This is a genomic window from Tannerella forsythia (genome assembly GCF_003860135.1).
Taxonomy (GTDB): Bacteria; Bacteroidota; Bacteroidia; order Bacteroidales; family Tannerellaceae; genus Tannerella; species Tannerella forsythia_A.
On the sequence record NZ_RQYN01000001.1, the window covers coordinates 115,343 to 165,481 of the forward strand.

The window sequence follows — 50,139 nt, forward strand, 5'->3', positions numbered from 1 at the left end:
CGGGAGTCGTTTTATCAATGGAGGGTCAATTTGTGAGTCGAATTGGAAACGTACTTTTCTTTCACGTTCTGGAACGATATTAGTGAACTTTTTGCTGGGAACCAAATTAAAAGATATGACTTCTGGTTATCAGGGTTTTCACCGGAGAATCGTACAATGCTTCATAAATTATCCGCTTCTGTCAAAGGCTCATTTTTACCAAACCGAGATTCGTTATTTGCTGCGCAAAACACGCTATGCTGAGGTGCCGATTCATTATCGAGCCCCTTCTCCTCGTGTATCGCAGAAAGCTATACGTAATTCCTTTGCTGTATTATTTTATTACTTTTTTAAACGTTTAAAATTTCAGGCCATTAATATAAAATAGCAATGAAAAGTACAACTTTAATTATTACCTCTATTGCTTCAGACAAGCATCCGGTACTCAACCGCTTTGCAGCAGAAGCGGCTTTGCATGATGTTCGCTTTTTGGTGATCGGTGATAAAAAAAGTCCCAGTTTCCATCTTGATGGATGTGACTTTTTTTCCGTTGAGAGGCAAAGTGCGATGCCATATAAATTAGCTGGATTGTTACCGTTTGGGCATTATGCACGCAAAAATCTTGGTTATATTGAAGCGGCACATAGCGGTGCAGAAATTATTATTGAGACGGATGATGACAACTACCCGGAAACATGTTTCTGGAACAAGCGAAATAGGGAAGTTTCTGCTTATCTTCTTGAAGAAAAAGAGTGGGTAAATATTTATGGATATTATACCCAAAGCAATGTATGGCCTCGCGGCTTTTCTCTTGAACATATTCAAAGCGAACTTCCCGAGTTGGGAGTATTGCATAAAATATCGACACCTATACAGCAAGGTTTGGCAGATCTCAATCCCGATGTCGATGCTATTTATCGGTTAACACAGCCATTGCCTGTTCGTTTTGAGAAGGAGCCGAAGCGTATCGCATTAGGATATGGAAGTGTCTGTCCGTTTAACAGCCAAAATACTACATGGTTTCGCGAAGCGTTCCCTCTCATGTATCTTCCTTCGTTTTGTAGTTTTAGGATGACTGATATTTGGCGCTCATTTGTTGCACAGCGAATTGCATGGACGTGTGGCTGGAATATTCTATTTCACGAAGCAACCGTTTGGCAAGAACGAAATGAACATGCCATCATCAAAGATTTTAAGGATGAGATATCCGGATATTGTAATAATGGTGAAATTATGGATAGACTGATGCAGTTGGACCTGAAAGAAGGCGTAGAGGCAATACCCGAAAATTTAATACGTTGTTATCGTACATTCATCGAAATGTCACTGATCGAAGAAAAAGAATTGGCCCTTCTTGAGGCATGGATTACAGACATAAATAGTTGATTTTCTTATGAACGGTAGGCATACTAAGATTTTCTATATACTTGCTGGAATTTTTTCTATTATTTACTTCTCATTAGTTTGGTTTTGTGCTGATAATATTCCTTATTGGGATGATTACATTGTCGAACAAAATTTTTTAGTTCAATATCTTCACACTGATTCTCTCTCTGAAAAAGTGAAACTGCTTCTTCAGCAGCATAATGAGCATCGCTTATTATTTACACGATCCGTTACATTAATGACTTATTTTTTTACCGGTAAACTTCATTATTCCTTTTATATTTTTCTTGCTAATGCAATGTTTTTAGGTATAGGGGTATTAATGTATCAGACAGTACAAGAGGGAAAGAAAGCTTTCGGTGCATTTTTGATTGCCTTATTGTTGTTTAGTGGTCAGCATCTTGAAACGTCTAATTGGGCAATGTCCGGATTGACGAATATCGGGATTCTTTTTCTTGCTTTTTCTTCATTGTATTGCTTGATTTCCGGAAGGCGTTATTTCATTGTTGCAGGATTTCTTTTGTCCGGAATAACTATCTTCTCAAATGGGAATGGGATGTTTGTCATCTTCCCGGCCCTGATTTGTCTCTTTTTACAGCGAAGAATCAAAATCGGTATTGCCTATACCTTTTGGGGTGTTTTATTAATTGCTTGTTATTTTTATAATTATACGAGATCGGCTCGTACGGATATTGACTTAATCGAAATAATCAGTCACATCCCTTCAATACTATTGAACACGTGTACATTCGGTGGGCTAACATTCTGGATCCCTTCTTTAAGAATCATATCTATTGTAGTAGGAACATTTTGTTTCTCTGTTTTTATATGGGGATTATGCAAAAAATGGTATAAAACCAATTTGTTTTGCTATGCTTGTTTGACATTTTTGTATCTCTCGGCAGGAGCAGTCGCTGTCGTATGGTTTACAGGAGGAGAAATAGCAGGAGCATTGAGGTACAGGGTATACAGTACGTCTATATTTACTTTTACTCTACTGTTACTCATATCTCAAACTTATGTGTTCTCGGATAGAAGATTGATTTATTTAAGTTCTTTTGCTATTTTGTTATTTAATTCGTATTCAATGATTTATGTTTTAAAAGAGAAGAAGCGAATGGAATGGAGAAGATTGTCTGCCTATCATTGGAAACAAAAAGGAAAAGGGTTGGCTATATCCTCTGATGAAACTATTATTCCATATCTAAAAGAAGCTGAACGAATGAACTTATATAAGATGCCGAAATATCCATTATCGGAATACGCTGCATCGACAAAGAAAGTTTTAGTCAAACCTATGTGGGAAGAAATAGATATGCCTTATCAAATTGAAAATATTTCAAAGCAGAATGGGTGGTTGATTATTGAGGGATGGGCTTACTTAAAAAATAAATCCATGAATTTTAGTGATATTTATATTTACTTGATCAATCAGGAGTCTCAGTATCTTTGTACATCTTTTTCGGAGAGACGTTACGACCTGAATCTTAATGCCCCACTTGATAGAATTGAACATTGCGGTTTTTTTACTGTAGCTGACATACATGATTTTAAAAAAGGTTCCTATCAGGTGGGAATTAAGATTAAACGTTTATTTGATCGAAAAGACTATAATATATTAACAGACGAGATTGTTGAGATATAGAGAACTACGGCCTAATAAGAACACATTACAGAACTTAAGTCTAGATTAATTATTTGGACTTAAATTTTGTAATGTTTTTTTCTATAATTATGTTTACGCTTATGTTATACTGTTCTTTACGCGATGTTATCAGAACGTTTTGATATCGTAAGCGATTGAAAATTGAAAAGCGCGGTTTTGTGAAATGGCGGGAATAAATCTACGATCGGACGTTTTGAAGCCATGTATGTAACGTGCCGAGACTGAAAGTCCGTTGTTCATACGGTAGCCGATGCCGGCCACAGCGGAAATATCGAAAGTTTGGGCATCGATTCCTCCTTTCTTGGATATGTTTCCATTGATTTCTTCGGAGATATCAGCGCTGAAAGAGAGTTTGTTGCCCAACAGAAACCCTGCTTGCGGTCCTGCTTCGAGAAAAAGCCCGGTGCGAGGAACTGTGAACCGGAGCAAAACCGGCAGAGTCAGATAATGCAGAAGGCCTTTGGCTGTTGCGTTGGCATACGCTTTGCCGCCATAATCGGTCACCGGAATCGTTTCTTTATAGCCCATTTGCGAATAAAGCAACTCCGTCTGCAAACCAAATGTCGACGAGAACCGATAATGCGCATATCCTCCGACATGCATCCCGAGCCGGTATTCATAATCAATGTCGATTTTTTCCATTGGTTTATCCATGAACGTTAGGCTTACATCGGTTATGGTCGATACGTTTAATCCTGCTTTTCCACCCACCGTCATCTGTGCATAAGTTGCCGGCCATCCAGCCGTCAACAACACGAAAAGAATCAAAATCCGTTTCATATTTCCTTGTTTTTTAGTTTTATTAGTCAAAACGTCGTAGGTGTTTAATTATTGCTTACGATCGTTTATTTTTGAAACCGAAGGTTGCATATCCCGTAAAAACTTACGACTTTTGCGGGCGTTTTTCAAAAATGGATATCAAAGAACTACTCTCTATTTATGCGGCTCATCCGCAAATTAATGCTATCGGATCGCTGTCGGACCGGAACGAAGCGCGAAGCATCCTACTCACCGGTTTGAACGGTTCGGGGGGCGCCGTAATGATCGCCTCACTCTTCGAACAGAGAGGGGGAGGCTTTCTGTGCCTGATGAACGACCTCGAGGAGGCCGGATACTTTTATAACGACCTGATGCAACTCACGGGAGGAAAGAATGTGTATTTCTTCCCGTCGGCTTATCACCGGCATATTAAATACGGTCATACGGATGCGGCGGCCGAGATCCTGCGCACCGAAGTACTGAGCATGCTTCAGGCAGACCAACCGTCGTTTATCATTGTTTCGTATCCGGATGCGGTGGCGGAGAAAGTATTGTCGAAAAGTATCCTTCGAGAGAATACCCTGATGATTCATGCCGGTGAAAAACTGGATCCGATCTTTGTGGCCGATGTGCTCGACACGTATCATTTCGAGCAGACGGATTATGTGTACGAACCCGGACAATATGCGATCCGCGGAAGTATCATGGATATCTTTTCATTTTCGAACGAATATCCGTACCGTGTCGATTTCTTCGGTAATGAAGTGGATTCGATACGAACATTCGATGTGGAGACGCAACTGTCGAAGGAAAAATTGAACGAGATACGGATTATTCCCGAAATAAGCCGGTACGACACGGCCAATCATCAACTGGTAGAGCTGTTGCCCGCCGGTGCGACGCTTGTGACGCATGATATGGAATGGTGTCGTGAACGTATCGACAGTCTTTGGGAGGAAGAGCCTGTCAACAAGGATGGTGAAGGGTTTGCCGATCGCGAGGCGATGCGCCGGAAGCTTGTGCGGGCCGATGATTTCATGCAAGCTACAGCGCCGCTGATACATATCCGTTTTCATGCCCGGCCGAACGATACAGCGGCAGTCCTGCGTATCGACACTTCGCCGCAACCGCTTTTTCAAAAGAATTTCGAGCGTGTCAGCGAGTCGTTTAAACAATATATCGCCGATGGTTATACGATCTATTTGCTTAGCGACAGTGAGAAACAGATCGAACGCATCCGCGCCATTTTTGAAGATCGAGGTGAAACGATTGCTTTTACCGCGGTCAACCGTACGTTGCACGAAGGCTTTATCGACCATTCGCTGCGTTGCTGCTTCTTGACCGATCATCAGATTTTCGGACGGTTCCATAAGTATAACCTCAAGAGCGATAAGGCGCGCAGCGGGAAAATCGTTCTCTCGCTCAAAGAGCTAAGTCAGTTCACTTCGGGCGACTACATCGTGCATATCGATCATGGGGTCGGACAGTTTGGCGGACTTGTGCGCACGGAGGTGAATGGCAAGATACAGGAAGCCGTCAAGCTGATTTACCGTAACAACGATATTCTTTTCGTCAGCATTCATGCGCTTCATAAACTGTCGAAATACAAAGGAAAAGACGGTGAAGCGCCGGCGCTGAACAAGCTGGGCAGCGGTGCGTGGGAGAAGATGAAAGACCGCACGAAGAAGAAAGTCAAAGATATCGCTCGCGACTTGATCAAACTCTATGCGCAACGTCAACAAGAGAAAGGATACGCGTTCGGTCCTGACAGTTTCATGCAGGATGAGCTTGAAGCCAGTTTCATCTACGAAGATACGCCCGACCAGATGAAAGCGACGGCCGATGTCAAAGCCGATATGGAGCGCGAACGGCCGATGGATCGCCTGATTTGTGGCGACGTCGGTTTCGGCAAAACGGAAATCGCGATCCGCGCGGCTTTCAAAGCCGTTGCAGACAATAAACAAGTGGCTGTGCTTGTGCCTACGACAGTGTTGGCTTTTCAACATTATCAGACGTTCAGCCGGCGACTGAAAGATTTTCCCTGCACCCTCGATTACATCAGCCGCGCACGAACGGCGGGCGAGATTAAAAAAACATTGGGTCGGCTGGCTTCGGGCGAGTTGAATATTCTTATCGGTACACATCGGTTAGTGAGTAAAGATGTTAAGTTCAAAGACCTGGGATTGCTGATCATCGATGAGGAGCAAAAGTTCGGCGTGTCGGTCAAAGAGAAGCTGCGCCAACTGCGAACGAATGTGGATACGCTCACGCTTACGGCTACGCCTATTCCGCGTACGCTCCAGTTCTCGCTTATGGGAGCACGAGACCTGAGCAATATCACGACGCCTCCGCCGAACCGTTACCCGATTCAGACGGAGATCGAACGTTTTCATGCAGACATTATCCGTGAGGCGATCGAGTTCGAGATGAGTCGCAACGGGCAAGCGTTTATCATCAATAACCGCATCCAGAATATTTATGAGATCGAGGCGCTCGTACGCCGTGAAATACCCGGCATACGTGTGGCTGTCGGGCACGGGCAGATGGAACCCGAAAAGCTGGAGCGAATCATTCTCGATTTCGTAAACTACGAGTATGATGTGCTGATCGCCACGACCATTATCGAGAATGGCATCGACGTGCCGAACGCTAATACGATTATCGTTAACAACGCTCATCAGTTCGGACTGTCGGAATTGCATCAGCTGCGTGGACGTGTGGGGCGAGGAAATCGCAAAGCGTTCTGCTACCTGCTTGCTCCTCCGCTCTCAACGCTTCCTCCCGAGTCGCGCCGCCGACTACAAGCCATCGAGAGTTTTGCCGAGCTGGGCAGCGGCATGCATATCGCCATGCAAGACCTCGACATCCGCGGGGCAGGGAATATGCTCGGAGCCGAACAGAGCGGTTTCATCGCCGATCTGGGCTATGAGACGTATCAGAAGATTCTGGAAGAAGCCGTCGATGAGCTGAAGGCGGATGAGTTTGCCGAGTTGTATGCGTCCGACCCTCAGGAGAACAAAGGCGATCAGTATGTTCGTGAGACGTTTGTCGAGAGTGATCTCGCTCTGATGTTCCCGCCGACGTATATCCCTAACGATTCGGAACGCGTCGGTATTTACCGGGAGCTTGATTCGATCGAGAACGAGGAAAAACTGGCCGGTTTTGTCTCTTCGCTACAAGACCGCTTCGGACGGATACCGACCGAAGGCGAGGAATTGATACGTGTGGTCGGGCTGAGATGGACAGCCCGTCGATTGGGAATCGAGAAAATCATCCTGAAAAAAGGCATGATGGCGCTCTATCTGCCGAACGACAAGGAGAGCCCTTACTACCAGAGTCGCGCGTTTGGCAAGCTGTTAGGCTACGTGCAACATTATCCGCGTGTCTGCAACCTGCGCGAACAAAACGGAAGAAGAAGCGTGGTCATCAAAAACGTTACGAACGTGGCGGCTGCCGTCCGCTGCCTGAATGAGATGGAAAGCATCGTGCCTGAAGAATGAATAAAGAATAGTAGCGACTTTATGAATTTGCGCTCGTTACGGAAGAAAAGGCCTTCCGCAACGGGCGCAAAATAATACGACAAGCGTTGTCGATTTACCTTACGACGATTTTATGTCCCTGTCGGCCGACAACGACAATATAAAGCCCTTTGGGCAGAGGTATCCGATCAATGCCGGCGGCCATGCTCCGCTGTTCGACTAATTGTCCTCCGAACGTATAGATGGCTACGAGAGCAGGCTGTTCGTTTTCGATTACGACGGCGCCATCTGCCGCGTAGACCTTGCCCGGCTTCTCAATCATGAGGTTAGAGTGCGGGTTACCGGCTCTGTAGGAATAAGCGTATTCATCATGCATCAGTGTCTTCCATTTCGTCTCGCCTTTTTCCTTCAGATAGGTAACCTTTTTAGACGGATAGCCGTTCTTCTGGAAAAAATAATCTGTTTTTACCCATGCGTCCGGTGCCCCCAAAATCATTTTCCCACGGTGATAATACCGCAACTCAGTATAACCGCCATCGAAATAAGAATAATAGAAATCGCCTACCCGGTATCGGTTACCTGCCGAGTCGACAACATATTCATTCTTTGCTTTCAGAAACTTCAGTTTTGCCAACCGACCTTTTTTGTCAAGGATGTATTCGATGGAATCATTGGAGATATATCCGCTGTCGGTCATTACGTATTTGTACGTAAAGATTTTATCAAGCGATGTAGAACCTCCATCCAATTTGTATGTTTTATGTTTCAGCAACCGCCCGTCTTGACCGTATTCGTATTCGTCTACCAGATATTCTTTCGGTTCTGTGATAAAAGCGCCTGTAACCGGATCTTTATGTCCCGGATAATAGCTCGATAAGGAAAGCAGCCGGCCCTTATCCGAATATTTGTAGATATACGAAGTGATCATTCCCGTTGCTGAAAAAGTATACACCGTATCGATCAAAAGATTTTTATTGAATTTTTGGTATTGTTAAATTAGTATAGAGTTTTGATTTTATTAAAAACTCACCCACTTCATTATAAAAATGTTAAGCCTTTCAATATTCTCAAAAACTATAGCAACTTAACAATACCGAATTTTTTAATGGAGAGAGTTGGAGGATATGGTGGATTCGTAATCCCTCCATGTTCTTTTATACGGATCGTGTCTGCTAAAATTCTCGATTGTCCGAACTTTGTATTTAACGGATGACCGGGGCCTTCAGGTGATTCACCGAAGCCAAAGATGATTTGTGCAAATAAGGAAGGAGCCAAACATAACAGACATACCGCGATAGATAGTCGTTTTACTCGTTTCATCATACTCATTCTTGTTGGCTTCATTTGAGAAAAAATCTTTTTCATAATTTATTATAATTTAAAAATTTAACGAGGCAAACTTAATGAAGAAAATGGATTCTTTCTTTGTGGAAGGGTTAAATAATGTTTATATGATGGTGGTTTGTATATGGATCTAGTCGTTCAAGTGAAAATACTTGTAGTATGAAGAACTTTTGTAAGGATAAGGATACTCTGTAGAGTAGGGTGTACTCGAAGCGGGACTTGAACCCGCACAGCCATTACTGGCCAAGGGATTTTAAGTCCCTCGTGTCTACCAATTCCACCATTCGAGCCAACGATTTTTTTTCGTGAGCGGAAGACGGGACTCGAACCCGCGACCCCAACCTTGGCAAGGTTGTGCTCTACCAACTGAGCTACTTCCGCGTTGTTTTCTTTTGCTTTTGCAGTCTCTGCCGGTGTTGCTTTTTTCTTGCCAAGGTTGGAACCTTTGATCTTTTGGGCAAGGTTGTGCTCTACCAACTGAGCTACTTTCGCGAAATGCGGTTGCAAAGATAGATGAAATTTTTGTTCTGCCAAAAAAGAAAAAAGATTCATCTTCGAAATATTCTATTCTCATGCACTCCATCATCCGAAAATGTTTCGCCTCAAGATGCGTCGATCATTGTCAGTCAGGTATGGAAGCCGTTTCCCGAAGCGGTTCATAATTTATGCGGGAAACACTTTGTCAGCCCGAAAATAAATCATAGTTTTGTCACAAAAATCAACTGCAGGTTCGTGACCGGAAAGGACCTGAAAAACGATGGAAAAGATAAAATTGAATAAAACGACGGAGCTCCGGCCGCTTCAACAATCGGATGTCTCGGATATTTTTCATGCGATCGATACGCAGCGCGAATATATGCGTAAGTGGTTGCCGTTTGTCGAAAGGACACACAGTATCGAAGATACGTTGAAGTTCGTGCGAGCGGCCGTTAATGATGCGGATCGTGGGGATTATACGTTTGTGATCGTATGTGAAGGTCGGTTTGCCGGTCTGATCGGGTTTAAAGATACCGATAAAGACAATTGTAAGACGGAGATCGGCTACTGGCTCTCTGAGGAATATCAGGGGCGAGGTCTGATGACGCTTGCCGTGAAGGCGCTGTGTGATTTAGCCTTCGGAAAGCTGAAGATAAACCGTATACAGATCAAATGTGCGGTCGGGAATACGCGCAGCAAGCGCATCCCTTTGCGATTAGGTTTTTTGTATGAAGGAAATGAGCGCGACGGAGAACGGATGGCTGACGGCCGGTTCACCGATTTAGATATTTACAGCAAGTTACGAACAGAAAAATAGAAGAAAGAATGAATTGGTTTGAATGCAAAGTGTCTTATGATAAGGCGATGGAAGGGGGAATGCAGAAGAAGGTGACGGAGCCTTATTTGGTAGATGCCATGTCGTTTACCGAGGCCGAAGCCCGCATCATTGAGGAGATTCGTCCGTATATATCGGGCGAGTTTACCGTAGCTGACATTAAGCGGGCACGGCTGAGCGAGATCTTTTATAACCCTCAGGGAGACCGTTATTATAAGGCGAAGGTGTGCTATATTACGCTCGACGAGAAGAGTGGGGCGGAGAAGAAAACAGCCGTGCAGATGCTGGCGCAAGCCTCGTCAGTAAGAGAGGCGATCGAGGTCATCGACGAAGGGATGAAAGGTACGATGGCGGATTATGAGATCGCGTCGGTGGCCGAAAGTCCGTTGATCGACGTGTTTCCGTTCTCCGAGGATGCGAAGGAGAGACAAGCCGTGATGCTTAAAAAAGACGTTCAGGAATGAAAATTGCAGACCGTTTGGCCGGTGTCCGACAAACGCTCCCGGAAGAGGTTACGCTTGTAGCCGTTTCCAAGTTTCATCCGGTCGATGTGCTGCGGGAGGCTTACGACTGCGGACAGCGTGTATTCGGCGAGAGCCGCGTACAGGAGCTGATGACGAAGCAGCCGGTATTACCTGCCGATATCGAATGGCATTTCATCGGGACGTTACAGACGAACAAGGTCAAATACATCGCGCCGTTTATTCATCTGATTCAGAGCATTGATTCGTTGAAATTGCTGGCCGCCGTGGATAAGGAAGCGAAGAAATGCGGTCGTCAAATCCGGGTGCTGATCGAGGTGCATATCGCGGAAGAGGTTTCGAAGCATGGCTTTACTCCGGACGAATGTCGGGAGTTGTTTGCGGGAGATACGTTGAACGCTTACCCGCATATCCGGGTAGTCGGACTGATGGGGATGGCTACGTTTACAGACGATAAGACACAAGTACGTCGCGAGTTCCGCAAGCTCCGTTCGTTGTTTGAAGAATTACGGACCTTGCCTTCTACGGGATATGATTTCAAGGAGCTTTCGATGGGGATGAGCGATGATTATCCTCTTGCTTTAGAAGAGGGGAGTACGATGGTGCGCGTGGGTACGAAAATTTTCGGCAGCCGCACCTATTGACTCTTGTTGTGTCATTTTACAAAACGGAATACGGGAAGTATCAAAAAAATATTTAATTTTGTCGTTCGAGAAAAAGAAATGAATATGATCCATACAGAAACGAAATACGCGGGGCTGACATTGAGAAACCCGCTGATTATAGGAAGTTCGGGACTTACGAGCAAGGTGGAACGAAACAAAGCATTCGAAGAAGCGGGTGCCGGAGCGATAGTGCTCAAATCCATGTTTGAAGAACAAATCGAAGCGCAAAGCGACGCGTTGATGCAAGGGGCGGACGACTATCCGGAAGCGGCGGATTACGTGCGTCATTATGTGAAAGCCAATCAGAGTGAAGAATATTTGACCCTGATTCGTGAGACGAAGGCACAATGCACCATTCCGATCATTGCCAGTGTGAATTGCTACAAAGCCGATACGTGGGTGGATTTTGCCCGTCAGATCGAGGCCGCCGGAGCCGATGCGTTGGAACTGAACGTGTTTTATTTCTGCACCGACTTGCATACCACAGGACAGGAAGTGGTTGATGTTTACACCTCTATTCTGAAGCAGGTAAAAAAACAAATTTCTATTCCCGTGATTATGAAGATCGGGAAAGGTTTCAGCAATATTCCCGCAGTGGTGAATTTGCTGAAAGGACACGGTGCTGACGGAGTTGTGCTGTTTAACCGTTACTATCAGCCCGATATCGATATTAATTCATGTCAGATTACATCCGGACAGGTGTTTAGCAGTCATTCCGACCTGAGCGACACACTTCGCTGGACAGGACTTGTCTCAGGCATTCTTCCGGAGATTTCGCTGGCGGCATCGACCGGTGTGCATGAATGGAAAGATGTCATCAAATGTATCCTCGCGGGAGCGTCGGCCGTGCAACTATGTACTACCGTCTACAAAAACGGTACGGAGATCGTTACACAAATGCTTACCTGCCTCGAAGAATGGATGGCGCAGCAAAAATATCAGTCGATCGACGAATTCAAAGGACGTTTGAGCTTCTCGAAAGCCCCCAACGCATCGATGTATGAACGTACACAGTTCATGAAATACTTTGGTTCCGTATAAAGACGAACCGGAAAAGACGAATCGACATTAGGCTGTCGGACGAATCGGTATTAGGCTACCGGACGATCCGGTAGGATGGACAGGCTGTTCCTTTACTTTTTACAATAAAAAAATAAATAGCTTTATTCCAGATCGATAACGGTGATTCCGGCACCTCCGAACTGCACATGTTCGTCTTGAAAACGTTGGACGCCGGATACGGTCGAGAGGTATTGGCGGATGAGTTGGCGAAGAATGCCGTTGCCGGTGCCATGCAGAATACGGACGCGTGAGACGCCGATTTGGATGGCATCGTCGACAAAATACGTAACAGCCTGCAAGGCTTCGTCGCCGCGCATGCCCCGTACGTCAATCTCCTGCTTGAAATGCAACTTTTTCTCGTGCATCGCGTCGGCCGTTTGCGCACTGACGAACGTGTGATTGCGTACTTCTTTTTTCAGTTGGTTGCGGCTGACTTTTTCGAGCTGATCGGTTTTTACCGTGCTCTTAATCATTCCGAAGGCTACGACGGCCTGCTTCCCTTGCAACTCGATGACGGAGCCTGTGGCCGTCTGCCCTTTCAGACGGACGGCGTCGCCTACCGCCAGTTTTTTTTCTTCCGCTATCGGCGTTGCTTTCGGCTCGGTAACGGTTTTCGGCTGTTTGCGACGTGCCTGCCGCTCGCGCAATTTCTCCATCTTCCGGGCAATGCGTGCATCGTCTTCCTGCGTTTGATGCACCGTTTCCTTAAATTCGCTCAGTGCCTGACGGGCGATGCGTGTGCGTTCCTTCTCGGCCTGCGCTTCTTTGATTTCGCGGATGGTCTGTTCGATCTTTGCATTGGCTTCGCGGATGATTTGCTGCGCCTCGTTTTTAGCCGTCTGTACGATTTCTTTGCGTTGGCGATTCACGGCGTCAAGGTCTTTCTCGTAACGTGCCGTCAGTTCTTCGAGGCGTTTCTCCTGCTGGCGGATATGCTGGCGTTTATTTTCCCAGTATCGTTTGTCACGCACAATGTCCTGCAGATACTTATCCATATCGATGTAATCGCTGCCCACCTTTTCCGACGCTTCGGCAATCACGTCTTCGGGCAATCCGATTTTACGGGCGATCTCGACGGCGAACGAGCTGCCGGGATGACCGATCGAGAGTTTGAAAAGCGGCTGCATCAGATGACGATCGTACAGCATCGCGCCGTTCAGCACGCCCTCATGGTCTTCGGCATACTGCTTGAGGTTCTGATAATGCGTCGTGATGATACCGAACATTTCCTTTCGGTTGAAACGTTCGAGCAAGGCCTCGGCCAGCGCTCCGCCCATGAGCGGTTCCGTGCCGCTGCCGAACTCGTCGATAAGCAGCAGCGTGCGGCCGTTACCGTGCCGAACGAAGTATTTCATGTTCGTCAGGTGTGAACTGTAGGTACTCAAGTCGTTCTCGATGCTCTGCTCGTCGCCGATATCGATAAACAGGCGCTCGAAGATACCCGCTTTCGACTGTTCGTGAAGCGGAATCAAGATGCCGCATTGAAGCATGTATTGAAGCAGTCCGACCGTTTTCAGGCAGACCGATTTCCCGCCGGCGTTAGGGCCGGAAATGATCAGCAGGCGCCCTGTGTGATCCAGTGTAATGTCGAGCGGGACAACGGGTTTGCCCTGTCGGCGGTGCGAAAGTAAAAGCAACGGATGCACGGCGTCGCGCCAATCGAGTAACGGCCGGTCGGTCAGTGCCGGCTTGATGGCCTGGATCTGTCCGGCGAAAATCGCTTTGGCACGAATAAAGTCCATCGTAGCCAGAAAAGCGTACGATTGCAACATGGCCGGTATCTGCGGACGCATAAGGTCGGTAAATTCCGTTAAAATCCGTACGATCTCGCGACGTTCTTCGCTCTCTAACTCGCGGATGCGGTTGTTCGCTTCCACGATCGCTTCCGGCTCGATGAAAACCGTCTTCCCCGTTGCCGACTCGTCATGTACGATCCCCCGAATCCTCCGCTTGAAAGCCGGTGCCACGGGGATCACCAATCGTCCGTCTCGCATGGTGGGCGCCACGTCCTTATCGACCAGCCCTTCCGACTGTGCCGAGCGTAGAATCGATTGCAGGTTACGCGAGATGCTGCCCGTCGTGGCGATCTTCTCCCGACGTATGCGGGCAAGCTCTGCCGAAGCGCTGTCTTTCATCTGTCCGTACCGGTCGAGCATGCCGTCGATCTGCCGGATAAGGCTCGGGAAGACCGGAACGTCAGAGGCCAATGCCGCTAAGGCAGGATAGTTGATTTCGTCGTCGTCATCTGCCGCTTTAAAAAAGGCGGTGATGTCGCCAATCGTTTGCAGTGAGCGTTTCAGGTCGAACAGCTCCGCCTCTTCGATAAACGTTCCTTCGGGTCGAATACGGTTCAATGCCCGGCGTACGTCGATGAAGTAATTCGCGGGGAACGGACGTTCTCCCTGTAAGATGCGGACAAATTCATCGGTTTGCTCAAGTCGCTCCGATACGGTTTTTATGTCGGCCGAAAACCGAATCTCTTCCGCCAGCTCTTTGCCTAACGGACTTAGACACTGCGCACCGATCAGCCCGCGAATCTTATCGAAACCGAGCTTATGCTCAAAATTTTCCGGATAGGTCACGAATCTCTCTCTACTGCTCGGTGAATCAGTTTAGCTCGATGGTTTTCTCCGAGTGAAACTCGGGACGGATCGTATATTCGAGCTTCTCCGTGCCGCGACGCAGCTGAAATGTACATACATTCGTGCCCGAGGGGTTCACATACGGCGCAAAATAATACAGGTAAGAGAAAGCCGTCATGTTCTTGTCGTTGCCGAACACTTTGGCGATCTGCGTATATTTGAATTTGTCCCAGAACATGCAGTTCGGAAAACCGTTGGCGTTCGTGAAGCGCGTCCCGCTGTCGCGGTATTTCAGCGTGTTCGTGATAAATTGCCGATAAGCTGCCGTAAATTCGTCGGCCGTATGGTCCATCCGTTTTCCTTCGATCCGGTCGATGAGGTCGCCCTTTTGGATGCCGGCTTTCGAGGCCGGAGAGCCGAAGTCCACATCGACCACGCGGTTCAACTGATAGATACTGTAACGGATACCGGTATAGTTATAATTCTTCTTCGTCAGAATAAATTGCGCGTTACGCTGATATTTCACGTACGGGAACTGCATACTCATCAGCGGGATATGAATCGCGGCATATTCTTCGATCGCGTAGGGGCTGCTCATCAGCTCGTTCGCCTCGCACTCCCACAGCACACGCCCCGGGATGTGGCGCTGGTCGATGAAACGAATACCGAGTTGCAACACATATTCGGCTTCCGATTCGGGTGTATTCGCATTGTAAAAAGGAAACTGTGTCACTTTGTCACGTGTAATATCGTAACGGAATACGGGAGCCTGCTCCTCCGTCTCCTTGCTTTTCTTTTTGAAGTTCGGATTTTTGTCGAATGTATAATACGTATGAATCAGGAAATCCGGATCGAGGGTGTTTTGTTGCAATCCTTTTTTCGTCAGTTCCGTTTTCAGTGTTTCGTTAATCGTCGATTCGATTTTCGAGATCGCATGATCTTCTACATCCGTAAAATTAAATGTCTTAAATTGAGAAAAGTCGATCGCGTCATCCGTTGTTTTTGTCGTGAAAGGGCAGACAAACAGACGATCGTGCGTATTTTCGACACTATACATCGAAAAAGCCGTTGCCAATTGATCTTCTCCTAAGGCGGTGGTCGAGTAACATTCTTTCTCGAGGGTTACACGGCGTGCCTGATTCGCAAAATTGCGGATCACCAACCTGATTTCGCGGGTATCGACATCCGTAATCAACGAATCCACATCATCGAGCGTGATCTCATCGATCCGCATTCCGTTGATACCTTCGATAATATCGTTCTGTTTCAGACCGGCCTTTTCGGCAGGTGAATTGGGATAGACTTTCATGATGACCGGCTTGTCTTTTCCCCAATTCTTGTTACTGCTAAACTCGTAACTGAATCCCAAACGACAACTTACATCCTCCTGTGCCGGAGAGACGAGGAAATGACAGGCCAAAAGGGCCAAACAATAAAACTTCTTCATAAGCATAATGTATTGAATATGTATCCACAGTGTTTGCCACTGTCTTTTTAATTGCACAAAGGTAAAGATATTTTTTTTCAAACGAAGGAGTTGGCAATATATTTGATAATATTTAAGGATAAAAGCCATGCAGGCAGCACGATGGCACAAGGTGTCATCGATGTTTCGGCATGGTGATAAAGAGTGTAATTCAATAGATATAAACTAAATATAGTGGAAATGAATAAGCAAACACATGCAGAAAAAATGCACAGTGAGAACGGTTCGGAGGTGACAAAAGAGCAGGACGTGACTGCAAATACGTCAGGAAAAGACAGTATGACTGACAATGTGACGGATGCGAATGGCACTACGCCTGCCGGAGAAGCCTCCAAAGAAAACGAGTCGACTGATTTTGAAGCAAAATATAACGAACTGAATGATTCCCACCTGCGTTTGAGAGCAGAATTCGATAATTACCGCAAGCGTACGTTACGCGAAAAAGCCGATTTGATCAAGATGGGAGGCGAAACGGCATTGACCGGTCTGCTCCCTGTCATCGACGACTTTGAGCGGGCGCTCGACACCGTGAAAAAAACGGAAGATGTCAGTGCCGCTGTTGCCGAAGGAGTAGAACTGATCTATAACAAGTTCATGACGTATCTGGCTCAGCAGGGAGTGAAACCGATCGAAGCCATCGGACAGCCGTTCGATACGGAGCTGTTTGAAGCCGTGGCTACGATCCCGGCTCCCGAAGAAGCGCTGAAAGGAAAGATCGTGGATTGCGTACAGCGGGGATATACATTATATGATAAAGTGATCCGACATGCCAAAGTTGTGGTTGGAGAATAATAAGGGCAAGACATAAAGAAGAAAGAAAGTGGCTAAACGAGACTATTACGAGGTACTGGGCGTAAGTAAAAATGCTACGGCCGACGAGATTAAGAAAGCATACCGGCAGAAAGCGATTCAGTTTCATCCCGATCGCAATCCCGGCGACAAAGACGCTGAAGAGAAATTTAAGGAAGCGGCCGAAGCATACGACGTATTGAGCAATGAAGAGAAGCGTCAGCGTTACGACCGGTTCGGACATGCCGGCGTAGGCAGTTCGGCAGCAAGTGGCGGATTCGGAGGCGGCGGGATGTCGATGGAAGATATCTTCTCACAATTCGGCGACTTGTTCGGCGGCCATTTCGGCGGGTTCGGCGGATTTGGTTCGTCGTCTCGTTCGCGTACCGTACAGCGCGGTTCCGACTTGCGTGTAAGGGTCAAACTGACCCTGAAAGAGATAGCGACCGGGGTAGAAAAGAAAATCAAAGTCAAGAAGTATGTGCCCTGCTCGCATTGTCATGGCAATGGCGCGGCCGACAGTCAGGCGATCTCGTCCTGCTCGACGTGTCACGGCAGCGGTTTCGTCACGCGGGTGGCAAATACGATCCTCGGTCAGATGCAGACCCAATCGACCTGTCCGACTTGCGGAGGAACAGGTGAAACGATTACACGTAAATGCGCGCATTGTAACGGCGAAGGAGTTACACGTGCCGAAGAAGTCATTACGCTGAATATCCCGGCGGGAGTCGGTGAAGGCATGCAACTGTCGATGAGCGGTAAAGGGAACGCCGCGCGACGGGGCGGAATGAACGGCGATTTGCTGGTGGTCATCGAAGAGGAACGTCATCCGGAGTTGATTCGCGACGAGAACGATCTGGTATATAATCTTCTGCTGACCGTTCCACAAGCTGCCTTGGGCGATTCGGTCGAAGTGCCGACGGTCGACGGACGAGTGAAAGTAAAAATCGAGCCGGGCACACAACCGGGCAAGGTGCTCCGGCTGCGGAACAAAGGCTTGCCTTCCGTCAACAGTTACGGAACAGGCGACTTGTTGATCAACATAAGCGTCTATATTCCCGAAAAGCTTACGGAAACGGAGAAAAGCAAAATCAAAGAATTGGCGAACGCGGAGAATTTTCAGCCTTCACCGTCGATCAAAGACCGGATATTTAACAAATTCCGCGATTTGCTGGATTGATTGACCGAACAGGCATCATCATACAAACAGACATATAAAAAAATGCGGGAGACTTTCGAGTCCCCTGCATTTTTTTATACGATTCTTTTTGAATCGGCAAATTATCCGCCGAAATTATCGAATCTCAGGTTCTCAGGCGGTACGCCGAGACTGTCGAGCAATCCTTCGACGGCTTTCGACATCGGACCGGGACCACACATATAATATTCGATATCTTCGGGCGCTTCGTGATCTTTCAGATACGTTTCGTACATCACGTTATGCACGAATCCGGCGGTATATTTCACTCCGGCCGCATCGGCTGCGGGATCGGGGCGGTCGAGCGCCAGATGGAACGAGAAGTTCGGGTATTCTTTCTCGATGGCGAGGAAGTCTTCCAGATAGAATACTTCGTTCAACGCGCGGGCGCCGTAGAAGTAAGACATCTTCCGATCTCTCGTATGCAATGTTTTCGTCATATACATAATCTGCGAACGAAGCGGAGCCATACCGGCGCCACCGCCCACCCAGATCATTTCGTTTTTCGAATTGAGATTCGGGTGGAAATCACCGTAAGGACCACTCATCGTCACTTTGTCGCCCGGTTTGAGCATGAAGATGTACGATGATGCGATACCCGACGGCACATTCTGGAATCCTACCTGCGGTTTCGGCTTGAACGGCGGCGTAGCAATACGCACCGTCAGCATAAAGCGATCGCCTTCGGCCGGATAGTTGGCCATCGAGTAGGCGCGGATCGTCGGTTCGTCGTTACGGCATTTGAGAGTGAACAGTCCGAACTGTTCCCATGCCGGCAGATATTCCGCGCCGATCGACTCTTTGTCAATGTCTACGTTGTAATCCATCGAATATTTCGGGATATTGATCTGTGCATACGACCCCGGGATGAAGTCCATGTGTTCGCCCGGAGGGAGTGCCACAATAAATTCCTTGATAAACGTGGCCACGTTTTTATTTGAAACGACCGTACATTCATATTCTTTCACACCGAACACTTCGTCGGGTACCTGAACCGTCATGTCGTTTTTCACTTTTGTCTGACATGCCAGACGCCAATGATCCTTGATTTGTTTACGGGTGAAGAAGACTTTTTCCGTCGGCAGGATATCTCCTCCTCCTTCAGGCACCTGTGCACGGCACTGGCCACATTTGCCACCGCCGCCGCATGCCGACGAAAGGAAGATATTTCCGCTCTGCAACGCGCCGAGCAACGTACCGCCGATCGGCGTCTCGATTTCTTTTTCTCCGTTTACCGTCATCTTCACATTGCCCGACGGTACAAGCTTGGCTTTCGCAGCCAACAGCAGGATGACCAGTAGCAGGACAATAATCAGAAAGACGATCACACTGGCCCCGATGGTCAGTCCTGAGATTTCCAATAAAACCATTTTTTATATACTGTTTATGCGTTAATACTCAAATTTTGAATCCCGAGAAGCACATGAAAGCGATTCCCATCAGCCCGGTCAGAATAAACGTGATCCCTAATCCGCGAAGAGGCTTCGGTACATCCGAATAGGCCAGCTTCTCACGGATCGCCGCCATACCGACGATAGCCAGCAACCAGCCGATCCCCGACCCGAAGCCGTAGACCGTAGCTACGCCGACATTATCGAACGCGCGTTGTTGCATGAACAGCGAGCCACCCATGATGGCACAATTCACGGCAATCAGCGGCAGGAAGATACCCAGCGAGGCATAGAGGGAGGGAGCGTATTTCTCGACAATCATTTCGACGAGTTGCACAAACGAGGCAATCACGGCGATAAAGAGAATGAACGAGAGGAAGCTCAAGTTTACATCCTGAAAACCTTCGCCGAGCCAGCTCAACGCGCCTTCTTTCAAGACGTAGTTCTCCAGCATATAGTTGATCGGAAGGGTGCAGACAAGCACAAACGTAACCGCCAGTCCCAAGCCCAGCGCCGTTTTCACATTTTTCGACACCGCAAGGTACGAACACATACCGAGATAGTATGCGAAGACCATGTTATCGACAAAAATCGAACGGATAAAGGTACTTAATATATTTTCCATAATTTATTACGTTGTTTCAAGAGTTAATTTTGTTCCTGCAAATCTTTGTTGCGCGAGCGGTGAATCCAGATCATTACCGCGCAAAGAATAAGCGCCATCGGCGGCATAATCATCAAACCGTTATTCACGTATCCCAAGTCGTAGAACGCCTGAGGAATGACCTGATAGCCGAGTAACGTGCCCGATCCGAACAGTTCGCGGAAGAAGGCGACCACAATGAGGATAATACCATAGCCGACGCCGTTTCCGACTCCGTCGAGGAACGATTCCCACGGGCGGTTACCGAGCGCGAACGCTTCGAGACGTCCCATCAGGATACAGTTTGTGATAATCAGCCCTACGTAAACGGAGAGCTGTTTGCTCACGTCGTAGGCAAAGGCTTTGAGCACTTCGTTGACGATCGTCACCAGAGCCGCCACCACCACGAGCTGGATGATGATACGGATACGGTTCGGTATCGTTTTACGCAGCAACGAAATAATCACATTCGCAAAAGCTACCACGGCGATTACCGAGAGCGTCATGACGATGGCCGGTTGCAACTTCACGGTCACCGCCAGAGCGGAGCAGACCCCCAGCATCTGTACGATTACCGGATTGTCTTTGCTTACCGGATTGAATAAAATCTCTTTATTTTTTGTTGATAATCCCATAGCTTACTGTTTTTGTGTCGTTAAAAAATTGGCATACTGGCCGATGCTTGTGCGAAGCATCGCGTCGACGCCGTTACTCGTGATCGTTCCGCCCGAAATCCCGTCAACATAATCCTGTCCTTCGGCCTTATTTCCGCTTTTCACGACGGCAATCGATTTGAATACCCCGTCGCGGAAGAGCTGCTTTCCGGCAAACTGTCCGGAGAACGCCTGCGTCGTGATTTCTGCTCCTAACCCCGGCGTCTCGCTGGCGTGGCTGAAATCGGCACCGAAGACCGTGTTACAATCGTCGTTGACCGAAAGATAGCCCCACACCGGCCCCCAAAGCCCTGCGCCGCGCATGGCCAGAATATATTTTGTTTGACCTTCGACGGTGGCCACGAAGACCGGATAAACACCCCGTGCAAAGGCTTTCTCTACCTCTTCGCCAAAGGCGTCGCCGTCGGCACGTTGTCCGTCGGTATTGACGAGGAACGTTTCTTTGATCAGTTCGTTATATTTGGCTTCGACCTCGTTAGCCGGTACCGAAACGTTCACGGCACGCAGAATTTGCTGCCGTTTATCGTTGGCTTCGTTGGCTTTCTGGGTCGAACGTAATGCCTGCGAGGTGAATGCCAGCAGCAGTGCGACGAAAACGACCATCACGGCCGCATACATCATCGTGTACGTATTGCTGTTCGTATTCAGCTTGGCTCCGCTCTTTTTTTCTTGTTCCATACTCTTCTCCTCCTTCATTTAGCGATTTGTTTAACACGGTTGTTGCGGCGTTTGATGTTCGCATCGACGACATAGTAATCGATCAGCGGTGCGAAGATGTTCATCATCAAGATCGCGAGCATCATTCCTTCGGGGTATCCGGGGTTAAGCACACGGATGCAGATGGTCAGGAAACCGATCAGGAGTCCGTAGATCCATTTGCCTTTTTCCGTACGCGCCGAGGTTACGGGGTCGGTGGCCATAAATACGGCACCGAAGCAGAAGCCTCCCAGTGCGAGATGCTCATACCAAGGCATATTGGCCATGGCATTGCCTTCTATCCCGAAAGCGTTGAACATAAGTGCGGTCAATGCTCCGCCGGCAAAGACGGAAAACATCGTTTTCCAGCTTGCGATTCCCGTCCATATCAGCAGGATGGCGCCCAGTCCGATGGCGATGACGCTCGTTTCGCCGATCGATCCCGGAATCAGTCCGGTGATCATATCCATCGAGAACGGGGGATAGCCTGTGGCGCTTGTGGCTGTCGAGGCGATGCCCAGCGGCGTGGCGCCCGAAAAGCCGTCGACCACGGTGCCGGCGCCGAGACCGAACGTATCGGCCGTACGGATGAACACCTTATCGCCCGACATGGCTGCCGGATAGGCAAAGAAGAGAAACGCACGCGTTACGAGCGCTACATTGAAAATGTTATATCCTGTTCCGCCGAATACTTCCTTGGCGAAGATCACGGCAAATGCCGTGGCCACGGCGATCATCCACAGCGGAGTGTCGATCGGCACGATCATCGGGATCAGCATCCCCGAAACGAGAAATCCTTCCTGAATTTCTTCTTTCTTCCATTGGGCTACGGCAAATTCGATACCCAGCCCCACGACGTACGAAACGATGAGTTTCGGAAGGACGGCCAGAAAACCGAAGAGGAACGTAGACCACAAATCCTGCACGGCTCCGATGGCCAGGTTATGTTGATAGCCCACATTATACATTCCGAAGAGCAAGGCCGGTATCAGTGCGATGACCACCACGGTCATGGTACGTTTCGAGTCGATGCTGTCGTGAATGTGTACGCCCGACCGGGAGGTTGTATTGGGGACAAACAGGAACGTTTCGAATCCGTCGAATACGGATTGAAACATCGACAGTTTGCCTCCTTCCTCAAAAGCCGGTTTAATCTTGTTGAGATAATTCCTTAACGCTTTCACTTTTATTTATTTGTTTATGATTAATATCAATAGTTCGTTTGTTTAACCCGCGGCCATTACATGGCCGGATCAACCCTCCCGATCAGTTCATCTCTTTATAAAGCATGTCGAGTCCGTTGCGGACGATTTTCTGAATCTCGATTTTCGAGGTATCCACAAATTCGCAGAGCGCAAAATCTTCGGGTGCGATTTCGTAGATGCCGAGATTTTCCATCTTGTCGATGTCGTAGGCGATGATCGCCTTGAGCAGGTATTCGGGATAAATATCCATCGGGAAAACCTTGTCGTATTCGTTCGACATGATCATGGCGCGCTTGCCGCCTTTGATTCGTGCATCGAGGCAATACTCTTTTTTGCTTCCGAGCAGCCACGAAAAATAACTGTGCGACATGCTCAACTTACCGAAGCCCGGCATAGCCCATCCTACGAACTCGTTCACGTCGTCGCCTTCGGGGATGGCGGTGATTTGCGTATCGTATGCGCCGAGAAAACCGTCGGTCGTCACTTTCGTACCGGTCAGCACGTTTCCGCTGATTACGCGCACGCGTCCGTCTGCGAGCCGTCCGTCTGTCAGGCTGCCGATGCGGCATCCGGCAACGACTTTGGCATAGCCGCGTTCGTTCATTTCCGATCCGGTCAGCGCGATGGTGCGTGTAAAATCGGTTTTCTTTTCTTTGAACAGGCGGCCGATCGTCAGCACGTCTGCCGCACGAAGCGTCCAAACGGTTTCGCCTTTATTGACGGGTTTGAGATGGTTGATCATCACCCCGACGTTGCCTGCCGGATGCGGCCCGAAAAGTTCCACGACTTCAACACCCGTCATGCTGCGTAGCGGCGAGCCGGGTTTCACACCGAGGTAAACAGTGCCCTGCGTGAGCTTCGTCAGTGCCTGCAAACCGGTTTGGAGTAAATCTTCCTCGCCTTTAACGATGAAATCGAAATCCGCTGCCAGCGGCGCCGTATCGTAAGCCGTGACGAAGATGTCGCGCGGGGTATCCGAGGGGATCGCCACCCGATCGTACGGACGTTGTTTGATACAGGGCCACAAACCTGTTTCGAGCAGAAGAGCTTTCAATCCCTCTGCGTCGTACGATTTCAGGTCTTTGATATCGAACGTTTCGAATTCATTTTGTGCATCGGGGCGGATGGTAATGCTTAATACTTTGCGCTTTTCGCCGCGGTTGACTCCCGTCACCTCGCCGCTCACCGGTGATACGAACTTAATCTCCGGATAGACTTTGTCCATCATCAGCGGCGATCCGGCCTTGACCTTATCGCCTACGCGGACAAGCACCTTGGGCACGATGCCGACATAATTGTCGGGCACAATCGCGTAGCTGTCGGCAGCTCCGACATGGACGTACTCCAACGGCGCCTTGCCTTTGAGGTTTATGTTCAAGCCTTTCTTGATTTTAACCACATTTGCCATGTTTCTTAAAATATTTTTAATTCTGATTTTTCGCGCAAAAATACATACTTTTTTCATGTTTTAAAACAGAAGCTTGACAAATTACGGAAAAAATTCTTCAATGTGTGCGGAGGTACTAAAAAATACGTTCGCCACGTTGCGAAACCTTCGCCAAGTGCTCCGCCATCCTTTCGCAACTTGGCGACACTTTCGCCGAGTACTTTTTCATCCTTTCGCCACCTTGCGAAACCTTTGCCGAGTACTTCGGCATGCTTTCGCAACGTTGCGACACCTTCGCCGGGTACTTTTTCGTCGTTTCGCCACCTTGCGACACCTTCTCGAAGTGCTTCGGCGTGCTTTCGCCACGTTGCGACGCCTTCGCCAAGTACTTTTCCATCTTTTCGCAACGTGGCGACTACTTATCGTCTGGTCATTTTATCTTCTTAACCTCACATGCCGCCATAGATGTTTTTGGTAGAATGTCAAACAACCGTTGACAATTATACATCCACATAGGTGTTTTCCGATATTTACGCGAAGCATGGAGAAAACAATCCCTCGATTTGTCCTATCTTTGTCTGCAAAAATAAAAAAAATGTACAGGACACTCTTCGCAACAACCGTTTTTCTTTTTCTGCTTCCGGGCTGCACGTCGTCGCAGACAAACCGGATTCGCATGCAGTCGTTTCAGGTGATGTTTTATAACGTGGAAAACTTGTTCGATACGGCAGACGATCCGGTCACGAACGATCAAGAATTCCTGCCCGGCGGTGTACGGAAATGGACGCCGAAACGTTATAACGAGCGTTTGCGGCAGACGGCCAAAGTCATCACGGCCGTGGGCAAATGGGATATGCCTGCCATCGTAGGACTTTGCGAAGTGGAAAATGATACTGTGCTGACTCATCTGCTGAATCGTACGCCCTTGAACGAACATCGCTATCGTTACTGCATCACCCGAGGGAACGACCCGCGCGGCATCAATAACGCTTTGCTCTACCGGTACGACCGGTTCGAGTTGCTCGGCCAACGTTCGGTACGCATCCGTTTTACACGCAAAGGAAAACGTTCGCGCGATATTCTCCATGTGTGGGGGCGGGTGGTTACGGGCGATACGCTCGACGTGTTGGTATGCCATTTCCCTTCGCGCTCGGCCGGTAAGAAGAAGACAGAGCCCGATCGAATCGATGCCGCGCTGTGTGTGCGTCGCCTGTGCGACTCGCTTTATAACGTAAGACATCGCACGCATATCCTCGTCATGGGCGATTTCAACGATACGCCGGCCGACGAGAGTATCGCCGTCATGACGCACGCCGCCAAGCCCGAACGCCGACTGACGAATCTTTTTGCCGACAAGGAGACGCTGAATTTTGCCGGAAGCCACAAATATAACGACGAATGGTCGCAGCTTGATCAGATGCTCGTCAGCCTGCCGTGGAAAGCGCGTTTGAAAGAAGGCGGAGTGCAAATATTCGCCCCGTCGTTTCTGCTGACCGAAGACAAGCGACAAAGCAACAAACGGCCGCGCCGAACGTATCAGGGGTACACATACAAAGGCGGATTCAGCGACCATCTGCCCATTGTGGCGGAGTTTTTCTTACCTTTGCCCGAATAACTTTTTAGCGTAGAATGATGAATACATGGAAGAAGACGCTGATCGTCTGTCTGAGTTTCACGGGGCTTACCGTTTCGGCGCAAACGTTTCGCAGCCCTGTCGACATCCCGATACTGCTGAGCGGGAATTTCGGCGAATTGCGCAATAATCACTTTCATTCGGGAATCGATTTCAAGACGCAGGGCGTCGAGGGGAAAAACATTCGTGCCGTAAAAGACGGGTACGTCTCCCGCATCCTCGTGTCGCCGTGGGGATACGGGCTTGCGCTTTATGTGAAGCACCCGGACAGTACGATGTCGGTCTACGGTCATCTGCGTAACTTCGCCGGCCCCATCGCGGCGTATGTCAAAGAGCAGCAGTACGCACAGGAGCGTTTCTCGGTCGATTTGTCGCCCGAACCGTCGCGGTTTCCGGTCAAGGCCGGCGAGTTGATTGCCCGGAGCGGCAACACGGGCAGCTCGGGCGGGCCTCACCTGCATTTCGAAATACGCGATCTGCGCACAGGCGAACCGGTCGATCCGATCGTATATTATAAGGACAAAATCAAAGATACGCGGCCTCCGAAGGTGCGTTCCGTGATGGTTTACCCTGTCGAGGGATTGGGTGTCGTCAACGGATCGCGGCAGAAGCAACGTCTCAAGGTCGTCACCGCGAAAGACGGTCGGCAGTCGGTGACCGGCAAAACGGAAGCGTGGGGAAAGATTGCCTTCGGCATTAACATCGACGACTACATGAACGGGACGAGCAACGTGTACGGTGTGAAGGAAATCACGATGCGCGTCGACGGCAAAGAAGTGTTTCACAGTTATCAGGACCGTTTTTCGTTCGATGAGACGCGCTACCTCAACGCGTGGGTCGACTTTGCCGAATGGCGCGAGAGAAAATCGTTTTATACGAAAACATTCGTCGAGCCGGGTAACCGCCTGCGCTTCATGACCAGCAAGCATCGCGGCTATTTGACTATCGACGAAGCAAGGACATACCGCGTCGAATTTGAACTCACGGATGCGTTTGGCAATACCGGACGACTTGCGCTGACTGTGACCGGCCGACCGCAGACGATTCTTCCACCCGATACGGCCGGTGCGACACGCTTCTACCATAGCGGAGAAAACCGTTTCGGAGCAAGCGGCATACGGATGCATATTCCGCGCGGCAATTTGTATAACGATTTGTATTTTCGTCATTTCTCATACGCCGATACAGCGTATGATTCCGAGGTTCACACGGTACATGATACACCTGTTCCGCTGCATCGCAAGGCGCGTCTTTCCCTTCACCTGCTCACCGATACGCTGGGCGATAAAGGAAAATACGGCATCGTCTCGGTCGATGGGCGTAGAAAGAGCTGGATTGGCGGATCGTATCGCGACGGCTGGATCGATGCCGACATCACCGAACTGGGCAAACGTTATGCCGTCGATGCCGATACGGTACCGCCTGTCATTACCGCCGTCGATTCGTCTCTCTGGGCGGCTAAAGAAATGATTGTCCTGCGCCTGACCGATAATCTGAGTGGGATAGAAGAATATCGCGGCGAGATAGACGGCCGGTTCGCTCTTTTCGAACTCGACGGCAAGAAAGCAACCGCGCGTTACTTCTTCGACCGTCAACGCCTCACACGAGGGCGACACACCCTCCGGATGACCGTGACCGACGGCTGCGGCAACCGCACGGTCTACGACGCCGATTTCGAATGGTAGCTTGAACATGCGGAAAAAACCTACGCCTCCCCCATAATGGCTACTTTTAGCAAAAAAATCATAATTTATGGGTATTGCGGTATGCGATGACCAAGTGTACTTTTGCGCCATGAAAAATTTACATTTGGTTAATAAAAAAAGCTATTTTATGATGTGTTTTAAAAAACTATTATTGCTGCCCGCCTTGATTACAGGCGTATGCCTCTTTTCATCATGCGAAAAGGAAAAAATTGATGAATCTGTGACATTGTCTATTCAAGCCACGTCGCAGGAGAATGTTATAGATTATACTGAATTTACATTGCAACTTAAAGAGTTGCGTACGATGAAATCCGTAAAAAAGAAACTGACAGATAAAGGAACTTGTGAACTTACGCTTAATAAAGGGACGTATACTATTAGTATAGAATGGAAGAACGGAAATGCTTCGTTTTTCGGTACAATGGAAAATTATTCCGTAACCAAATCCGAAACGCTTAATATTCCTCTTACACGTACGATTTCACAACCTACCGGAATTATATTTAAGGAAATCTTTTTCAATGGGGAGACGAATAGCGGAAAAATGATGCATCCCGACCAGTATTTTGTATTATATAACAATGGCGATGCAACGGTATATGCCGACGGTATAACGTTTTCCGTATCCTTACACGCTAATTGGAGCGAAGCCGATGTGTTTACCGAATTACTGCCCGGCGAAGTCGTTGCCGCACAGTTTTATTCGATCCCCGGAAACGGTCTGCAATATCCGTTGAAGCCTGGAGACAGTCTCGTCATTGCGCGGACGGCAATTAATCATCATGAGTCGTACGAAAATGCGGTCGATCTTTCAGGTGCCGATTTTGAAGTGTATGAACCGGATATGCCGGCACAGTTCGGTACCGACGTAGATAATCCCGACGTCCCGAATCTGATTGCTCATTTTTCGATCTGGGGTATTTTCAATATGCATCCTCGTGGGCCGCTGGCTCCGTTTATCTTTAAACCCGAAACGGATATGAAGACCTTTATGGAGAAGAACAAGTTCTCTTTCAAAAACAAGAAAGGAGAAACTCAATATACGTATAAGGTCCCGGCCGGCCTTATTATAGACGGTATAGAGACCGGTAATGAAGGCGCTGTCAAAGTGAAATCTTTGCCTTCTTCGGTCGATAAGGGATATATTACTGTTACGGGATGCCACCGTCAAGAATCGATACGTCGCAAAGTAGGTGCTAACCATAAATTGATCGACACGAATAATTCGTCGGAAGATTGTGTGCGGGTGAAAGGGCAGACTCCTCATCCGAAGAAAGGTGCGAAAACCAAGTCGGGAGCTGTAAGAAGTGTGGTGAACGGCATGTCTTACGATAAAGAATTTCCCGGAGGAATACAGGAGTTTGCAGGCAGTTCATGGAATGTGCTTCACTGATCCTCTGAAAGCGCCAAAACATACGAATTAAGCACTACGATTATTTGATGTGAATGAAAGTCGGATATGCCGAATCCGGAAAAACTTCCGGTTCGGCTATCTGCTTTTTTTTGAGGATTGGGTAGAGCAGGCTTATTTTTTAATGTGAGATATGTATTGTCTGGGTAAAAAAATCATTTTTTGTCTTCTTTCCACACTCTGCTTACTTCCGCTACGGAGCTACGGTCAGACAGATACGCACAGAGGGTTCTTATTGCATGGCAGGGTAATAGACCATGCCACCGGAAAAGGTATCGGTTTTGCCTCGTTACAGATCGAGGCTTCGTCGCAGGGGGTGGTTTGCGATGCGGAGGGACGTTTCCGGTTTCCTCGTCTTCGTGAGGGAACGTACAGTGTAGAAGTGTCATGCCTCAACTATGCTCCCGTCAAAGCGGAGATACGGCTGAAGCAGGATACGGCTGTCGTTTTCCGCCTTCATGAACAGCGCTTCACGCTGCCCGATGTGGAAGTGATGGCAAGTTTTCGCCCCTCGAAGGGGAGTAATGCGACGATAGGGCAAACCGCATTGGAATACATTCAACCCGTTTCGATCGCCGATGTGTTGCTGTTGTTGCCGGGTAGTATAACGGGAAATAACTCGTTGCACCGCTTTAATCTTACTACGTCGAGACAAGCCGGTGCCGATAAAAATACATCGTTGGGGATGGGCATTATTGCCGACGGTATTCCGATGACTAACGATGCCATGCGGACACAGCTCTACGGCCTTTCGGGCGAAGAGCAAGCAGACCGCATGGTGAACCGGCGAGGAATGATGAATGCCGGGATGGATATGCGTACTTTCTCGACCGACCATATCGAGAGTATCGAGGTGGTGCGCGGTATCTCGTCAGCCCGGGATGGCAATCTGAGTAGCGGAGCCATTCATATTCATTCCAAGAAAGGAGCCACACCGCTCCGGGTGCGTGCCAAAGCCGATCCGCTGAATAAATTGCTCTATATGGGAAAAGGTTTTAAATTATCCGAGCGGGCGGGCGCGCTCCATGTCGGGTTCGATGCCTTATCGTCTACTCCCGACGTGCGCGAAAAACTCGAACAGTTTACTCGTATCACTGCACAGGCCGGTTATACGAACCAGTTTTCTCTGCATGGGAAACCGCTCGATTTCTCGGCCCGACTGAGTGCCACCTCGTCTGTCAACAATGTAAAATCGGACGAACTGATCGATGAAAACAACGAGTATTATCAATCCGATTATCTGCGAACCACCTTCTCGCTCAACACCAAGTGGCATGTGAATACACGCTGGTTGAACAGTATGGAAATTTCCGGTTCGGCAGATATTACACGCGATTTGCTTAAGCGCCATAAATTGGTGCTCAGCTCGATGGGACCGAGCAGCATGCCCGTCAGTGACCAAAGTGGCGAACATGAAGGTATCTTCCTGCCGGTGAAGTACTATACCGATTATAAGGTCGATAATATACCGATTTATCTGTTTATGCAAACTCATTTCACCTCATTCATTCCTATGGGTAAACAACTTCATCATTCCCTGATGTATGGTGTGGAAGTGAAATCGAACAAAAACACCGGCGAGGGGGCAGTCGTCGATGTAACCCGTCCGCCTTATCCGGGCGATAACACGTTTATCCGTCCGCGACCGAACTATCTGATTCCTGCGTTAATCAACGGCGCATTGTATATCGAAGACAAAGCTGTTTGGGAAGCGAGTCAAAAAGTACGTGCCGACCTGCGGCTCGGTTTGCGGGCTACGCGAATGTTCAACCTGCCGTCCGATTATGCCCTGAAACATAAAATACTCATCGAGCCTCGCCTGCAGGTCGGTATGACGATAAAAAGCGAGACTTCTGCGGGAAGCTCCATATCCAATACGTTCCGGATAGGATACGGCGAAGAAAACAAACTGCCTACGCTCGACATGTTGTATCCCGACAAGCTGTATCGCGATTTTGTTGTACTGAATGCCTTCTATCAGCAGCCCAACAGAGATTTGCTACTCGTGAACACGTACATTCATACGCCGGTAAACCCTTCGCTGCGCGAAAACAAAAACAGGAAATGGGAGATCGGCTGGGACTTGCGGGCGAAACATTTTGAAGTCTCCCTGTCGGCTTTCAGAGAAGAATATAAAGGAGGATTCAGTTATTTTCCACAATATTATCCCGTAGCTTTTACCCGTTATATAACGCCTCGTCATTCGATTACGGGAAAACCTTCCAAAGACGATTATTATCCGGAGAATTATAAGGATTTTACGATATTCCCCGTGGTGCGTAACAGTGCCAGAACGATAAAACGAGGAGTTGAATACCGCATCAAGACACCGGTCATCAAACCGTTAAGTACATCGGTCGAGTTGAATGGCGCTTATTACAGCACCGTTTATACGAAAGGTATTCCCGTCATGTATCGTCCGGTGGTGAAAGAATTTGGCGATAAGTATCCGTATGTAGGAATTTATCAGGGTGATACGCATGTTTATCAAAGTCGTTTCAATACGAATGTATGGATCAATACCCATATCAAACGCTTCGGACTGATCTTTACCAACTTCGTACAGGTGATATGGTTCGCGAAGATGCGTAATGGTACGGAAGAAGATGTACTACCTTCGCATTATATGGATCTTGACGGTAAGCGCCATGTGGTGAACGCAGCCGAAATAGCTGCGACCGAGGGGGTACTGCGTCACTTGCGACGCGAACGTTCCGAGCTGTATTATCGCACGGAAACCAAGCCGGTCTCTGTTTTCATGAATATCAAAGCGAGCAAGGAGCTGGGAAAGCATACGAAACTCTCTTTTTTCGTAAACAATCTGATCGATATTCATCCGCATTATAAAGCGGCCGACAAAACAACCGAAAAAGAATGGGCGATTCCGTTCTTCGGCGCAGAACTGATTATAAATATCTGATGTATTCAAAATGAAAAAGACGTTTTACCTCATCATACGCTGCCTGCTGATTTGTAAAGCACCGGGATTCGTGTCGGCGCAGGCGGAATATCCTCTTCAGCGCAGAATCGTTTCTCTGTCTCCACCCGAACAGACGGCCGATAAGTTTCGTTTCGATCTGCAAAGTCATCTGGCGGATATCGTATATCGCCATCCTGCGCTGTATGAATGGCAAAATCGTAACGGCTATATTTTCTCGGATGTACGGCACAGGAGCGACACGATGCCGATACCTCTGTTGCGCAGAACGAACATCAGCCTGCGGCATGCCGACGGAAAAATATCGGGAGATTATCTGCCTTTTGCCGGCAATGCTTTTACAGACTCCGAAATCAACGCCGAAGCCATTTACGGAACAGCCGGAGACGGAACCATGTTCGGCAGCGCTTCGTTCTCAAAAGGACGTCATAGCGGATACGGATGGAATGCCATACGGCATGCCGAATTATACCTCCCATACGTTATTGCCGATTCTACGGGCGGCGACTACCGCTACGAAAACTATTACATGGCAGGAGGCTATGCTTTTCGGTTGCATAGAGGATATTACGGAGTAGGTGGCAGTTTCAGGGGAGAAATCGCTTCCCGCCAGACCGATCCGCGATGTGCCAACACCACCTCGTGGCTCACCGTCGACGCTTCGGCCGTATGGCCCGTCGCAACCCGACACTGGCTGGCTGTGCGTGCGTCGTATATCCGCAACAAGCAACATCTCCATCTGCGGAACTGGCGGCCGAATCAGCAGGATCGTTTTTTCGTTACGTACGGTTTCGGATATTACGACCTGCAGGAAAGTCCTGTCAGCTTCGGTATACGGCGCATGTATTATATGCAGGGCATAGAGACGCACGCAACCTTCAGTAACCTTGGCCTGCGAAAGGGGCGCTCCGTCGGTTTTACGGCCGATGTAAACTATGCCTTTCTGGCGATGAAGACGGAAGAATCCGATGCCAAAAATCTTTTCGGTTCCGATACCCATCACGTCAACGGCTCATGGTGGCTCACATCGGCAGAAGACCGGGCGTTACAGTGGAGTCTCGGATTGCAAACACACAATCAATTTCGTCGGGGCAAAGAGCATATCTACGAAACCTACCGTCCCGACGAAAATTATCCGTCTATCTACGATTTCAGGCTCGTCGACACCCGCAAACGCTATACGTATACGTTTTCTTCGAATCGGATGCAGGGCAAAATCGACTATGGCTTTTCCGGGCCGCGACTCAGGATCGAGCTTTTGGGCGGTATAGGCGCGGATTATCGTTCGGAAGGTTATGAAAGTCCTCATCATCATTGGGAAGTATGGACTGTCTGTCCGATGCTGGGAGCAGGGGCAAAGCAACGACTCAATAAAGTAGAGTGGGGGATCAACTCGCTCGGTGTCGTACGACTGCCTTTGCAATACGGTTATGATGTATCCGGCGGAAAATTCAGACTCGACTATCAGGAAACCTTTCTTCCGTATGCTTATTATACAGATCGGTCGTTTACTTTGCGCAACGAGTTATACGTTGCGTACCGTATCAGCAAACAGGGCCGACGGGTGGGGATCATCGTGCAACATCTGTTGCGAAACGGCCGTCGACCGGCCGACGTAGCATATACCGAAACACCCGGAGTTATCTCGCACAGGCTTTCACATCCGGCTTCGGGAAAAGTGAACAATCATGAATCGTGGATAAGCGCCTCACTTTTTATCGCGATGTGAAGTAAGGCGCGGAAAACGGAGGTACCGCCTGCGGTCAACGGTTTAACCCCGGATTCCGCAATAGAACAAATCATAATGAATTTCATTCAGGCCTTCAGCCCTCCGAACAAGGTCCGAACATCGATACCCCACCCTTACGGGATGGGGCTGAAATAATCCGGGCTTTCAGCCCTTGTATGCCCTGCGGGCGTTGAGTTGTTGAGATGTTTATTTGTTGATTCGTTGAGTTGTTTGATTGTTGAGTTGTTGGCTGGCTGAACGCTGAAGGCTGATTGCTGTAAAAGCCCTGAAAGGGCGCCTTAATTCAGCCCAATGCGAAGCGTTGGGAAAAAGGCATCGCATCTTGGCGGAGGGCTGTAAGCCTGAATTAATTTAATTGACAATTAAATAATAATGGTACCCGCCGAACAGTGTATCGCGTAATTTGGGTTAAAATCGGATGACAAGAATGAAAACTGAACCGATGCGCATCATTATCTGAAAAAAAGAGCCTATCTTTGTCAGACTTTCTACCAAAGTCTTTGGGACGTAAAAGAGAAGAAAAGAAATAGGATGTACAATAAAAAATAAAATCGTTTCTGATTATGGAAAATGTGGAATTATTAGAACTGGTGAGGAAGAAAGCGCAGGCTTGGCTGGGCCCGGAGTATGATGAAGAAACCCGTAACGGAGTGCAGGCCTTGCTCGATAAGGAAGACCCGACCGATCTGATCGAAGCCTTTTATAAGGATTTGGAGTTCGGAACGGGAGGGCTGCGAGGCATCATGGGCGTGGGCAGTAACCGGATGAACATTTATACCGTCGGAGCCGCTACGCAAGGTTTGTCGAACTACCTGAAAAAGGAATTTGCGGAGTTGGAGCAGATCAAAGTCGTTATCGGTCACGATTGCCGTAACAACAGCCGTCGGTTTGCCGAGATTTCGGCCGAGATTTTTTCGGCCAACGGCATCAAGGTGTATCTTTTCGAAGACCTCCGACCCACGCCGGAAGTATCGTATACGATTCGTAAGTTGGGATGTCAGAGCGGTATTATTCTGACGGCTTCGCATAACCCGAAAGAGTATAACGGTTACAAGGCTTATTGGGATGACGGAGCGCAGATGATTGCTCCGCACGATAAAAATACGATTGCCGAGGTTAATAAAATCCGCAACGCGGCCGATATCCGGTTCGAAGGAAAGAAGGAGTTGATCGAGCTGATCGGTAAGGAAATCGATGAGCAGTACATCGCGGACGTGAAGACGATTTCGCTGTCGCCCGACTCGATTGCGCGGCATCATGATATGAAGATTGTATATACGCCGATTCACGGTACGGGGGTGCGCATGATTCCCCAAGCGCTCGCCGCTTACGGGTTTACGAACATCATTCACGTTCCCGAGCAGGACGTGGTGAGCGGCGATTTTCCGACCGTCGTATCGCCCAACCCCGAAGAGCCGGCCGCCTTGTCGATGGCTGTCGAGCGGGCCAAGGAAACCGATGCCGAACTCGTACTGGCCTCCGATCCCGATTCCGATCGTATCGGGGCAGCCGTCAAGAACGAAGCCGGCGAATGGGTGTTAATCAACGGAAATCAGACGGTCGTTCTTTTCGTTTACTACCTGCTCACGCGCTGGGAAGAACTGGGACGGTTAAGCGGACGGGAATATATTGTCAAAACGATTGTTACGACCGAGACGGTTCGCGCCATCGCGGAGCGCAAGGGCGTCGAGATGTACGATGTTTATACCGGTTTCAAGTGGATTGCCGAGGTGATGCGCAGAAACGAAGGCAAGAAACAGTATATCGGCGGTGGAGAAGAAAGTTACGGATTCCTTTGTCAGGACTTCGTGCGTGACAAGGATGCCGTATCGGCCTGCTGCATTCTGGCCGAGATGGCGGCCTGGGCAAAAGACAAAGGGTTGTCGCTCTATCAGTTGTTGCAACAGATTTATCTCGAATACGGCTACTCGAAAGAGGTGAATATCTCTGTCGTTAAGAAAGGAAAGAGCGGGGCGGAAGAAATCGAGGCGATGATGAACGGTTTCCGCAATCATCCGCCGACGGAGATTGCCGGATCGAAAGTGACGCTGATCTACGATTATGCGTCGTTGAAGGGACACAGTTTTACCGATAACGAAACCTTCGCGTTGCACATGCCTACGACCTCGAACGTGCTGCAATATTATACGGAAGACCATACGAAAGTGTCGGTTCGTCCGTCGGGTACGGAGCCGAAGATCAAGTTTTATTGCGAGGTACACATCCCCGATGTCCGTACGGCTGAAGACTTGCGGACGGCCGAGGCCGAGGCCATGAAGAAGGTCGAACAGATCAGGGCCTCGCTCGGTATCTGAGGCTTTTGAAGAAAAACAGAAGATACGGGATTAGCTCGTAAACATAAAGGGGGATGTGTCTCAAACCAACACGGAGGCACATCCCCTTGAACCCAGATTCCGCAATAGAAAATATAAGAATGAATTTAATTCAGGCTTTCAGCCCTCTGAATAGAGTGCGGACATCGATACCCCACCCTTGCGGGATGGGGCTGAAATAATCCGGGCTTTCAGCCCTTGTATGCTGTTCGGGTGTTGAGTTGTTTAGTTGTTGAAATGTTTATTTGTTGAGTTGTTGGCCGGCTGAACGCTGAAGGCTGATTGCTGTAAAAGCCCTGAAAGGGCGAGATAATTCAGCCCAATGCGAAGCGTTGGGGAAAAAGGCATCGTATTTCGTCGGAGGGCTGTAAGCCTGACGTAACATTGTCGTATATTCGTTCGTCCATGTATTAAATGGTAAACGCCGAACTGTGTATCGCGTAATTTGGGTTGAATGTATCCGGAGCAAATAAAAACGCAACGTATGCTTCCTCTGCTTCGACCGGCAGAACACAATGCAACGATGGCGATTGAACGGAAATAAGTATTTTTGTCGTATGGTAAAACAACTTTTGTATCTGCTTTTCTTCCTTGTCGGCATCGGGCTCACGGCCTGCCGGAAGGAAGAAGAGCCTTCGCTCCTTTACGAGCTGAGGGATATGAACGAATGGATCCTGGCCGAGGTGCGCGTAGAAAAAACGGTCATCATCGACGATCCTGATATTCGTTTCAGGGAGATCGGTTCGCAGGCCGGTCTCTTTCCTGACGCGGTAGACTGGGTGAAGCGAAAAACGACCGTCGGCAAACGCATCGGCGTTTATTCGTTTGGGACGTATCTCTCCGCCGTTCTCGATATGAACGGATTGACGGAAGAGGATATCCGGCTCGACCGGAAAGAGAAACACTGCACCTTGCGGCTTCCGCCGGTGCGGATCAAAGAGCGGGGACGCGATTTCGAAGTCAAGACCGAACACGAGCGGGTCTCGATTTATCGTACACCGCTGACACCGCAGGAGAAGGCCAAGGCCAAAGAAGAGGCCAGCCGCCGGCTCTCGGAAGAGATCGCGAAGAACGGGAAACTGAAACGCGAACTGACGCGGCAGGCCGAGGAACGTGCGCGCGCTTACTTCGGCACCTTGCTGGCCGGATGGGGATATGAAGCCACCGTAACATTCAGGGAGGAACAGCCATGATCCGACGCCTCCCGAAAAAGATGCTCCTTGCCGTCGCCTTCTCGCTTCTTCTCGTCTTGGGCGGCTGGTGGGGCTATCGCGGCCTGCATCGCGAACGTACGGCGGTGCGCGCATTGCCCGCACGGGTAGGAGAGATTCGGCAGATGGTCAGACTCTCCACGCTCGAAATCATGACGGACGAAATCGTCAAGGATACGGTACAGATCAAAGCCGTCGTGTCGCGTGTCAGAGCGCATGTGTATATCGGCTTCGACATGGAAAACCTCCCGATGGTCGAGCGGGGCGACACGCTTTTCGTCCAGCTTCCGCCCGAGATCATCGAAGTGCGTGAAGCTACGGAAAACGGCTATCAGGTGATCGACGTATGGAACGTGCAGATGCCCGACGAACCGGCACCCACGCCGCTGAGTACGGCCGAAGAGAACATCCTCAAAAGACGCCTCCCGCAGCGTATCACCGCACAGGCTTATGAGCGCGGATACGTCAGACGCGCACGAGAGAATGCGCTGCGTTCCCTGTCGGCTTTGTTTGCCGGTTTCAGGGAGCAGGTCGTCATCATCGACCGTTACCCCGACGGATGGAGAGAAGAACGCCGGCCGCCCGCGCCGGTTCCGGAGCATCCGCCCGTCCGGCTACCGTCCGGCACGTAAATTCCCGGCCTGTATGTTGAAGAGACGTTGTTCGGCCAGCGCTTCGTACTTCGTGCCCGGCCGGCCGTAGTTGCAATACGGATAGATGCTGATGCCGCCGCGCGGGGTGAAGAGTCCCGTCACCTCGATATACTTCGGTTCCATCAGGCGAATCAGGTCGTTCATGATCAGGTTCACGCAGTCTTCATGAAAAGCGCCGTGTCCTCGGAAACTGAAGAGGTAGAGTTTCAGACTCTTGCTCTCCACCATTTTCACGTCGGGGAGGTAATCGATCCATATCGTGGCGAAATCGGGCTGTCCCGTGATGGGGCACAGGCTCGTAAACTCGGGGCATTCGAAATGTACCCAGTAATCGCGTTCGGGATGTTTGTTCGTGAACGCCTCCAGTACCTCCGGCGCGTAATCTTGCCGGTAGGTTGTCGCTGTTCCTAAAAGTGTCAGTTCTTTATTTTCCATGCGACAAAAATACGACTTTCCGTGCAGACGGTATGCCTGTAAACAAAAGAAATACGAAGTGGATGATATGTCCTAAAAAGTTTAACATCAAATTTCAGGACAGGACACTAAAAAGTCGTTTGTTCCGGCCCCTTACTGCTTGCGCCGAAGGGGCGATACGAAAGTATGGGCAAATAAGCCGGAACGAGAAACTATCTGCCCGAACGTCGCGCAATGACGTCGTTCATCTCTTCGATGATCTGTTCGACGGTAGCCGCGAAAGCCGTGTAGTTGTCGGGATCGACCATCCGCATCGTTTCGACGTAGAGCAGCAGTTTATCGTTAATCAGCTCGAGTAATGTTTTTTTCAGTTCGCTGGCCGTTTTTTCTTTGGCCGCGTGTGCCCAATACGTTTCGTAGGCAATGCGTTCCACGGTGAAGTCGGATTGTGCGTGGCGAAGTTCGGACAGCGCTTCGGCCATTCCCGGCAGCGTGTCGACATGCGCTTGGGCGCCCGGTTCGGCAAAATCGAGCAGAAGCGATTCGAGCAAAGACGATTTGGAAGCATAATTTTGGTAGACGATCTTTATTCCGTACTTGGAGAAGATAGTCCAAAGCGCGTCGGCAGCCATGCTCTGAGCGGGTATCGGCATCGCCCGGTATCCTTTGAGGATATCGCGCAGTTTACGCAGTTTTTGATTGCGCAGCGCATCGGCCGTACCGAGCTTGGATTGCATACGGTTATGTTTGATCGCCTCCGTAATGTGGAGTGATTGCGTACGCATTTGGTTAAAGAGCCGGTTCAGAAAAGGATCGGTCGCAAGATGGGGGTGTTTGTCATAAAGAAGAATCAGACGGTCGGATATATCGTCTGTTTCCGTAATACGAACGCGAGAATCTAATTTCTTCATAACCTTGATTTTTTTAATGAATATATTCTATGTTTCTTTCGGGGTTTTCCCGATGGTCAAATCCGTTTGATTTTCCTTTTCGGGGTTTTCCCGATGGTTAAATCCGTTTGATTTTCCCTTTCGGGGTTTTCCCGACGATCAAATCCGTTTGATTTTTCTTTTCGGGGTTTTCCCGATGATAAAATTCGATTGATTTTCTCTTTCGGGATTTTCCCGAAAGGCAATTTTTTAATTGCACGTCAAAAATACATTGCTTGCATCGGAAAAAAAAGAGATCAATGATGTTTTAAAACATAGAAATGGACGATTGAACGTTTTTTCTTCTGTTCGGTCGTCTGTTTTTTCGTTATCGGACAAACAGGGTCGGGCAAAATCGTCACGGTCTTTACTGCTTGCCCGAAGGCGGGGCGAGTTGGCGGGTGCGGAATTCGGAGGGAGACATCCCGAACTGTTCGCGGAAGCATTTGGAGAAATATTTCGGCGAGCCGAAGCCTACTTTGTATGCCACGTCGGCGATATTCATTTCCGGATGACTTTGGAGCAGGTAGGTGGCTTTTTTCATCCGGATGGTGAGGATAAATTCGTTGGGAGTTTGCCCGGTGACGCCTTTGATTTTATGGAACAGGCGGGTGCGTCCCAACGCCATTTCGCGCGAGAAGAGGGCGACGTCGAAATCTTCGTCGGACAGATGTTGTTCGATGACCTGACGGGCGCGTTCGATAAATTCGCGGTCGATTTCGTTCGAGGCGATGGCCGAGGGAGGGAGTTCGGTCGAGCGTCCGAATTTTTCCTGCAGCAGGCGTCGTCCGTTGATCAGGTTTTGGCAGCGCGCGACGAGCAGGTTCACATCGAACGGTTTGGTGATATAGTCGTCGGCTCCGAGGCGGAGGCTGTCGAGTTTGGCTTCGACGGCGGTTTGTGCCGTGAGCAGGACGACGGGGATGTGCGACGTGGCGAAATTGTTTTTGATTCGCAGGCACATTTCGCTTCCTGAGAGGAGGGGCATCATCAGGTCGCTCAATACGATATCGGGCTGATGGCGGATGGTTTTCCGTAGTCCTTCTTCGCCGTTCGAGGCGGTATGGACCGTGTAGATCGGCTCGAGGATGCTTTGCAGCACATGAAGCAGTTCGGGGTTGTCTTCTACGATCAGGATGGAAGGCCGCTCGCGGTTGCTTTCGGTCGTGTCGGGAGAAGGCGTGTCGGGCAGCGCGTCGTAGACTTCGACGGGGCGTATATGCCATTCGCCGGCCGCCTGCAATCCGCGCTTTTGCCCGTCCGAGAGATGCCCGTCGCCTTTCTTCATCACTACTTCGAAGGTGCTGCCTTCGCCGATGCGGCTCGATACAAGCACGCGCGCCCCGTGCGCGTCGGCGATATGTTTCGTCAGCGCCAGTCCGATGCCTGTTCCGGGCGATACGGATTCGTCGGTCTTCAGTCCGGTATCTACCTGATAGAAGCGGTCAAAGATATGGGGGATGTCGCTTTCGCGGATGCCCTGTCCGCTGTCGCGCACGGCGATGCGGACTTCGTCGGCATGTTCGCTCACGCTCATCCCGACGCTCCCGCCGGCCGACGTATATTTGAAGGCGTTGGAGAGCAGGTTGTAGAATACTTTCTGCATCTGTGCCGGGTCGAACCACAAGCGTATGCTTTCGCGGTCGGTATGGAAGGTGAACTCGATCTGCCGGTGTCCCGCGTATTCTTCGAAGGCGAGATACATTTCGTGCATGAATTTAACGATGTCGTGCTCTCCTGCGCGGATCACAAGCTTGCCATTCTCTGCTTTGCGGAACTCCATCAGTTCGTTGATCAGGTTTTGCATAAGCCCGATGTTGCGACGCACACTGACCATGCGGCGGTGCACGTCGGCAGACGTCTTGCCCGTCTGCATCATCGTGTCTATCTGACTGGCGATGATGGTCAGCGGAGTCCGAAACTCGTGTGTGATATTGGTGAAGAAACGCAGCTTCGACTGGTTGACGGCTTCTAAATGCTCCTTTTCTTTCTTCTGGTATTCGAGCGAGGCTACGAGCCTCACCCTCGATTGGACGAACCGGACGTAAAGCGCGGCCAGCGCGGCCAGCAGCAAGGCGTAACACAGATAGGCATACCACGTTTGGTAGAGAGGAGGAGCCATGTTCAGCTTGAGCGCGGTGCGGGCCAGCACCGCTCCGTCGATCGGCGAGACGGCCTCCAGTTCGAGGCGATACTTGCCCGGACGGATGCCGGCAAAGTTAAACCGATGGGTGCCCGGCTGCACCGACATCCATTGTTCGGACAGACCCAGCAACCGGTACCGGAAACCGGGACGGTTCGTGGCGATGAAATGATCGGACGAAAATTCGAACTCCAGCATCGACTGTTTGTGATTCAACGCGACGGATTCGGTAAACGGCAGCGCTGCGTTCAGGATGCCCGAAGCATCGCCGGGGCGTACCGGCGTATGATTGACCCACAGCTGCGAGAGATACAGGTTGAAAGGCGGCAGCCGGGCAGCCAGCTTGTCTTCGGCGAAAGATACCATGCCGTTCATGCCGGCGATATAGACTTCGTTGTCGGCCGTGACGGTCAGACCGCCGTTGTAAAGCGAGTTGAGCGGAAAACCGCTGCCGGAGTCGTAATGGTTGATTTCCTGCGTCGCGGGATCGAGGGTCGAGAAGCCCTGCGTGGTGGCCAGCAGTAATTTGCCCGAAGGCAGCTCGGCCAGATTGCTGATGTACGCGTTCGAGAGCGAACCGTTGTCGGAATCGAAGCGGGTAAACGCATCGGACGAAGGGTTGTAACGATTCACACCGCCTCCGTTCGTGGCAATCCATACCTTGTGTTTGCGGTCGATCAGGATTTTGTTGATCTGGTTGTTACTGAGCGACGCCGGATCGTCTTTGCGATGCGTATAACTCCGGCAGATTCCCGTCCGCAGGTCGTACCGGTACAGTCCGTGGCTGGCGATCCACAGCCGGTCTTCGTCGTCGGGCTGCACATCGATGAAGTAGGTGACCGACCGATGCAACGTTTCGGAAAAAACGGAGAATTGCGCGGTGCGGCGGTCGAACACGTAGAGCCCGTTGTAGGTGGCCACGAGCAGGTGCTCACGGTAGGGGAGAATGGCCCGGACGACATTCGATTCGTGCAGGGCGGAGTTGATTTCGCGGTAAAACGTCACTTGTTGCGTTTTCGTATCGAGCATGCAGAGACCTTCCAGATGCAGGCCGAGCCATAACTGATGGCGAGCGCGGTCGTAATAAGCCGTCTTGATGTTTTTCTGCCTCAGCGCGGCATAGTCCGTGTACGTCTTCTCCGACGGATCGTACAAAAGCAGCCCGTTGCCCTCGGTACAGAGAAAGAGCCGGCCGTCTTCCGCCTCGATCACCCGGCTGATGACCGGAAAAGGCTTGTTCCGCAATACCCCTTTCTGCAAGTCGTGGAACGTGTAAAAATCATATTCGGGGTTGAAGTAATTGACCCCGCCGAAGTACGTACCCGCCCAAATCGTACCCTGCCGGTCTTTGTATAAATACCAAACCGATTCGTTCGATAGCTTTTGCAGGTTATGCTCTTCCGAGTCGTAGTGCGTAAACTGCTCCGTGACGGTATCGAACCGGTCGAGTCCGTTCTTCGTGCCGATCCATATTCCGCCGTTGTTGTCTTCGCATACGGTGCGTACGAAGTTCGACGAGAGCGCGCGGCCGTCGGCACTCTCGCGGTAGTTGACGACGGTGCCCTGCGGCGTCAGCCGGTACAGTCCGTTCTGCCACGTGGCGATCCAGAGGTTCTGCCGGCTGTCTTCGTAGATCGACGAGACACGACTGCAACCCGTGATAAGCGACCGGACGCGCCCATCCGTCCCGACGGTGTAGACCCCCGAATCGATCGTGCCGATGACGAGACGCCCATCCGTCCGGGTGTGAATCCGCGTGATGACCGTTTGTGCATGGCTTGTTTCAAGAAGAAGCGAGAACTTGCCGTCACGATACGTGTAGAGACGGTTTTGCGCGGCCAACAGCAAACGGTCGGTGTCATAGGCCATGGCATCGTACGGGGTGTCGGTGATCCGTGACAAGGTGCGGGTGCGCAGGTCGAACCGGTCGATGCCGTTCTGGGTCTGGATGAATACGGAGCCTTGGCCGTCGCCGCAGATCGTCTTGATCAGATTGCCCGACAGCGAATGCGGATCATCTTCTTTCGGTTGCAACACCGTGATGCTGCTTCCGTTGTACAGGTTCAGCCCTTCACGTGTGCCGAACCACATCGTGCCCAACTCGTCCTGATAGATGCTCATGACCGATAGCTGGGACAGACCGTTCTCGATACCGATTTTGGAGAAGTACACATCGCTGCTCCGGCCGTATGATACTGTCGAACATGTCTCTCCGACAAGTATCAGCACCAAGCGGTATATCCATATACGGACGGCAGACGGCATCACTTCAAATGGGTTTGTTTTTTCCGAAAGAAAAGAGACGTACCTTCCGGCGCGTCTCCTTTTGCTTATACCACATTATATATAATGTATAGGAATGTTTAGAGTCCCTTGCCGTGGCAGTTTTTGTATTTCTTGCCGCTGCCGCAGGGACACGGATCGTTCCGTCCCACTTTCTTCTCCACGCGCACCGGCTCCTGAGGCTGCCGCGACTGTCCCCCGCCCGTCGGAGGTTTGGGAAGCAACGGATCACCGCTGCCGTCGGCCCGTCCGCCGCTGCTTACCGTATCTTTCTCCGTACGGTAACGGCTCATGTCCGTGCGTCGTTCGGGAGCGGCCTCGCGCACCTGCATCGGTTGCTGTTCTTCCTCACGTACCGGAATCTGTCCGCGCATCAGCACGGCTACCGTCTTCTTGTTCATTTCCTCGACCATGACCTTGAACAGGTTATACGCTTCGAGCTTGTAAATCAACAACGGATCTTTGTTTTCGTAGCTGGCGTTCTGTACCGACTGGCGCAGATCGTCCATCTCGCGCAGATGCTCCTTCCACGACTCGTCGATCGTATGCAGCGTGATCGCTTTCTGAAACGCTTTCACGATGGCTTTCGAATCCGTTTCGTAAGCCTCTTTCAGATTGCAGGAGATGTTGTACATCCGTTTACCGTCGGTAATCGGGATCATGATGTTTTCGTACATCGCTCCCTGATTCTCGAACACCTGTTTGATAACCGGATTGGCTACTTGTGCCATCCTTTCCGTACGACGTTTATACTGTTTCAGCGCGGCATCGAACACTTCGTCGACGAGCTGATCGGTTTTCATTTCGCGGAATGTCTCTTCCGAAACCGGGCATTCAAGCGCGAGTGTGCGGAAAAGCTCCAGTTTGAACCCTTCGAAATCGCCGCTGTCTACCGCCTGTTCCACAAGGGCTGTCGTCGTGTCGTAGAGCGTGTTCATCACATCGAGGCCGATCCGTTCACCCATCAGGGCATGACGCCGGCGCGTGTAGATCACGCTTCGTTGCGAGTTCATCACGTCGTCGTATTCGAGCAGACGCTTACGGATGCCGAAGTTGTTTTCTTCCACCTTCTTCTGCGCGCGTTCCACCGACTTGCTGAGCATGTTGTGCTCAAGCACCTCGCCTTCTTTGAATCCGAGTTTGTCCATCAGTCCGGCGATGCGTTCCGAGGCGAAGAGACGCATCAGGTTGTCTTCGAGCGAAACGAAGAACACGGACGATCCCGGGTCGCCCTGACGTCCCGCACGACCGCGCAACTGCCGGTCTACACGACGGCTCTCATGACGTTCGGTACCGATAATGGCCAATCCTCCGGCAGCGCGTACGGCCGGCGACAATTTGATGTCGGTTCCGCGACCGGCCATGTTCGTGGCGATGGTCACCGTGCCCGACTGTCCCGCCAGCGCGACGATCTCCGCCTCCCGCTGATGCAGTTTCGCATTCAATACATTGTGCGGAATCTTACGCATGTGGAGCATACGGCTCAACAATTCCGAAATTTCGACCGAAGTCGTACCCACAAGCACCGGTCGGCCGGCTTTGACCAGCGCACTGATCTCCTCGATCACCGCGTTGTACTTCTCGCGGGTCGTCTTGTAGATGCGGTCGTTCATGTCGGTACGCGCGATCGGCTTGTTCGTCGGGATGACGACAACATCCAGCTTATAAATGTTCCAAAGCTCGCCGGCTTCCGTTTCGGCCGTACCGGTCATACCCGACAGCTTATGATACATACGGAAATAATTCTGCAAGGTAATGGTGGCGAACGTCTGAGTGGCCGCTTCTACCTTCACGCGCTCTTTCGCTTCGATAGCCTGATGCAACCCGTCCGAATAACGACGGCCTTCCATGATACGGCCCGTCTGCTCGTCGACGATCTTCACCTGCCCGTCGATGACCACGTATTCGTCGTCTTTCTCGAAAAGCGTGTAGGCCTTCAGCAGCTGGTTGATCGTGTGCACACGTTCGCTCTTGATCGAGTAATTCGTTAGCAGTTCGTCCTTCTTGGCTTGTTTTTCCGCCTCCAATAATCCCATGTTACTGATCTCCGACAGTTGCGAAGCGATGTCGGGCAGCACGAAGAATTGCGGATCTTCCATATTACCCGTCAGCAAGTCGAGTCCTTTATCGGTCAGCTCGATGCTGTTGTTTTTCTCGTCGATGACGAAATAGAGATCGTCGGTTACGAGGTGCATGTTGCGCATGTTGTCCTGCATGTAAAACTCTTCGGTCTTGAGCATGCTGGCTTTTACGCCCTGTTCGCTCAGGAATTTGATGAGCGCCTTGTTCTTGGGTAGTCCTTTGAACGAGCGATAGAGCAGGAGGCTGCCTTCTTCGTGCGTTTTCTTGTCGTCGCTCGCCATCTTCGACTTGGCTTCGGTGAGGAGCTTCGTACACAAATTCTTTTGAGCGTTGACCACGGTTTCTACCTTCGTGCGGTATTCGTCGAAGAGTTGTTCTTCACCTTTGGGCACGGGACCGGAGATAATCAGCGGTGTACGCGCGTCGTCGATCAATACCGAGTCTACCTCGTCGACAATCGCGTAGTTGTGTTTGCGTTGTACGAGGTCCTGCGGGCTGATGGCCATGTTGTCGCGCAGGTAGTCGAAGCCGAACTCGTTGTTCGTTCCGAACGTGATGTCGGCCAGATAAGCCTTGCGCCGGCTGTCGGAGTTCGGCTGATGCTTGTCGATGCAATCGACCGACAGCCCGTGAAACATGTAAAGTGGTCCCATCCACTCCGAGTCACGTTTCGAGAGGTAGTCGTTGACCGTTACCACATGCACGCCTTCGCCTGTGAGGGCGTTGAGGAAGACGGGCAGCGTAGCTACGAGCGTCTTTCCTTCGCCGGTGGCCATTTCGGCAATCTTTCCCTTGTGCAGCACGACACCGCCGAAGAGCTGCACATCGTAATGTATCATGTCCCATTTCACCTCGTTGCCGCCGGCTACCCAATGATTCTGATAGATCGCCTTGTCGCCTTCGATGCGTACGAAGTCGTGGCCGGCCGCCAAGTCGCGGTCGAAATCGGTCGCTGTGACCGTAATCTCTTCGTTTTGCACGAAACGACGCGCCGTATCTTTAACGATGGCAAAAGCCTCGGGCAGCACCTCTTCCAGCACTTTCTCGTACTGATCGGCTATCTTCTTTTCGATTTCGTCTACTTCGGCCCAGATCGTTTCACGCTCTTCCAATTCTTTTCCGTCGATGCCCTTGCGCAACTCTTCGATGCGTTTTTTCTCTTCGCTCACGTAATCCTGTATGCGCTTGCGGATGTCTGCCGAGCGGGCACGTAACTCGTCGTGCGAAAGCCCCTCGATGGCCGGGTAGGCCGCCTTGATCTTATCTACGTAAGGCGTAATTTCTTTTAAATCTCGTTGTGACTTGTTGCCGAACAACTTCGTCATTATTTCGTTAAATCCCATATCGTTGTATTTTTTAATTTCTTAGTTGTGAATAGATGTTTGGTGTGACAACCGAATCCTTACTGTTGCCGGATTTCGGGAAGCGGATATTCGTCGCAGGCGTTCGGTGGACGAATACGCAGCACGTGAGTTACGGTCGGAGCGATTTCCGTCGCCTTGATTTCGCGGTAAATATGTTGCGGTTTGATGCCGCATCCGAAAAAGATAGCCGGCATCGGTACCGCGTTGTTCCGGATGATGCGGGGTTTTTCGTTCGGGTTTTCTTCGTGACGGATTCTCCAGCCCGGTTGCAGCGAGATCAGCAGATTGCCGCGTCCCGTGTGATACGTCCCGCGATGAAAGTCGGCCATCTCCTCGTTCCACGTGCCCGAACGCAGCGCCATGTCGGTGGTGACACGTTCCACACCGCTGAACTCGCGCAGAAATTCCGCCGCCTTGTTTTCAAATTCGGCCGGATCGATTTTCGCGTCTTCGATCGTTTTACGGTTGAGGAAAACTTGATTGTTGTAAAATCCGTTGATCCAGTTCTTCTGACCGTAGATAGCCATCAGGTACATGTTCAGTAACGCCATGCAGCGTTTAGGATGAAATTCTCCGCCGGCGAGTTTCATCCCGTCGGGGAGCGTTTCTTCGCTCTTGAAATAGCCGGTGCCCGAAAGTACGACGAGCGTATGAGAAAGACCGACCTTCTTGTCGATCAGGTCGAGCAATTGTTCGAGGTCTTTGTCCAACTGATGATACGTGTCCTGAATCTCACGGTTATATTCTTTACCGGGGATATCGCGGAAATTTCCGGCATAGAACGTGATAGACAGCATATCCGGTGTGGGGCGTGTCCCGAATGCTCCGTATTCGAGGAACTGAGCGGCGAGTCTGTTCACTTCCTTATTGCCGTATGGCGAAGTTTTCAGGTCGGGATAACATCCTACGGTGTTCGCTTTGAACGTATGCTGGAAGGCCGTGTTCTCCTGCACGTAAGGCAGTGCGTCGTATTTGCCGACCGGCAACGACGGTTGCCATACCAGCGTGCTTAACCGTGCCGACAGCGATTCGCTTCCGTTGTTATATTTTTCTACATACCATGGCACGCCTTTGTAGTAGGTCGTAGTCGCCCATTTGCCGTTGTAATTGTCGAGCCAGAAAGCGCCGTTGGCAGCATGTCCGGCCGAGAGGATCGCGCTTTCGGCATCGGGGGCGATGGCGTAGACTTCACTCCGTCCTTTCGAAGCGATTTTCAGCTCGTCGCCGATCGTGGCCGCCAGCAGTTTCTTGGGCGAATAATGATCGCGCGTATAATTGCCGAGGAAATCGGGATCGTGGAGCGGCGATACTTCCTTCGATTTTTCGAAATCAAAGATCCGGCTACCGGTAATGCCGTGCGTCGAAGGATAAGCACCGGTGAAGAGGGTGGCGAAAGCCGTTGCCTGATCGACGTTGCTGAATCCGAAGCGGACGTTATGATATACGGTTCCTTCATTGAAAAGGCGTTTGAATCCGCGTTCGCCGAAGGTGTGGTAGAAATATTCGATATAATCGCCGCGCAGCTGGTCGACCGTGATGTAAACGACCAACTTCGGGGCATGCTGTTGCGCCTGAAGGTTACCTACCGCCAGAATCGCAATCAGAGAGGAAATGAATTTTATCATTCGAACTGTTTTGTCTTTCTTCTTATCAAGTATTTTCCGGAGCGTAACATTAAACTTAGCATCAGCGGAATAAAAGCGATGTTCAGATGCTGTGGGAGGAGAATCCATCCGATCGGCACTGCGCAAAGCGCCGCAAAGTTAATAAAATGATAACAATATGCGGCTTTGTTAAGTTTTTTTACGGCCATCAGGACGGCTCCCACCCAATGGAGCGGATGTAACCATCCGAGCGAACTATTCGGCCACATGCAGGGATGCACCGAGAGGAAGCTGAGGAAGAACAGCACGCAGCCGGCTGCTCCGGCAAGGAAGAACAATCCGACGTCGAGCCACCGGAAATAAGTCTTTTTGCGGGTTTCGATAAGGGTCAGTAATGCGACAATAACGAAGAAAATCAGACTGCATACGAGTGGCGTAAAGAACGTCTTTTCCGGTTCGTCTTTCACTTCTTCCGTCAGGATATGGGTAGCTGAGACAAGCCGATGTTTCGAACCGTCGGGGCGGATGATCCATGCCTCTGCAAACGCTTCTTTCAGCCGTGCGGGGATAAAAAAAGACTCGCGCAGCGTCATGGTGCGGTCGGTCGGGCTGCCCAGCGCGAGATCGCAGCCGAAGGTATTCCATGGGTGATTACGCGTGCAATAATTGATCATGTCGCGAAAAGACTCTTCGACCCGACGTTCGGCATAGGCAATCTTCCCTTGAACAGCCTGTTCGATCATCACCGCCGGACGGGTGGCGCAGTTGTCGAAGAAAAAATTATACCGGTATACCCGATTTTCGGGAAGCGCGTTCGTGGTGAGTGCTTGGAGTAACGCCACTCGCTCGGTCGAGTCGAGGTTGAGCACCTGTTCGCAGACTTCGCTGCCGCGCATCCGGTATTCGTTCAGATAACTCTCGAAATCCATGACGCCGAGTATGTAGTCCGTTTCGCCACGCGCAAAGCGATAAATGAAGTTGGGTTTGGAAAAATCGAAGATGCCGTAGTTGAAGACATAATCCGACGTACGTATGAAACTTTCCGTTTCGAGCGTTTCCTGAATACGGATCGCCGTGTGACCATAGAGCGTGTACGTTTCGTCGTTGCTGGGCGAGCACGTCAGTAAGCTGACACGGAGTTGATTGCCTGATTCGGCTGTCTGTCCGCTGATGGTAAGGGCGATAGAGAGCAAAAAGCCTGCCAGCAGCCCTTTTCCGCAGCGCAGGTTTCGTTTTCTTTTCAACATGTTCTTCTTTTCTTTGTTCGTGACAAGGTGATAAAAAGCATTTCTACCGACTCGTTCCGGATGTCTGATGCGATGTATCAACGTCATAAAGTTCGCAAAGATAATTCTTTTTTTAACGGAAACGGATGGATCGGGTTGGCCGTTGAAGCTATCCGAACGAATGATTCTGTCGGAAATCCGGGTCTGTGTTGAATCGTGTGGGTAACCCATAAATCAGGATCCGGAAAAAAGTTGTATAATTGCATTCATGGAA

The 50,139-nt window shown here is 50.0% G+C and carries 36 protein-coding genes and 2 tRNA genes (1 of these 38 running past the window's edge); 18 read left to right on the plus strand and 20 right to left on the minus strand.

Translation table 11 applies throughout. The features are described 5' to 3' along the window. The 3 genes in view from EII41_RS00525 to EII41_RS00535 are tightly spaced (at most 7 nt apart) and all read left to right on the plus strand, a layout consistent with a single transcriptional unit that may run on beyond the window. Nucleotides 1-367 carry the 3' portion of a glycosyltransferase gene (locus tag EII41_RS00525; RefSeq protein WP_221620685.1) on the plus strand. The gene continues 365 nt to the left of window position 1, outside the view, so 367 of the gene's 732 nt are visible here — the last part of the coding sequence; the start codon falls outside the window, past its left edge; it ends in the stop codon at nt 365-367. A 2-nt stretch (nt 368-369) separates the two neighbouring features. Next, nucleotides 370-1,365: an STELLO glycosyltransferase family protein gene (locus tag EII41_RS00530; RefSeq protein ID WP_124788985.1), complete on the plus strand. Its 996-nt coding sequence runs from the start codon at nt 370-372 to the stop codon at nt 1,363-1,365. 7 nt (nt 1,366-1,372) lie between these two features. Then, a complete protein-coding gene (locus tag EII41_RS00535; protein ID WP_124788986.1) occupies nt 1,373-3,010 on the plus strand; it encodes a hypothetical protein in 1,638 nt (545 codons plus the stop codon). A gap of 129 nt (nt 3,011-3,139) precedes the next feature. Here the strand turns inward: EII41_RS00535 and EII41_RS00540 are convergent, their stop codons facing one another. Beyond that, nucleotides 3,140-3,811 (minus strand): porin family protein, encoded by a 672-nt coding sequence (locus EII41_RS00540; protein ID WP_124788987.1) that lies wholly within the window; start codon nt 3,809-3,811, stop codon nt 3,140-3,142. 131 nt (nt 3,812-3,942) lie between these two features. Between EII41_RS00540 and mfd the strand changes: the two genes are divergently transcribed. Further along, nucleotides 3,943-7,290 carry a transcription-repair coupling factor gene (mfd, locus tag EII41_RS00545; protein ID WP_124788988.1) on the plus strand — a complete coding sequence of 1,116 codons (3,348 nt, stop codon included), beginning with the start codon at nt 3,943-3,945 and terminating at the stop codon, nt 7,288-7,290. 94 nt (nt 7,291-7,384) lie between these two features. Here mfd and EII41_RS00550 read toward each other — a convergent pair whose 3' ends face one another. The 4 genes from EII41_RS00550 to EII41_RS00565 all read right to left on the minus strand — a co-directional run bounded on the left by EII41_RS00550 (nt 7,385) and on the right by EII41_RS00565 (nt 8,994). Next, nucleotides 7,385-8,197: a T9SS type A sorting domain-containing protein gene (locus EII41_RS00550; RefSeq protein WP_124788989.1), complete on the minus strand. Its 813-nt coding sequence runs from the start codon at nt 8,195-8,197 to the stop codon at nt 7,385-7,387. 146 nt (nt 8,198-8,343) lie between these two features. Next, complete coding sequence (locus EII41_RS00555) at nt 8,344-8,634, minus strand: hypothetical protein (protein ID WP_124788990.1); 291 nt, start codon at nt 8,632-8,634, stop codon at nt 8,344-8,346. A 183-nt stretch (nt 8,635-8,817) separates the two neighbouring features. Then, nucleotides 8,818-8,903, minus strand: a tRNA-Leu gene (locus EII41_RS00560). 18 nt (nt 8,904-8,921) lie between these two features. Next, nucleotides 8,922-8,994 (minus strand) — tRNA-Gly (locus EII41_RS00565). Nucleotides 8,995-9,370: 376 nt separating this feature from the next. Here EII41_RS00565 and EII41_RS00570 point away from each other — a divergent pair. From EII41_RS00570 to EII41_RS00585, 4 genes are all read left to right on the plus strand, one after another. Then, on the plus strand, nt 9,371-9,907 hold the full coding sequence (locus EII41_RS00570; protein ID WP_124750972.1) for a GNAT family N-acetyltransferase: 537 nt from the start codon (nt 9,371-9,373) through the stop codon (nt 9,905-9,907). Between the two features lie 8 nt (nt 9,908-9,915). Then, entirely contained in the window at nt 9,916-10,389 is a 474-nt protein-coding gene (locus EII41_RS00575; protein ID WP_124750973.1) for a DUF4494 domain-containing protein, read from the plus strand. Further along, nucleotides 10,386-11,051: a YggS family pyridoxal phosphate-dependent enzyme gene (locus EII41_RS00580; protein WP_124788991.1), complete on the plus strand. Its 666-nt coding sequence runs from the start codon at nt 10,386-10,388 to the stop codon at nt 11,049-11,051. The genes EII41_RS00575 and EII41_RS00580 overlap by 4 nt, the downstream gene beginning before the upstream one ends. Before the next feature lie 84 nt (nt 11,052-11,135). Then, complete coding sequence (locus EII41_RS00585; protein WP_124750975.1) at nt 11,136-12,113, plus strand: dihydroorotate dehydrogenase-like protein; 978 nt, start codon at nt 11,136-11,138, stop codon at nt 12,111-12,113. Nucleotides 12,114-12,235: 122 nt separating this feature from the next. Here EII41_RS00585 and EII41_RS00590 read toward each other — a convergent pair whose 3' ends face one another. Together EII41_RS00590 and EII41_RS00595 are read right to left on the minus strand one after the other, a co-directional pair. Continuing rightward, on the minus strand, nt 12,236-14,716 hold the full coding sequence (locus tag EII41_RS00590; protein ID WP_124788992.1) for an endonuclease MutS2: 2,481 nt from the start codon (nt 14,714-14,716) through the stop codon (nt 12,236-12,238). Nucleotides 14,717-14,741: 25 nt separating this feature from the next. Next, on the minus strand, nt 14,742-16,163 hold the full coding sequence (locus EII41_RS00595) for a PDZ domain-containing protein (protein WP_124788993.1): 1,422 nt from the start codon (nt 16,161-16,163) through the stop codon (nt 14,742-14,744). A 219-nt stretch (nt 16,164-16,382) separates the two neighbouring features. Between EII41_RS00595 and EII41_RS00600 the strand changes: the two genes are divergently transcribed. Both EII41_RS00600 and dnaJ read left to right on the plus strand, forming a co-directional pair. Further along, nucleotides 16,383-16,994, plus strand: a complete 612-nt coding sequence (locus tag EII41_RS00600; RefSeq protein WP_185711780.1) for a nucleotide exchange factor GrpE — start codon at nt 16,383-16,385, stop codon at nt 16,992-16,994. 28 nt (nt 16,995-17,022) lie between these two features. Continuing rightward, a complete protein-coding gene (dnaJ, locus tag EII41_RS00605) occupies nt 17,023-18,171 on the plus strand; it encodes a molecular chaperone DnaJ (protein ID WP_124788995.1) in 1,149 nt (382 codons plus the stop codon). 101 nt (nt 18,172-18,272) lie between these two features. Here the strand turns inward: dnaJ and nqrF are convergent, their stop codons facing one another. The 7 genes from nqrF to EII41_RS00640 form a co-directional block, all read right to left on the minus strand. After that, complete coding sequence (gene nqrF, locus EII41_RS00610; protein ID WP_124750980.1) at nt 18,273-19,559, minus strand: NADH:ubiquinone reductase (Na(+)-transporting) subunit F; 1,287 nt, start codon at nt 19,557-19,559, stop codon at nt 18,273-18,275. A 28-nt stretch (nt 19,560-19,587) separates the two neighbouring features. After that, nucleotides 19,588-20,205, minus strand: a complete 618-nt coding sequence (gene nqrE, locus EII41_RS00615) for an NADH:ubiquinone reductase (Na(+)-transporting) subunit E (RefSeq protein ID WP_124750981.1) — start codon at nt 20,203-20,205, stop codon at nt 19,588-19,590. A 23-nt stretch (nt 20,206-20,228) separates the two neighbouring features. Continuing rightward, the gene (locus tag EII41_RS00620; RefSeq protein WP_124750982.1) at nt 20,229-20,858 is read right to left on the minus strand and encodes an NADH:ubiquinone reductase (Na(+)-transporting) subunit D; all 630 of its coding nucleotides are present in this window, start codon (nt 20,856-20,858) and stop codon (nt 20,229-20,231) included. Between the two features lie 3 nt (nt 20,859-20,861). After that, nucleotides 20,862-21,575: an NADH:ubiquinone reductase (Na(+)-transporting) subunit C gene (gene nqrC, locus EII41_RS00625; RefSeq protein WP_411292568.1), complete on the minus strand. Its 714-nt coding sequence runs from the start codon at nt 21,573-21,575 to the stop codon at nt 20,862-20,864. A gap of 14 nt (nt 21,576-21,589) precedes the next feature. Beyond that, nucleotides 21,590-22,777, minus strand: coding sequence for an NADH:ubiquinone reductase (Na(+)-transporting) subunit B (locus EII41_RS00630; protein WP_124788996.1), 1,188 nt, complete (start codon nt 22,775-22,777; stop codon nt 21,590-21,592). 82 nt (nt 22,778-22,859) lie between these two features. Further along, nucleotides 22,860-24,206, minus strand: coding sequence for a Na(+)-translocating NADH-quinone reductase subunit A (locus tag EII41_RS00635; RefSeq protein WP_124788997.1), 1,347 nt, complete (start codon nt 24,204-24,206; stop codon nt 22,860-22,862). Nucleotides 24,207-24,321: 115 nt separating this feature from the next. Then, nucleotides 24,322-24,582: a hypothetical protein gene (locus EII41_RS00640; RefSeq protein ID WP_124788998.1), complete on the minus strand. Its 261-nt coding sequence runs from the start codon at nt 24,580-24,582 to the stop codon at nt 24,322-24,324. A 198-nt stretch (nt 24,583-24,780) separates the two neighbouring features. Between EII41_RS00640 and EII41_RS00645 the strand changes: the two genes are divergently transcribed. The 8 genes from EII41_RS00645 to EII41_RS00680 all read left to right on the plus strand — a co-directional run bounded on the left by EII41_RS00645 (nt 24,781) and on the right by EII41_RS00680 (nt 37,799). Next, the gene (locus EII41_RS00645; RefSeq protein WP_185711781.1) at nt 24,781-25,800 is read left to right on the plus strand and encodes an endonuclease/exonuclease/phosphatase family protein; all 1,020 of its coding nucleotides are present in this window, start codon (nt 24,781-24,783) and stop codon (nt 25,798-25,800) included. 17 nt (nt 25,801-25,817) lie between these two features. Then, nucleotides 25,818-27,503 carry a M23 family metallopeptidase gene (locus tag EII41_RS00650; protein WP_124789019.1) on the plus strand — a complete coding sequence of 562 codons (1,686 nt, stop codon included), beginning with the start codon at nt 25,818-25,820 and terminating at the stop codon, nt 27,501-27,503. Between the two features lie 148 nt (nt 27,504-27,651). Continuing rightward, nucleotides 27,652-28,917 (plus strand): DUF4876 domain-containing protein, encoded by a 1,266-nt coding sequence (locus tag EII41_RS00655; protein WP_260425418.1) that lies wholly within the window; start codon nt 27,652-27,654, stop codon nt 28,915-28,917. Nucleotides 28,918-29,170: 253 nt separating this feature from the next. Then, the gene (locus EII41_RS00660) at nt 29,171-31,855 is read left to right on the plus strand and encodes a TonB-dependent receptor (RefSeq protein ID WP_185711782.1); all 2,685 of its coding nucleotides are present in this window, start codon (nt 29,171-29,173) and stop codon (nt 31,853-31,855) included. Between the two features lie 10 nt (nt 31,856-31,865). After that, nucleotides 31,866-33,602: a DUF6850 family outer membrane beta-barrel protein gene (locus tag EII41_RS00665; RefSeq protein ID WP_124789000.1), complete on the plus strand. Its 1,737-nt coding sequence runs from the start codon at nt 31,866-31,868 to the stop codon at nt 33,600-33,602. A 584-nt stretch (nt 33,603-34,186) separates the two neighbouring features. Further along, nucleotides 34,187-35,938, plus strand: coding sequence for a phospho-sugar mutase (locus EII41_RS00670; protein WP_124789001.1), 1,752 nt, complete (start codon nt 34,187-34,189; stop codon nt 35,936-35,938). A 575-nt stretch (nt 35,939-36,513) separates the two neighbouring features. Then, nucleotides 36,514-37,149: a DUF4230 domain-containing protein gene (locus EII41_RS00675; RefSeq protein WP_185711783.1), complete on the plus strand. Its 636-nt coding sequence runs from the start codon at nt 36,514-36,516 to the stop codon at nt 37,147-37,149. After that, entirely contained in the window at nt 37,146-37,799 is a 654-nt protein-coding gene (locus EII41_RS00680; protein ID WP_124789003.1) for a DUF4230 domain-containing protein, read from the plus strand. Before EII41_RS00675 ends, EII41_RS00680 begins: the two co-directional genes overlap by 4 nt. On the opposite strand, the gene queF is transcribed toward EII41_RS00680, so the two are convergent. From queF to EII41_RS00710, 6 genes are all read right to left on the minus strand, one after another. Continuing rightward, nucleotides 37,782-38,255, minus strand: a complete 474-nt coding sequence (queF, locus tag EII41_RS00685; RefSeq protein ID WP_014225461.1) for a preQ(1) synthase — start codon at nt 38,253-38,255, stop codon at nt 37,782-37,784. The genes EII41_RS00680 and queF overlap by 18 nt on opposite strands. 191 nt (nt 38,256-38,446) lie before the next feature. After that, entirely contained in the window at nt 38,447-39,145 is a 699-nt protein-coding gene (locus EII41_RS00690; RefSeq protein WP_124750992.1) for a DUF6261 family protein, read from the minus strand. Nucleotides 39,146-39,530: 385 nt separating this feature from the next. Next, nucleotides 39,531-43,571 (minus strand): two-component regulator propeller domain-containing protein, encoded by a 4,041-nt coding sequence (locus tag EII41_RS00695; RefSeq protein WP_124789004.1) that lies wholly within the window; start codon nt 43,569-43,571, stop codon nt 39,531-39,533. A 98-nt stretch (nt 43,572-43,669) separates the two neighbouring features. Then, entirely contained in the window at nt 43,670-47,014 is a 3,345-nt protein-coding gene (gene secA / locus EII41_RS00700) for a preprotein translocase subunit SecA (protein WP_124789005.1), read from the minus strand. Between the two features lie 59 nt (nt 47,015-47,073). Beyond that, nucleotides 47,074-48,660 carry an alkaline phosphatase family protein gene (locus EII41_RS00705; RefSeq protein ID WP_124789006.1) on the minus strand — a complete coding sequence of 529 codons (1,587 nt, stop codon included), beginning with the start codon at nt 48,658-48,660 and terminating at the stop codon, nt 47,074-47,076. Beyond that, on the minus strand, nt 48,657-49,886 hold the full coding sequence (locus EII41_RS00710) for a DUF4105 domain-containing protein (protein ID WP_124789007.1): 1,230 nt from the start codon (nt 49,884-49,886) through the stop codon (nt 48,657-48,659). Before EII41_RS00710 ends, EII41_RS00705 begins: the two co-directional genes overlap by 4 nt. Nucleotides 49,887-50,139: the final 253 nt, after the last annotated feature.

Coding starts and splice junctions, on each gene's coding strand:
- EII41_RS00530 (WP_124788985.1), top strand. CDS start 370: ATGAAAAGTACAACTTTAATTATTACCTCTATTGCTTCAGACAAGCAT.
- EII41_RS00535 (WP_124788986.1), top strand. CDS start 1,373: ATGAACGGTAGGCATACTAAGATTTTCTATATACTTGCTGGAATTTTT.
- EII41_RS00540 (WP_124788987.1), bottom strand. CDS start 3,811: ATGAAACGGATTTTGATTCTTTTCGTGTTGTTGACGGCTGGATGGCCG.
- mfd (WP_124788988.1), top strand. CDS start 3,943: ATGGATATCAAAGAACTACTCTCTATTTATGCGGCTCATCCGCAAATT.
- EII41_RS00550 (WP_124788989.1), bottom strand. CDS start 8,197: ATGATCACTTCGTATATCTACAAATATTCGGATAAGGGCCGGCTGCTT.
- EII41_RS00555 (WP_124788990.1), bottom strand. CDS start 8,634: ATGAAAAAGATTTTTTCTCAAATGAAGCCAACAAGAATGAGTATGATG.
- EII41_RS00570 (WP_124750972.1), top strand. CDS start 9,371: ATGGAAAAGATAAAATTGAATAAAACGACGGAGCTCCGGCCGCTTCAA.
- EII41_RS00575 (WP_124750973.1), top strand. CDS start 9,916: ATGAATTGGTTTGAATGCAAAGTGTCTTATGATAAGGCGATGGAAGGG.
- EII41_RS00580 (WP_124788991.1), top strand. CDS start 10,386: ATGAAAATTGCAGACCGTTTGGCCGGTGTCCGACAAACGCTCCCGGAA.
- EII41_RS00585 (WP_124750975.1), top strand. CDS start 11,136: ATGATCCATACAGAAACGAAATACGCGGGGCTGACATTGAGAAACCCG.
- EII41_RS00595 (WP_124788993.1), bottom strand. CDS start 16,163: ATGAAGAAGTTTTATTGTTTGGCCCTTTTGGCCTGTCATTTCCTCGTC.
- EII41_RS00600 (WP_185711780.1), top strand. CDS start 16,383: ATGAATAAGCAAACACATGCAGAAAAAATGCACAGTGAGAACGGTTCG.
- nqrF (WP_124750980.1), bottom strand. CDS start 19,559: ATGGTTTTATTGGAAATCTCAGGACTGACCATCGGGGCCAGTGTGATC.
- nqrE (WP_124750981.1), bottom strand. CDS start 20,205: ATGGAAAATATATTAAGTACCTTTATCCGTTCGATTTTTGTCGATAAC.
- EII41_RS00620 (WP_124750982.1), bottom strand. CDS start 20,858: ATGGGATTATCAACAAAAAATAAAGAGATTTTATTCAATCCGGTAAGC.
- nqrC (WP_411292568.1), bottom strand. CDS start 21,575: ATGGAACAAGAAAAAAAGAGCGGAGCCAAGCTGAATACGAACAGCAAT.
- EII41_RS00635 (WP_124788997.1), bottom strand. CDS start 24,206: ATGGCAAATGTGGTTAAAATCAAGAAAGGCTTGAACATAAACCTCAAA.
- EII41_RS00640 (WP_124788998.1), bottom strand. CDS start 24,582: ATGGAAAAGTACTTGGCGAAGGCGTCGCAACGTGGCGAAAGCACGCCG.
- EII41_RS00645 (WP_185711781.1), top strand. CDS start 24,781: ATGTACAGGACACTCTTCGCAACAACCGTTTTTCTTTTTCTGCTTCCG.
- EII41_RS00650 (WP_124789019.1), top strand. CDS start 25,818: ATGAATACATGGAAGAAGACGCTGATCGTCTGTCTGAGTTTCACGGGG.
- EII41_RS00655 (WP_260425418.1), top strand. CDS start 27,652: ATGATGTGTTTTAAAAAACTATTATTGCTGCCCGCCTTGATTACAGGC.
- EII41_RS00665 (WP_124789000.1), top strand. CDS start 31,866: ATGAAAAAGACGTTTTACCTCATCATACGCTGCCTGCTGATTTGTAAA.
- EII41_RS00670 (WP_124789001.1), top strand. CDS start 34,187: ATGGAAAATGTGGAATTATTAGAACTGGTGAGGAAGAAAGCGCAGGCT.
- EII41_RS00675 (WP_185711783.1), top strand. CDS start 36,514: ATGGTAAAACAACTTTTGTATCTGCTTTTCTTCCTTGTCGGCATCGGG.
- EII41_RS00680 (WP_124789003.1), top strand. CDS start 37,146: ATGATCCGACGCCTCCCGAAAAAGATGCTCCTTGCCGTCGCCTTCTCG.
- queF (WP_014225461.1), bottom strand. CDS start 38,255: ATGGAAAATAAAGAACTGACACTTTTAGGAACAGCGACAACCTACCGG.
- EII41_RS00690 (WP_124750992.1), bottom strand. CDS start 39,145: ATGAAGAAATTAGATTCTCGCGTTCGTATTACGGAAACAGACGATATA.
- EII41_RS00695 (WP_124789004.1), bottom strand. CDS start 43,571: ATGCCGTCTGCCGTCCGTATATGGATATACCGCTTGGTGCTGATACTT.
- secA (WP_124789005.1), bottom strand. CDS start 47,014: ATGGGATTTAACGAAATAATGACGAAGTTGTTCGGCAACAAGTCACAA.
- EII41_RS00705 (WP_124789006.1), bottom strand. CDS start 48,660: ATGATAAAATTCATTTCCTCTCTGATTGCGATTCTGGCGGTAGGTAAC.
- EII41_RS00710 (WP_124789007.1), bottom strand. CDS start 49,886: ATGTTGAAAAGAAAACGAAACCTGCGCTGCGGAAAAGGGCTGCTGGCA.